Source organism: Nocardiopsis sp. KDC1DS13DA1 (genome assembly GCF_055632325.1).
Genome location: NZ_JBVMUY010000021.1, coordinates 230432 through 288102 on the forward strand (window position 1 = coordinate 230432; position 57671 = coordinate 288102).

Annotated in this window: 47 protein-coding genes (2 of these 47 running past the window's edge); 22 read left to right on the top strand and 25 right to left on the bottom strand. The window is 70.4% G+C overall.

The genetic code is table 11. The annotated features are described in order from the left end of the window. Positions 1–368, top strand: the end of a protein-coding gene (locus ACTVAJ_RS14800; RefSeq protein WP_470388719.1) for a type II secretion system F family protein. It extends 565 nt beyond the left edge of the window; only the last 368 of its 933 coding nucleotides appear in the window; its start codon lies beyond the left edge, outside the window; the stop codon is at positions 366–368. Positions 369–381: 13 nt separating this feature from the next. After that, positions 382–1293, top strand: coding sequence for a type II secretion system F family protein (locus tag ACTVAJ_RS14805; RefSeq protein ID WP_470388720.1), 912 nt, complete (start codon positions 382–384; stop codon positions 1291–1293). A gap of 45 nt (positions 1294–1338) precedes the next feature. Here the strand turns inward: ACTVAJ_RS14805 and ACTVAJ_RS14810 are convergent, their stop codons facing one another. Beyond that, positions 1339–2256, bottom strand: coding sequence for a nitroreductase/quinone reductase family protein (locus ACTVAJ_RS14810; RefSeq protein WP_470388721.1), 918 nt, complete (start codon positions 2254–2256; stop codon positions 1339–1341). 433 nt (positions 2257–2689) lie between these two features. Between ACTVAJ_RS14810 and ACTVAJ_RS14815 the strand changes: the two genes are divergently transcribed. Then, positions 2690–3865 carry a DUF418 domain-containing protein gene (locus ACTVAJ_RS14815; protein ID WP_470388722.1) on the top strand — a complete coding sequence of 392 codons (1176 nt, stop codon included), beginning with the start codon at positions 2690–2692 and terminating at the stop codon, positions 3863–3865. Between the two features lie 61 nt (positions 3866–3926). Here the strand turns inward: ACTVAJ_RS14815 and ACTVAJ_RS14820 are convergent, their stop codons facing one another. After that, positions 3927–5405, bottom strand: a complete 1479-nt coding sequence (locus tag ACTVAJ_RS14820; protein WP_470388723.1) for a sodium/glutamate symporter — start codon at positions 5403–5405, stop codon at positions 3927–3929. A 456-nt stretch (positions 5406–5861) separates the two neighbouring features. Here ACTVAJ_RS14820 and ACTVAJ_RS14825 point away from each other — a divergent pair, with 456 nt between their 5' ends. Continuing rightward, positions 5862–6596 carry a toxin-antitoxin system YwqK family antitoxin gene (locus ACTVAJ_RS14825; protein WP_470388724.1) on the top strand — a complete coding sequence of 245 codons (735 nt, stop codon included), beginning with the start codon at positions 5862–5864 and terminating at the stop codon, positions 6594–6596. Here the strand turns inward: ACTVAJ_RS14825 and ACTVAJ_RS14830 are convergent. Both ACTVAJ_RS14830 and ACTVAJ_RS14835 read right to left on the bottom strand, forming a co-directional pair. Next, positions 6581–7252 (bottom strand): hypothetical protein, encoded by a 672-nt coding sequence (locus ACTVAJ_RS14830; RefSeq protein WP_470388725.1) that lies wholly within the window; start codon positions 7250–7252, stop codon positions 6581–6583. The genes ACTVAJ_RS14825 and ACTVAJ_RS14830 overlap by 16 nt on opposite strands. A gap of 345 nt (positions 7253–7597) precedes the next feature. Continuing rightward, positions 7598–7939 (bottom strand): ArsR/SmtB family transcription factor, encoded by a 342-nt coding sequence (locus ACTVAJ_RS14835; RefSeq protein ID WP_470388726.1) that lies wholly within the window; start codon positions 7937–7939, stop codon positions 7598–7600. Positions 7940–8122: 183 nt separating this feature from the next. Here ACTVAJ_RS14835 and ACTVAJ_RS14840 point away from each other — a divergent pair, with 183 nt between their 5' ends. Continuing rightward, positions 8123–9136, top strand: coding sequence for an LLM class flavin-dependent oxidoreductase (locus tag ACTVAJ_RS14840; protein ID WP_470388727.1), 1014 nt, complete (start codon positions 8123–8125; stop codon positions 9134–9136). Between the two features lie 61 nt (positions 9137–9197). Here the strand turns inward: ACTVAJ_RS14840 and ACTVAJ_RS14845 are convergent, their stop codons facing one another. Then, positions 9198–10331: a TIGR04222 domain-containing membrane protein gene (locus ACTVAJ_RS14845; RefSeq protein ID WP_470388728.1), complete on the bottom strand. Its 1134-nt coding sequence runs from the start codon at positions 10329–10331 to the stop codon at positions 9198–9200. A gap of 467 nt (positions 10332–10798) precedes the next feature. On the opposite strand from ACTVAJ_RS14845, the gene ACTVAJ_RS14850 reads away from it, so the two are divergent. The 7 genes from ACTVAJ_RS14850 (at position 10799) to ACTVAJ_RS14880 (ending at position 19386) form a co-directional block, all read left to right on the top strand. Then, on the top strand, positions 10799–11050 hold the full coding sequence (locus ACTVAJ_RS14850) for a hypothetical protein (RefSeq protein ID WP_470388729.1): 252 nt from the start codon (positions 10799–10801) through the stop codon (positions 11048–11050). A gap of 100 nt (positions 11051–11150) precedes the next feature. Continuing rightward, positions 11151–12149 carry an OmpA family protein gene (locus tag ACTVAJ_RS14855; protein ID WP_470388730.1) on the top strand — a complete coding sequence of 333 codons (999 nt, stop codon included), beginning with the start codon at positions 11151–11153 and terminating at the stop codon, positions 12147–12149. An 11-nt stretch (positions 12150–12160) separates the two neighbouring features. Beyond that, complete coding sequence (locus ACTVAJ_RS14860; RefSeq protein ID WP_470388731.1) at positions 12161–12688, top strand: hypothetical protein; 528 nt, start codon at positions 12161–12163, stop codon at positions 12686–12688. 181 nt (positions 12689–12869) lie between these two features. Next, positions 12870–13415, top strand: coding sequence for an aggregation-promoting factor C-terminal-like domain-containing protein (locus tag ACTVAJ_RS14865; RefSeq protein WP_470388732.1), 546 nt, complete (start codon positions 12870–12872; stop codon positions 13413–13415). Positions 13416–13645: 230 nt separating this feature from the next. Then, a complete protein-coding gene (locus ACTVAJ_RS14870) occupies positions 13646–16066 on the top strand; it encodes a glycosyltransferase family 4 protein (protein WP_470388733.1) in 2421 nt (806 codons plus the stop codon). Positions 16067–16247: 181 nt separating this feature from the next. After that, positions 16248–17345, top strand: a complete 1098-nt coding sequence (locus ACTVAJ_RS14875) for a VldE C-terminal domain-containing protein (RefSeq protein WP_470388734.1) — start codon at positions 16248–16250, stop codon at positions 17343–17345. A gap of 1102 nt (positions 17346–18447) precedes the next feature. Continuing rightward, positions 18448–19386, top strand: coding sequence for a hypothetical protein (locus ACTVAJ_RS14880; RefSeq protein WP_470388735.1), 939 nt, complete (start codon positions 18448–18450; stop codon positions 19384–19386). On the opposite strand, the gene ACTVAJ_RS14885 is transcribed toward ACTVAJ_RS14880, so the two are convergent. The 6 genes from ACTVAJ_RS14885 to ACTVAJ_RS14910 all read right to left on the bottom strand — a co-directional run bounded on the left by ACTVAJ_RS14885 (position 19379) and on the right by ACTVAJ_RS14910 (position 29191). Then, a complete protein-coding gene (locus ACTVAJ_RS14885) occupies positions 19379–20449 on the bottom strand; it encodes a pectate lyase family protein (RefSeq protein ID WP_470388736.1) in 1071 nt (356 codons plus the stop codon). The two genes, ACTVAJ_RS14880 and ACTVAJ_RS14885, sit on opposite strands and share 8 nt — an antisense overlap. Positions 20450–20643: 194 nt before the next feature. After that, positions 20644–22368: an ABC transporter family substrate-binding protein gene (locus tag ACTVAJ_RS14890; RefSeq protein ID WP_470388737.1), complete on the bottom strand. Its 1725-nt coding sequence runs from the start codon at positions 22366–22368 to the stop codon at positions 20644–20646. 74 nt (positions 22369–22442) lie between these two features. Then, positions 22443–24644 (bottom strand): dipeptide ABC transporter ATP-binding protein, encoded by a 2202-nt coding sequence (locus tag ACTVAJ_RS14895; protein ID WP_470388738.1) that lies wholly within the window; start codon positions 24642–24644, stop codon positions 22443–22445. Between the two features lie 176 nt (positions 24645–24820). After that, complete coding sequence (locus ACTVAJ_RS14900; RefSeq protein WP_470388739.1) at positions 24821–25732, bottom strand: ABC transporter permease; 912 nt, start codon at positions 25730–25732, stop codon at positions 24821–24823. Between the two features lie 79 nt (positions 25733–25811). Continuing rightward, on the bottom strand, positions 25812–26792 hold the full coding sequence (locus tag ACTVAJ_RS14905; protein WP_470388740.1) for an ABC transporter permease: 981 nt from the start codon (positions 26790–26792) through the stop codon (positions 25812–25814). Positions 26793–27370: 578 nt separating this feature from the next. After that, positions 27371–29191, bottom strand: coding sequence for a family 2 glycosyl transferase (locus ACTVAJ_RS14910; protein WP_470388741.1), 1821 nt, complete (start codon positions 29189–29191; stop codon positions 27371–27373). A 682-nt stretch (positions 29192–29873) separates the two neighbouring features. On the opposite strand from ACTVAJ_RS14910, the gene ACTVAJ_RS14915 reads away from it, so the two are divergent. After that, positions 29874–30323, top strand: coding sequence for an ATP-binding protein (locus ACTVAJ_RS14915; RefSeq protein WP_470388742.1), 450 nt, complete (start codon positions 29874–29876; stop codon positions 30321–30323). 70 nt (positions 30324–30393) lie between these two features. Here the strand turns inward: ACTVAJ_RS14915 and ACTVAJ_RS14920 are convergent, their stop codons facing one another. From ACTVAJ_RS14920 to cmtR, 3 genes are all read right to left on the bottom strand, one after another. Next, a complete protein-coding gene (locus tag ACTVAJ_RS14920) occupies positions 30394–30558 on the bottom strand; it encodes a hypothetical protein (protein ID WP_470388743.1) in 165 nt (54 codons plus the stop codon). 181 nt (positions 30559–30739) lie between these two features. Next, positions 30740–33979, bottom strand: a complete 3240-nt coding sequence (locus ACTVAJ_RS14925) for an efflux RND transporter permease subunit (protein ID WP_470388744.1) — start codon at positions 33977–33979, stop codon at positions 30740–30742. Between the two features lie 605 nt (positions 33980–34584). Further along, positions 34585–34917, bottom strand: a complete 333-nt coding sequence (gene cmtR, locus ACTVAJ_RS14930; RefSeq protein ID WP_470388745.1) for a Cd(II)/Pb(II)-sensing metalloregulatory transcriptional regulator CmtR — start codon at positions 34915–34917, stop codon at positions 34585–34587. Positions 34918–35038: 121 nt separating this feature from the next. On the opposite strand from cmtR, the gene ACTVAJ_RS14935 reads away from it, so the two are divergent. From ACTVAJ_RS14935 to ACTVAJ_RS14955, 5 genes are all read left to right on the top strand, one after another. Then, positions 35039–35956 carry a cation diffusion facilitator family transporter gene (locus ACTVAJ_RS14935; protein WP_470388746.1) on the top strand — a complete coding sequence of 306 codons (918 nt, stop codon included), beginning with the start codon at positions 35039–35041 and terminating at the stop codon, positions 35954–35956. Positions 35957–36082: 126 nt separating this feature from the next. Continuing rightward, positions 36083–37525, top strand: a complete 1443-nt coding sequence (locus tag ACTVAJ_RS14940) for a TrkH family potassium uptake protein (protein ID WP_470388747.1) — start codon at positions 36083–36085, stop codon at positions 37523–37525. A 34-nt stretch (positions 37526–37559) separates the two neighbouring features. Then, positions 37560–38231 (top strand): potassium channel family protein, encoded by a 672-nt coding sequence (locus ACTVAJ_RS14945; RefSeq protein ID WP_470388748.1) that lies wholly within the window; start codon positions 37560–37562, stop codon positions 38229–38231. 114 nt (positions 38232–38345) lie between these two features. Beyond that, complete coding sequence (locus ACTVAJ_RS14950) at positions 38346–39344, top strand: metal ABC transporter substrate-binding protein (RefSeq protein ID WP_470388749.1); 999 nt, start codon at positions 38346–38348, stop codon at positions 39342–39344. A 319-nt stretch (positions 39345–39663) separates the two neighbouring features. Next, complete coding sequence (locus ACTVAJ_RS14955) at positions 39664–39897, top strand: DUF397 domain-containing protein (RefSeq protein ID WP_470388750.1); 234 nt, start codon at positions 39664–39666, stop codon at positions 39895–39897. 213 nt (positions 39898–40110) lie between these two features. Here the strand turns inward: ACTVAJ_RS14955 and ACTVAJ_RS14960 are convergent, their stop codons facing one another. Together ACTVAJ_RS14960 and ACTVAJ_RS14965 are read right to left on the bottom strand one after the other, a co-directional pair. Then, positions 40111–40953 carry a helix-turn-helix domain-containing protein gene (locus ACTVAJ_RS14960; RefSeq protein WP_470388751.1) on the bottom strand — a complete coding sequence of 281 codons (843 nt, stop codon included), beginning with the start codon at positions 40951–40953 and terminating at the stop codon, positions 40111–40113. A 257-nt stretch (positions 40954–41210) separates the two neighbouring features. Further along, the gene (locus ACTVAJ_RS14965) at positions 41211–41708 is read right to left on the bottom strand and encodes an ATP-binding protein (RefSeq protein WP_470388752.1); all 498 of its coding nucleotides are present in this window, start codon (positions 41706–41708) and stop codon (positions 41211–41213) included. A gap of 341 nt (positions 41709–42049) precedes the next feature. Here ACTVAJ_RS14965 and ACTVAJ_RS14970 point away from each other — a divergent pair, with 341 nt between their 5' ends. Beyond that, the gene (locus tag ACTVAJ_RS14970) at positions 42050–42808 is read left to right on the top strand and encodes an SDR family oxidoreductase (protein ID WP_470388753.1); all 759 of its coding nucleotides are present in this window, start codon (positions 42050–42052) and stop codon (positions 42806–42808) included. A gap of 19 nt (positions 42809–42827) precedes the next feature. Here the strand turns inward: ACTVAJ_RS14970 and ACTVAJ_RS14975 are convergent, their stop codons facing one another. The 7 genes from ACTVAJ_RS14975 to hrpA all read right to left on the bottom strand — a co-directional run bounded on the left by ACTVAJ_RS14975 (position 42828) and on the right by hrpA (position 52891). Continuing rightward, positions 42828–43823, bottom strand: coding sequence for a serine hydrolase (locus ACTVAJ_RS14975; protein WP_470388754.1), 996 nt, complete (start codon positions 43821–43823; stop codon positions 42828–42830). A 133-nt stretch (positions 43824–43956) separates the two neighbouring features. Further along, positions 43957–44571, bottom strand: a complete 615-nt coding sequence (locus ACTVAJ_RS14980) for an energy-coupling factor transporter transmembrane component T family protein (protein WP_470388755.1) — start codon at positions 44569–44571, stop codon at positions 43957–43959. Continuing rightward, a complete protein-coding gene (locus ACTVAJ_RS14985) occupies positions 44568–45269 on the bottom strand; it encodes an energy-coupling factor ABC transporter ATP-binding protein (protein ID WP_470388756.1) in 702 nt (233 codons plus the stop codon). The genes ACTVAJ_RS14980 and ACTVAJ_RS14985 overlap by 4 nt, the downstream gene beginning before the upstream one ends. Then, positions 45269–45883: a biotin transporter BioY gene (locus ACTVAJ_RS14990; protein ID WP_470388757.1), complete on the bottom strand. Its 615-nt coding sequence runs from the start codon at positions 45881–45883 to the stop codon at positions 45269–45271. Before ACTVAJ_RS14990 ends, ACTVAJ_RS14985 begins: the two co-directional genes overlap by 1 nt. Positions 45884–46364: 481 nt before the next feature. After that, entirely contained in the window at positions 46365–47633 is a 1269-nt protein-coding gene (locus ACTVAJ_RS14995; RefSeq protein WP_470388772.1) for a collagen-binding domain-containing protein, read from the bottom strand. Positions 47634–47792: 159 nt separating this feature from the next. Continuing rightward, positions 47793–48884, bottom strand: coding sequence for a lactonase family protein (locus ACTVAJ_RS15000; RefSeq protein ID WP_470388758.1), 1092 nt, complete (start codon positions 48882–48884; stop codon positions 47793–47795). 59 nt (positions 48885–48943) lie between these two features. Further along, a complete protein-coding gene (gene hrpA / locus ACTVAJ_RS15005) occupies positions 48944–52891 on the bottom strand; it encodes an ATP-dependent RNA helicase HrpA (protein ID WP_470388759.1) in 3948 nt (1315 codons plus the stop codon). A 293-nt stretch (positions 52892–53184) separates the two neighbouring features. Between hrpA and ACTVAJ_RS15010 the strand changes: the two genes are divergently transcribed. Together ACTVAJ_RS15010 and ACTVAJ_RS15015 are read left to right on the top strand one after the other, a co-directional pair. Beyond that, complete coding sequence (locus ACTVAJ_RS15010; protein WP_470388760.1) at positions 53185–53760, top strand: TetR/AcrR family transcriptional regulator; 576 nt, start codon at positions 53185–53187, stop codon at positions 53758–53760. Between the two features lie 99 nt (positions 53761–53859). Continuing rightward, entirely contained in the window at positions 53860–54231 is a 372-nt protein-coding gene (locus ACTVAJ_RS15015) for a cupin domain-containing protein (RefSeq protein WP_470388761.1), read from the top strand. 38 nt (positions 54232–54269) lie between these two features. On the opposite strand, the gene ACTVAJ_RS15020 is transcribed toward ACTVAJ_RS15015, so the two are convergent. Next, positions 54270–55262, bottom strand: a complete 993-nt coding sequence (locus ACTVAJ_RS15020) for a helix-turn-helix domain-containing protein (RefSeq protein ID WP_470388762.1) — start codon at positions 55260–55262, stop codon at positions 54270–54272. Positions 55263–55430: 168 nt separating this feature from the next. On the opposite strand from ACTVAJ_RS15020, the gene ACTVAJ_RS15025 reads away from it, so the two are divergent. Beyond that, positions 55431–56471, top strand: a complete 1041-nt coding sequence (locus tag ACTVAJ_RS15025; protein WP_470388763.1) for an NAD(P)-dependent alcohol dehydrogenase — start codon at positions 55431–55433, stop codon at positions 56469–56471. On the opposite strand, the gene ACTVAJ_RS15030 is transcribed toward ACTVAJ_RS15025, so the two are convergent. Further along, positions 56438–57671, bottom strand: the 3' end of a protein-coding gene (locus ACTVAJ_RS15030) for an SDR family NAD(P)-dependent oxidoreductase (RefSeq protein WP_470388764.1). Its footprint extends 6002 nt past the window's final position; only the last 1234 of its 7236 coding nucleotides appear in the window; its start codon lies off the right edge, out of view — the gene reads right to left on this strand; it ends in the stop codon at positions 56438–56440. The genes ACTVAJ_RS15025 and ACTVAJ_RS15030 overlap by 34 nt on opposite strands.

The window sequence follows — 57671 nt, forward strand, 5'->3', positions numbered from 1 at the left end:
AGGAGGCGGTCGCCGAACTGCGCGAACGGATGCCCTCGCGCGAGCTCGGAGTGCTGTTGTCGACGCTGGTCGTGGCGTCCCGGTCCGGCGGTTCACTGGTCACGGCGCTGCGCAACATCTCCACGACCCTGGAGAACCGCAAGGAGACCCGTCGCGAGGTGCAGACCATCCTGAGCGAGACGACGAGCACCGTCTGGGCCCTGGGGTTCATGTCGGTGGGCGCCCTGTTCATGATCAACGCCATCGAGCCCGGGATCATGCGGACGATGACGACGTCCGCCGCGGGGGTCGGGGTGCTGCTGGTGGTGGCCGCGCTGTACACCGTCGGGTTCCTGTTGGTCGCCCGGATCACCAAGTTCGACCTGTAGAGGGGCTTGACCGATGAGTGGCCTGTACTCCCTGGTGCCGTTCGCGGCGGCGCTGGCCGCGGCACTGGTGGTGCTGACCGCCTGTTACGGCGGCTATCTCACCCTGTCCCAGACCCGGGTCCGGGTGGACGATCCCACGGCGTTCGCCCCGCGTACCCGGTCGGACCGGACCTTCGTGCTGCACCGGATCACCGAGGCGGTCGGGCGGCCGTTCTCGCGGTCGCTGCTGTCCTCGCTGGGTGAGCGGCGGCGCGCGTCGATCACGGAGCGGATCGAGGCCGCGGGCCGCCCCGAGGGCCTCACCCTCGAACGGTACGTGCGGCGCAAGATCGGCGAGGTGGCGCTGTACGGCGGTGTCGGTGTCCTGTTGCTGCTGTCGGGCAACCCCCTGATGGCGCTGGTCGTGCTGGCCTTCGCCGGGCTGACCGACCTCAACCTCCACGTGCAGAGCCAGGAGCGCTCGGACCGGGTGCAGTCCCAGCTGCCGGACTTCCTGGACGTGCTCGCGGTGACGGTGAGCGCGGGCATGTCCTTCCGGGGCGCGGTGGCCCGGGTGGCCGAGTCCATGCCGGGTGTCCTGGCCGACGAGTTCTCCCTGGCCCTCCAGCAGATGGAGCTGGGCACCCCGCGCCGGGAGGCGTTCGAGACGCTGCGGCGACGCAACCGCAACGAGTCGCTGAGCAAGTTCGTGACCGCGATCCAGCAGGCCGAGGAGCTGGGCGCGCCGCTGAGCGACACCCTGGTGGACATCAGCCAGGACATGCGCCGGGCCGACGCCCAGTACATGCGCCGCAAGGCCCAGCGGATGAACCCCAGGGTGACGATGGTGACCGCGGTGACGCTGCTGCCGGGGCTGCTGATCCTCGTGGTGGGATCCATGTTCCTGGGGACCGAGGTCAACATCGGCACCATCCTGGGCGGCTGACCCGCGGCCCGCGCGAGCGTCGCGCGGACCGCGGAGCCGCGGCCGCTAGGCGGGAGCGGCGGGCGGGAACGGGATCGCCGCCAGTGCCGGGAACAGTTCGGCCTCCTCGTAGTCCAGGTGGGCCTCCAGCTCCTCGGTCATCCGGGCGAGGTCGGCTCGGAACCGCTCCGGATCGGCCGTGGACAGGTCGGCGAGCAACCCCTCCAGCTCACCGCGCAGGCGGTTGACCGTGCGGTGCTCGGCCGTCAACCGCTCCACCACGTCCGCGAGGTCGGGGGCGCGCTCCGCCAGGTGGGGGAACATGGACTCCTCCCCGTCGTGGTGGAAGCTCAGGGACTCGCAGAAGGCCAGGCAGTGCTGGCGCAGCTGGAGGCTGAGCCCGAGCGGCGCCGACCCCTCGGCCCCGGTGCCCCGGTCGGCCAGGTACGCCTCGGCCTCGGAGCTGACGTGGCGGAGCTGCGAGCGCAGCCAGGTGTGCACCTCGACGAGTTTGTCGGCGAGGGTGGCGACCTCGCCCTCGGTGTAGCGGCGCTCCAGCGAGACGACCGGGATCACCCGGTCGGTTCCCCTCTGGTAGTCGCCGTACCCTGGGACCCGCCCGACGATCTCGGTGAACAGCCGGTCCCGCTCGTCGCCCTCCAGGGGGACGGCGACGGCGCCGAACGACCCGGTACCCAGCTCCACGCGCACCATCGGATGGGCGAGCACGTTGTGGTACCAGGCGGGGTTCCGGTCGGCCCCGCCCGCCGAGGCGACGACGAGCAGCCGGTCACCGACGCGCACGTACCCCAGCGGGGTGGTGTGCTCGCGGCCGGAGCGCGCGCCGACGGTGGTGAGGAGCAGCAGGTCGCCGCCCTCGAACATGCCGCCGACGCGGCCGCCGTTGGCGCGGAACTCGGCCACGACGGGGACGTTGAAGTCGCTGACGTGGGGTTCGGGTCGGGCGTGGGGGTTCTTGGTCAAGTGGTTCTCCTTCGACGATGGTGGTGGGTGTGGGCGACCATCCCCGAAGGCACCCGCGGCGACCCGGGCGCGGACGCGCGCACGGGTGGCGGGTGAACGTGCCAGGGATCCGGACGTGCCGGGATCGAGGGGTTCGGGGAGGTCGCGGGATCGACGTCACCGGCGTGGCGATGGCCTACGCCTCAGGGACGGACCTCAGATGCGGTACGCGCTGTGTGCTCTGCTCACGGCTGGCTCCCCGGAACTCAAGGTGCCTCCATACCGCCCGGCCGGCCCACTTCTCTTGGCCGGGGGCACGCGACACGGCGGGAATCCTACACGAAGCGCCGAGGTGGGGCCAGCCGTAGTGGAAACCGGGTCACCAGCCGTATGGGACGCCGTCGCTCCGCTCCGTAACGTTCCCCGGGAACTGTTCGATCGGAAGGACGACGCCATGGACCGCACCCCTCCGGACCTCCGGACGGCCTCCGCGCCGCCCCGGGTACTCGCCCCCGACCTCGCCCGCGGGTTCATGCTGCTGTTCATCGCGCTGGCCAACGCCCAGTTCTTCCTCACCGGCCCCGAACCGGTGCGTTCGGCCGCCGACCAGGCGGTGGCTCTCGTGCAGGGCACGCTGGTCAACGGCCGCGCGATCCCCCTGTTCGCGTTCGTGTTCGGCTACGGCATGACGCGGATCCTGGGCCGGGTCCGAGACGGCGGGGGCGGATGGGTCCACGCGCGGATCCTGCTGCGGCGGCGCGGCTGGGTGATGCTGGCGATCGGGTTCGTACACGCCGCCCTGTTCCTGCCGGTGGACATCGTCGGCGCCTACGGATTGGCCGCCCTGCTCTTCGTCGGAATGCTCCGGCTGAGGAGCCCGGTCCTCCTGTGGACCGCCGGGCTCGTCGCCGTCCTCACGACCGCGGTGACCACGGGGTTGACCGTGCTGTTGGCGTCGGGCGGAGAGGAGACGTCGATCGCGCCGCCGTCCCTGACACAGGACTCCTTCCGGCTCGCCGTCCTCGAACGGATCCAGGAGTGGCTGCTCTACACCCCCGTCACCATGCTGCTGGTCGCCCTGCCGATGATCCTGGTCGGTATGTGGGCGGCGCGGCACCGTGTGCTGGAGGATCCCGGTGCGCACCTGCGCGCGCTGACCCGCACCGCGGTGGCCGGACTCGGGATCGCGGTGCTCGCGGGACTCCCGAACGCCCTGGTGACCGCCCATCTGGCACCCGTCCCATCGCCGCTCGTCGGGGGAACGTTCGCCGTGGTCCACGACGTCGCCGGTTGGGCCGGAGGGCTGGGGTGGGTGTCCGTGATCGCCCTGGTGGCGTGGCGGATCGGGGAGCGCCACGGCCCGGTGGTGGGCGCGGTGGCGGCCGTCGGTCAGCGGTCGCTCACCTGCTACCTGCTCCAGTCGGTGGCGTTCACGCTGGTGTTCGCGCCCTACTGCCTGGGTCTGGGCGCGACGCTGGGATACACCGGAGCCGCGGTGGTGGCCGTCGGCACGTGGCTCGGTACCGTGGCCCTGGCGGTGGCCCAGCAACGGTCGGGCGGGAAGGGCCCCGCCGAGGTGCTGCTGCGCCGCCTCGCCTACGCCCGGACGGGGCACACCCCCAGCCAGTGACCGCGGGCGGGTGCGGCGCCCTTCGAGGACGCCGCACCCGTGGTGTCGAAGGAGGGTGGGGTCAGGAGACCGGCTCGACGGCGCGCTCCTGGCCCTGGGCCGCCTTCCGGTACCGCCGCCGGAGGACGACCAGACCGGTGTAGAGGCTGGCGAGCATGACGACGGCCATGAAGACCAGCATGCCCACCGGTCCCACCTGGGGGCTGACGATGAGCGGGATCGCCGCCGCGGTGATCAGTCCGCCGCCGAAGAACGGCTCGAAGATCAGCTGCTTGTAACCGAAGGCCGGGTAGGCGGGGGTGCGCATCTCCGGGTCGACGACGCGCATGAGCACCAGACCGGTCGCGGTGACGCCCAGGGACTGGCCGAACTCGCCGATGCCCCGCTCGAACCAGTGGCTGGGCATCATGCGGGGTGCCAGGACCAGGAACGCGAACAGGCACCACAGCAGACCGGCCACCGTGAGCGTGGCGAACGCGGCGAAGTTCTCCGCGATGGCGCTCAGGGACAGCGTGGCCATGGCCGCGATGATGAGCATGTCGAGGGACAGGCCCTGGATGCGCTCGACCGTCTTGTGGTCGACGACCTCGTCGCGGTCGAACCGGTCGATGAGCAGTTGGAGCAGGATGCCGCCGATCATCGCCATCGGGAACAGCGGAACGTAGGCCATGATCTCGATGTGGTCCGCCCACAGCGCCTGCTCCAGTGCCCGGAGCCCCATGAGCAGCAGTTGACCGATGAGAACGGCGAGGGCGACGAGGCCGAAGTGCAGGGTGAGGGGGTCCATGGAGGAGGGGTGGATCGTCATGGTCGATCCCGGTGAGCGCTTGTCCCGCTCGACCAGCCCGGCCTGCTCGTTGTCGGTCCCCTTCGCGTCTGAGCTGATCACGGTGGTCTTACCGCGCCGGGCTCCCCAGTTGATGAGGATGATCCCGACGATGATCCCGGACAGGAGACCGACCGTGGCCATCCCCAGGGCGAGGTCCTGACCCTCGGCCCAGCCGACCTCCGCGAAGGTGCCGCCGAGCCCCGCGGCGGTGCCGTGCCCACCGAGGAAACCGATCTCGATGAGCGCTCCGGAGATCGCGGGCACGTCCAGGAACGGCACGAGGACCAGCAGCGCGAGCGCGATACCGATGACGTACTGGCCGCTGGCGACGGTGACGCCGAAGGCGAGGTTGGGACCGGCGAGGCTGGCGGCCTCACGCAGACGGGGCAGCCGTTTGCCCAGGAAGAGACCGGCGAACACCACGGAGATCAGCAGTCCGGGCAGGGACGACCACACCGCCATCACGTCGGCGCCGAACAGTCCTCCCTCGGCCGCGCGCTCGGCGAAACCGACCGCCACACCCCGGTCGGCGAGCAGCCCCATGAGCCGCCCGAAGACATCCGGCCCGAGCAGCAGGGCGATCCCGCCCCCGATGATCGCCCCGGGGAGATAGAGCCGCTGCGTCAGCTTCCACTTGACCCGGACGAGCTTCGAGACCAGCAGCAACACCCCCAGCAGGAGGAGCGCGAGGCCAATGGTGTCAGGGGACATCTCTACCTCTCATGGCGACGGATACCGCGGTGGCTCCTCGGGGGTCCGACGCGGCTGCGTGGAGCGGCACAAACCTCGGCCCGGGGCCTCGTGGGGAGGCGGCGATCGCACGGCGGAGCGACATGGTCACGGCGAACGCCCGGGGCAGCCTATACGCCGTGACGCCATGGCGAGCACAGAGTGAACAGAACGTCGTGTACCGGCACCGGGTACCGAAGCCGCGTCACCACGGGGCTCCGCTTCCGGGAAGGGCGGGGCGGCGGCTCCGACGCGGACACGCAGCGTGACACGTCTCACGCCGGGCGGCGGGGGCGGGATCGGGGAACGGCCCCGCCGCCCGTCCCGGACTCCGGATAATACGAAGGGTCACCGGAGCGCGACGGCCGTGCCGGACGGCCCGCCAGCGCGCGGGCGGGAACCGCCGTGCCGGTTACGCCCCACCGCGAGAGGAGCCCTGTGAGGAGAGTCGGCTCGCACGAGACCGGCGTGGACGCGTACGGAACCGTGACCCACGGGGGCGTGCCCTTCACCGGTGTGTCGGTCAGCAGGACCATGGACGGCCGCCTGGAGGAGTCGGTGGCCTACCTCGACGGGGTCGAGCACGGCCCGTGGCTGGAGTGGTACCCGGACGGCACCCCGCGAGCCCAGGGCGAGTGCGACCGCCACCTGGGGGTGATCGGTCTGTGGCGGGAGTGGCACCCCGGCGGGCGGATCTCCCTGGAGGAGGTCTGGACCCACGTCGGCCACCTCACCACGAGTCGCGCGTGGGACGACCGCGGCGCACTCGTGAAGGACTCCTTCGCCACCGAGCCCGCCAGCGGGGTGGCGCGGGTACGGGCGGAGCACCTGGTGAGGGGTCCGGGAGGGATGCTCTCCGAAGGCGCCCCCTTCACCGGCGAGGCGTACACGGCCGACGCTTCGGGGCTGGTCACCGCGCTCGACTGCTACGCGGGCGGAGCCGTGGAGGGCGCGCGTTTCACCTGGTTCCCCAACGGCCTGATCCGCTCCGAGGAGCACGTGTGCGGAGGGGTTCGGGTCGGGACGTGGCGTCGGTGGAGGGCCGACGGACGCCTGGTGGCGGTGGACGGGTTCGATGACACGGGTGCCCTCGTGCGACGGGAGCGGTGGGAGGGAAACGGCGGCTCCCAGACGACGGGCGCCTGGGAGCGCGGACATCAGGTCCAGCAGTAGGCGTACGGCGTCACGAACACGCCCTGGAAGCTGACGTGCATGAGCCCGCGCACGCGCAAGCCCCGGGTGAGGCTGAAGTTGTGGCTCGAGGTCTGCCCCGCGGAGACGGACCGCAGTGAGGAGATCGGTTCGACGCTGAGGTCGGAGTACTGGACCTGGAACTTGACGGTGATGCGGGAGCCGCTGGACTTCTGGTACTCGACCAGGGCGCTCCGGCAGGCGACCGTGATGATCCTGAGCACGCCGTGGGTCAGGTAGAGGCGCTCGACGTCCGCCGTCGAGAAGTCGGCTCCGCCGTAGGTCTCCTCCAGGTAGGCGTCGACGCTCTCGACGTCGCCGCCCTCGCCCACCTCCAGGAGTTCGTTGTCGTTGGTGACGAGGATCTCGACCTCCTGGACGGACACGTCCGACGAGGACAGGTCCACGCCGTCGAGCGCGTCGACGGATTCGGCGGAGGGGGCCGCGAGCGGCGGCTGCACGGTGGGACGGGTGTCCGGGGCGGTGGCCGATGGCGCCGCGGAGACCGGCGGGGGTGCGGTGACCGGTGCCGTGGCGGCTGTCCGTGCCCCGGCGGGGGCGGCGGTCAGCAGCGGAGCGGCGACGGCCACCGCGACCAGCACGGCCAACCGGGGCACGAGGGATCCGGTGAGGCTCACGTTCACGTCCTTGGGGGGTGGGAGATGTTCACGTGTCACGTCGGCGGCGACGGAGACGGACGGAACCGGAGGAACGACGGCACCCCCATCTCACAACCGCACAAATCTCGGCGAAGCTACCATGGGGGACCAAGCGATTACGGATCACGCTCGTTCTTGGCCAATGTCGGCCACAGTCCCTGCGCGAACGCGGTTATCGGACGGGATCAGACCCGGCGGGCTCGTCCACCGAAAGCGGTGACCTGGTGGGACCCCGTTCCGCATGGGGGCCGGAACCCGTTTGACGCCCGTCACGGTGCTTGATATCCACCGCCCCGGGCAGGGTCGGCGTCCCGTGACCCGGGATCACCAGCCGTCCTCGCCCACATCGGCTCCGATGTCACGGCACGCCAGGACGCACTCCAGCAAACCCGGAAAACGGTCCTCCAGCTCCTCGTCCCGCAGCGAGACGAAGCACCGCGTGCCCTCGGTGCGGTTCTGCACGAGACCGGCGTTGCGCAGGATCTTCAGGTGGTGGCTCAGCGTCGACTGGGCGATCGGGAGGTCGATGTCCTTCCACGCCCGCTCGCCCTCCAAGGCGGCGAGCATCCGCACGATCCGCAGGCGGGTCGGTTCCGCGAGCGCCGACAGGACCGCGACCAGCTCCACGTCCTCGACTGCGGGATGCGTGTGCTCCCTGGGGGACAAGGCACACCTCCTCGTAGGGGCCCGGCGCAGGCCGGACGGGATTTGGAACATGGTCTGGGATGAGTGTAGCTTCGATATTCGATGTTCGTCGAACATCGAACGTGCACGCCCGCCGGCACCGGACCCTCCGGCGACGGGCGCCCACCGCCGGAACCGTTCGTTTGCTGGGGGAAGAGGGCCACCATGTCCAGAGTCGCGCTGTCCGTGCTCGACCACGCCACGATCATCGAGGGGTCCGACCCCGGGGACTCCCTCCGCTCCGCCCGAGAACTCGCACAGAACCTGGAGACCTGGGGCTACACCCGTTTCTGGCTCTCCGAACACCACAATATGCGGGCCATCGCCAGCGCGGCCACCTCGGTCGCGCTGGGGTTCATCGCCGAGGGCACGTCCACGATCCGGGTCGGCGCGGGCGGGGTCATGCTGCCCAACCACTCCCCCCTGGTGATCGCCGAACAGTTCGGCACGCTGGAGTCCCTCTACCCGGGACGGATCGACCTGGGGCTGGGGCGGGCACCCGGCACCGACCCCCGCACCATGCGCGCCCTGCGCCGCGACCGGAGCGCCTCCTCCACCTTCCCCAGCGACGTCCAGGAGCTGCGCGCCTACTTCGAACCGGCCGAGCCGGGCCAGCCCGTCCGCGCGGTCCCGGGCGAGGGACTGCGCGTGCCGTTGTGGATCCTGGGCTCCAGCCTCTTCGGCGCCCAGCTCGCCGCGCAGCTCGGCCTTCCCTACGCGTTCGCGTCGCACTTCGCCCCGGAGGCCCTGTACGAGGCGCTCAAGGCCTACCGGACGGAGTTCCGCCCGTCCGCGCAGGCGAGCGAGCCGCATGCGATGGCGGGGGTGAACGTGGTCATCGCCGACACCGACGCCGAGGCCCGGCGCCTGTTCACCTCGATGCAGCAGCAGTTCCTCGGCATCGTGCGAGGCGACCGCGGTCTGCTCCGGCCCCCGGTGGAGAGCCTGGACACCCTCTGGCGACCGGGTGAGAAGGAGCGCGTGGACGCGACGCTGCGGTACTCGTTCGTGGGATCGCCGGAGACGGTGCGCGCGGGGCTGGAGCAGTTCGTCGCCGACACCGGTGTGGACGAGCTGATGGTGTCGACGATGATCTACGACCGGAAGGCGCGGCTGCGGTCGTACGAGGCGCTGGCGGACATGTTCGACCTGGAGGGGCCGGGTGTCGAGCTGACCTGAGCGGAGGGGGGCTCACGGTTGGTGGGAGGGCCCGGCGGCCGGTCCGCTCAGCGGGGCCGGGTCAGTCACCCCCTCCTCCCCCGCCGCCGTCACCGCCCCCGCCTGAGCTGTCACCGCCGAAACCGCCGCCGAACCAGCCGCCACCGTCGCCTCCGGAACCGCCGGTCCCCGCGTCGATTCCGCCGCCCCAACCGCCACCGGAGCCCGAGGAACCTGCGGCCGGGTCCGACGACCCCTGGCACAGCTCCGCGAACCAGCACAGGTTGCCGAGATCGTAGGACTCCGGGGACGTGGGTTCGGCCGGGTCCAAAGGACCGCTACCGGAGGAGGGGCGGTCGCCCCGGGGCCCCGTCGCGCTGATCGGGGCACGGCCCGGGGAGGAGGCGTTCGCCCGCAGGGAGCGGAAACCGGTGACGGCGGTGTGGCGCAGCGCCCGGTCCCGGCTCATCGCGTCCGAGGCCGCGTACCGGCGGACGGCCTCCGCCGCGACACGGTCGCCGTGCGGGGTCCTGATCGAGGGGCTGACCCCACCGGTCGCGGCGAGGACCAGCCGGACGACGACCGCACCGACGACGGCGGCCATGCAGCCGACGGCCGCCAACCAGGTCCAACCGAGCGTGGTGGCGGAGCCGAAGAGCAGCAGGACGACGGCGAGGGTGAGGGCGAGACCGATGACCACGTTGGCGGTACCCGACCTTTGCCTCCTGCGAGCCAGGAGTTCCCGGATCTCGGGGGAGTCCACGACGAGGCCGCGTCGGGCGAGGTCCTCCCGGAGGCCGTCGACGCCGCGACCGATGACCACACGGCGGACCATCTCGCGCGCGCTGACGCCCACCCGGTCCTGGAACGCCCCGACGATGGCGTTCCGGAGCGGGTCCTTCTCACTGAGGTAGTTCCGCCGGGGACCGACGAGGGTGAAGAATCCGCCCGCGGACTGCTGGCGCACGCGCCCGCTGAGAAAGGCGTCCGTGACCGCGACCTCCGCGGCCCGGACCGCGCCTCCGAAGAGGAAACCGAGCTCGTCGGGGGTGAGTTCGTCCGGGTTCGGCGGTGTCCCGGGACCGGGATTCCTCCCGGCCGCCGACCTGATCGCGGCGCGGCTGCGGAGCACGGTCACGAGGGGGAACCCTCCGACGACCAGGCCCGCGGAGACGGCGACGGCCACGATCAGGGAAAGAACAGCACCATCGGTCACGTCACGGCCCTCCTCACCCGAGGCCGGTCCGCCTGGTGAGGACGGGGCCGACCAACCAGGACATCCAACACCATGGACGGATCGGGTGCGCTGGTGGGGTGGTTGGCCGGTCCCACCCATGGCGCTCGGAGAAAGCCCGTGCGATCATGGGTCACCCGTCGAGTACTCATCGTGACACCGAGTGGTAGGAACGTGGCCGAGCCCCGTACGCTCATCGGTGTACCAGCAGGTGGACACCCGGCCTGTGGATGGCGTGTGCCCGTGCACGAGCGGGGGAACCATGAACGCACGTGGCCACATCCGGCCACCGGGAGCGCCCGGGCGCGGTCACGTGTCGGATAGTGGGACCGGGTGAATGTGCGTCCCCAGCACACGCGCTCCGGACGTCCCCGAGTGATTCGTCGTTCCGCCGCAAGAGACCACGATGACGTGGTGCACAAGACCCTCTCCCCCAAGGAGCCACCTCCATGAGCAGCCTGACCAAGCTCTGGGTTTTCCTGAGCACACGAGCAGTCCCCTCCCCGGGGAGGGATGACAGGGGTGCCGGAATGGTCGAGTACGCCGCCATCATCATCCTCGTCGCGGCGATCGCCTTCGCAATCTTCCAACTCGGGCTCGTAGAAAGCATCAGCGGAGCTATTGGAAGCGCGGTCGACGACGTTCTCGAAGGCCCCCAGGGTCCAGTGGCTCCCGCCCCCACCACCCCTGCTGGCAACTGAGATCCACCAATTCCTGAAAAAGGTCGCCAGAAAAGGCTATAAGATCTTGACTTCTCATCCGAGAATTTCTTCCACAAAAGGGGTTCAGAGGTCCCTTTTTTTGGGAACATCAGTCGCCTTAATTACACTTCTCACTTCGAGTTGTGTCGTCGCCCCCGATGGGGAGTCACCACAGGGGCAGGACGAGCCAGAAACCAGTCTTCCAGTACCTGAAATTCCCCCAGAGGGGAGGCCAGAGGAAAGCGATCCTGTAGCAAGCTCCATAGTATCCTCCACGGAACTCGGGAGCGACCTACAAGTTGATATCATTTCACTAGAAAGACTGCAGAACGAAATTCTCAGACTCCAGGTCGCGATAACCAACAACTCCACCGAACAATACCGCCTTCGCGATGGACTCGGAGAGGAGGGCGACACCTACACAGCAAGCGCCGTAACCCTCATCGACGCGGACAACCAGCATCGCTACCTCAGCTACGACCAGAGCGACGGGTCATGCTTTTGCCAGGCGTTGAATGGAGCCATCCCCAGCGGGGAAACAGAGAACCTGTGGGTAACGTTTCCAAACCCCCCAGAGTCCCTTGAGAGCATGACCGTGATCACTCCGCTCACTCCTCCGATTTTCGATGTCTCCATCAGCGAGTCATCGGAATCTCTTGAAAACGGAGACCTCTCGGAACCCGTGATCCTGGATCTCACCATGATCTCCGATAATACTGAGAACCAGACAGGCCGCACGGAGAACAACGAGGAAGTCAGCATCCTTCTTTCCTCTGATGTACTTTTTGAAACGAACAGTGCAGAACTCAGCCCGGATTCCCAGGAGATCATCGAACAGGTCGCTATCGAGATCAGCGACGCCAGTTCCACAGTCGTAAGCGTTGAAGGCCACGCCGACAACACCGGCAACGCATCCTTGAATGAAGCGCTTTCGCTCGACCGAGCCCAGTCAGTTGAATCCGTCCTCTCCGGCCTGGTAGACCGAGATGGAATCGAATTTGAGGTCAACGGATATGGATCCACCAACCCCATCGCGGACAACTCAACCGAGGAAGGCCGGGAGAGAAACCGGCGCGTGACCATTACTTTCGAGAAATAAAGAAGGCAGTGATGAGAAAATCGACTCGTTGGGCGGGTCTGCTCACTCTGGCCATCACACTCCTCGCCATCGCACCAGGCGGCACAAGCGCTTCGTCATCACCGACTACAGCCGCCGACCTCAACACCCTGGGGAGCTCTACTGGAAATGTAAACCTGTCGAGCGGCCTCAATGCACAGGTTCACCAAGCAGAGCGGAACGAATCAGGAAATCTCCTTTCCGTTACCTGGAGCATACAAAACTCCGGGGGCGAAAACGTCTCCATCACATGGCTCGGCGCATATTCTTACAGCTACTCCGGACCATACTTTTCCGGAGTCACCATCGTGGATTCAAACACACCAAACCGCTTCCATCCGGTGATGGATGGATCTGGCGCATGTGTTTGTTCCGGAAAAACCTCGAATGACTTCAGACGACGGATCAGACCCAACGAACAGGTCGCCTACTGGTCGCTCTTCTCGGTCCCCGGTGACGTTGACTCGGTCAACGTCGAGATCCCCGGCTTCGATCCGATCGAGGACGTTCCCATATCCTGATCCCCTCCCCCTACCTCCTCTCCCGGCTCCCACCCCACGACTGGAGGCGGCGTTGCCCACCCCCCACGGCCCCTCTCTCGGGGACACCCGACGGCCCTCCCCCACCGGCCCGCCCAGGCGCTCCGGTGACCGCAGCGGCCCGCCGCGCGTGCGGAACCGCCTTCGGGCCGCCGTCGGTTGGGTGCGCCCCCCGCACGCGCCGGACCGTGACCGGGGGGCCGCGTTCACCGAGTTGGCGGCTGTCACCCTGCTCGTCGCGGCGATCATGCTCGCGGTCTACCAACTGGAACTGAGCAGGACGTTCAACGAGGGTGTACGGCAGATGGTGTGCCTCGTCGAGGGACCCGGCTGCGGGGACGAGACCTGGGTGGAGGCCGACCGCCCCGAGGAACCGGGCGCCTACGAGTGGAACGGCGACTCCCCCAACACCTCCGACAACCAGGCGATCGGGATGAGCCAGGCCCGGGATCGCGGTTGGACCGACCAGGAGTGGGAGTGCCTGGACAGCCTGTGGTCCAACATCTCCGGCTGGGACCACACCCTCATCGACTCCGAGACCGGTGCGGTCGGCATCCCCGGCTTCCGAGCCGAGGAGCACGGCGCGATGCCGTCCGGCTTCACCGAGAGCGCGTCCGCCCAGATCTCGTGGGGCGTCGGCTACATCGCCGACACCCATGGAACCCCCTGTGTCGCGTGGAGCCAGTGGCAGGGGACCCGCTCGTACTGACCCGGCGCCCCGCCCCCCACGTCCGTCCGCAGCGGCGACCGCCGGCTCCCGCGTGTCCAGCGCCACGCTTTTCCATCGCTTTGTTGAGAGCGGCGTGAATGGCCCGCAAAGGCCTCACAGAACCGGGCAAACCTTTCTCAATTTCCTCTTATATCACTTATTTCACAACAATCACCCCCATAATCTGATCCTCTGGCGACCCACTGGCCAGGGAGATCTCGGGGGAAGCGGTGAAGATCGCCTATCTGATCAACGACATGTACGGCATCGGCGGGACGGTCCGCACGGTGGCCAACCAGGCGGCGGCGCTCTCCGCACGGCACGAGGTCGAGATCGTCTCGGTCTTCCGGCACCGCGCCGAGCCCGTTCTGCCGGTCCCGGCGCAGGTGCGTCTGCGGCCGCTGGTCGACGTCCGCCAGCACTCCGGCACCACCGGGATCGGTGGTCGCCCCCTGTACGAGGGATCGGAGCGGGCCGGGCTGCCGCCGCTGCTGTTCCCCCCGGAGGACACCCGGGGGTCCGCGCACAGCCGGCTGACCGACGACCGGATCGAGGAGTACCTCGCCACCACCGACGCCGATGTCGTCGTGGGCACCCGACCCGGCCTGAACGTCGCGATCGCCCGTGCGGCGCCCTCCCGGCTGGCCAAGGTCGGTCAGGAGCACCTCACCTACGATCAGCACTCCCTCCCCCTGCTCAGGGTCATGGAACTGGAGTACCCGCACCTGGACGCCTTCGTGACCGTGACCGAGGCGGACGCGCGGACCTACACCGACCGCATGCCGCTCCCCGGGGTGCGGGTCCTGTCCATCCCGAACGCGGTCCCCGCACCGCGCTTCACCGCCGACGGCCACGGCTCACGCACGATCGTCGCCGCCGGCCGACTGGCCCCCAGTAAGCGGCACGACCTGCTCGTGCAGGCCTTCTCGATGGTGTGCGACGAGTTCCCCGACTGGACGCTGCGCATCTACGGTCGCGGCGGCCTGCGCGACACCCTGGCCCGTCTGGTCGGTTCCCTGGGGTTGCAGGACCGGGTGTGGCTGATGGGTCCGCACCCGAGGGTCGAGGAGGCGTGGTCCCAGGGGGCGTTCGCGGCGATCACCTCCAGCGAGGAACCCTTCGGTATGACGATCGTGGAGGCGATGCGGTCCGGACTGCCGGTCGTGAGCACCGACTGTCCGCACGGCCCCGCGGCCATCATCCGCCACGGGGAGGACGGGATCCTGGTGCCGAACAGGTCCGTGCAGGGCATCGCACACGGCCTGGAGGAGCTCATGGCCGACGGCGGACTGCGGCACCGGATGTCGCGGGCGGCCCTGGCCGACTCCGCACGCTTCGATCCGGCCAGCGTGGTGCGCGAACACGAGCGCCTGTTCGCCCAGCTGACCGGGGAGCGGCTGTCCGCCGCATCGCTCGTACCCGCCTCCCGCCCCGCGCCCCCCGCACCGTGCCGCGTACACGCCCGCGCCTCGGACGGTCTGGCGGTGCTGTCGTTCACGCACCCGCCGGACCAGCTCGTACTGGAGCGGGAGGACGAACGCGTGACGCTGGCGCCCGACGAGGACGGGAGGGTGGTGGTGGATCCCGAGGCCGACCACCTGTCGGCACACACGTGGGACGTCCTGCGCGTGGACGGGGGCGCGAGGTCGCCGATCCTGGACGTGGAGATCCGCCAGGAGGGGTACCCCCTGTCCGCCGACCGCGTGGAACGCCTCTCGCTCGTCCTTCCGGACCGGTCGCGGAAGGGACGGCTCGTCCTCCACGTGCGCCGCTCGGAGCGGCACGCCGAGGTGGAGCACGTGGAGGTCGCCGACGGCCTGATCACCGTCCAGGGGAGGGTCCTGGGGCACACGGGTGCGGACGCGCGGGCCCGGCTCGCGGTGCGTGTCCGTACGGCGCCCAGGACCGTACGGGAGTTCTCCGCACCGGTGGCGGCCAGCGGACGGTTCACCGGGGTCGTCGACCCGGAGGCCGTGGTCCGGGGACGGCACGGCGAGGCGGAGAGGTGGGAGCTGCGCCTGGTGGCGTCCGACGGGTCGGAGTACACGGTGGGGCGCCACCTCTCCGGTGTGACGGGGTACCGGGGGATCATCGAGTACCCGGCGCACCAGGTGACGGCGCACCGGGGGTACGGCTCGCGGGTGCGCCCCTACTACACGGTCAACGACCGTCTGGGACTGAGGACGTCACCCGCCGCGCCGAGACTGGGCGTGGACGAGGTCCGTGTGCGGCCCGTGGGGCGGCGCCGGGACCGGCTGTGGTTCGACGTCCGTCTGGACACGACTCCGCCGGAGGGTGTGGAGTGCGCGGTGGAGGTGGTGCGGGGCAGCGACGCGGGACAGCGGTTCCCGCTGCACGAGGTGACCGCGTCGTCCGGAGGACGCCTGGTCGGTACCCTGCCGCTGCTGGACCGCGCTGAGTACGGCGCCGGCTCCGTACTCAGGGTCGTGTGGCAGCTGCGGTTGCTCATGGGCCCGGCGGGGGCTCTGGGACGGGTGGGGGCACGATCGGTTCCGCAGCGGACCAGCCGCCGCTGGAGCCGCGGGCCGTTCGTCCGTTCGGTGACCGTGGGACCGCAGAGCGGCGGGGACCTCAGGGTGACCGTGGCCGACGTGCACGTGGTGGAGGCGGTCAACCGCCGCCTGCGCTGACCGCCCCGCGGGCTTCCGGCGTCCGCGCCCTCCCCGCTCGTCCACAACCCCCTACCGATCACGGACCGGGGTGGATAAGCTACGCGGGAGGACGGCCGACCCCCGAAGGCCCCTCCGCGACCGAACCGCCCCGGTCTCCCCGCGCCCGCGGGGCGGGACCCCTCCCCCACGGAAGTCAGTCATGGGACTGCGACGGACCTCCCCCAGCGCGGCGCCCCCAGCGCGCCCCCACCGCCACCTCCAGGGCCGCGACGACCGCGGCCAGGCCAACATCCTGCTGGTCTTCGGCCTCACACTCGCCCTGCTCTCCCTCACCGTGCTCTTCGTGCGGGTCGGCGCCGCCAACGACATGCGGTCCCAGACGCAGACCGCGGCGGACGCGGCGGCGCTCGCGGCGGCCAGCGCCCTCCAGGACAGGGCCGCCGAGGAGCTCCTGGCCGGGGAGTACCCCCTGCCGTGGTTCGACGAGGAGGTCGCCGAGGCGCGGGCCGACGAGTACGCGCGCGCCAACGGGGCGGTGCTCACCGACATCCGGGCGAGTGACAACGCCATGGGGCGCAGCGGCAACATCATCCGGGTGGAGGTGCGCGGCGCCCTCTGCCAGCGGGAGCTGGAGGAGGACGCCTCGCGGGCGTGGAACGACGTGGTGTGCGACGGTTCGGAGGAGGAGACCGAGACGACCGTCGGCAACGCCTCCGCCATCGCCATCGTCGAGCCGCCCTACGAGTGCTCCCGGAGCGACGGCCGCGTCTCGTGCGGAGGGGACGACATCGACGGCCTCGACGCGGCCAGGGCGCTGATCGACGTGCACCTCATCGACCAGGAGGGGCAGTACAGGTTCGACGCCACACTCACGTACGCGGGAGGCACCATCGTGGACTGCCCCTCTCTCGGGGAGCTGGACCCGACCATGTGCTCGGTGCACCAGACACTGCAAGAGGAGTTCGGCGGCTTCTACCTGACGGCCGGGGGATGGCGCAACGAACCCGGCAGCGACCACGGCCAGGGTATGGCGGTCGACTACATGATGGCCGGGCTCGGCGCCCGGCCCACCGCCGAGATGCACGCCACGGCCCTGACGGTGGTCAACTGGGTGATCCAGAACGCCCAGCAGCTCGGGGTCAAGGGCCTCATCTACGACCACCACATCTGGAACGCCTCCCGGGACCCCGTGGGCCCGTGGGAGCAGGTCAGGCGCTTCCACCAGGACACGGGGAACAACACCCAGGACCACGTCGACCACATCCACCTGGCTGCGGGCCCCGGCCGCATGCTCTGAACCGCGCTCTGTCCACAGGTTCGGGCCGGGTCTTGTGGCACTCGGCCGCACCGTCGAACCTGGATGTATGACCGAAAGCGACCGCGCTGTCCCCGACCGTCCCCTGTTGTCGCGCGCCCTGCGCCCGATCCTCGCGCTGATCTTCGCCACGGCGGCCGCCTGGAACGTCACCTCCGCCCACGGGTGGGGGATCAACACCGGTCCGCGCGATGCCCGGGTCACCGGGTCCCGCCTCCACGCGGCCGTCCCGAAGGGGGTGAGGGGGGTCTGCCGCCAGGCCGTGACCGCGCACCGGGAGCGGGTCCCGGACACCGAACGGGCGCCGGTGGAGTCGGTGCCGGTCACCGCACCCGGGCGCACCGCCTGCGCCGCCGCGCAAGGACCCTCTCCGGGCCCTCCCGTCCCTGGCCCGCGCGCCCACCGCCACACCCCGGTGCCCGGTCCCCAGGGTCGGGGGAGGGCTCCACACCGCCCTGGACCGGCCGGGGTTCCGGGTGGTGCTGGATGCGACGGCGCGGAGTACCGCTCCGGGCGTGGAGCCCTGATCAGGGGCGAGCGGCGGTACACGATCATGCGCGACGGGGGCTGGAGCGTGCTCTCGACCAGCCCCCACGCCCCGCACCTGTCCGAAGGAGGCCGACCCGGCGCACCCGAACCCCGACACCGGACACCTTGGCCCGACCGTCACCGCACGCGTGCCTCCACTCCTGGCCGGACATGAACCCTTCGCCAGAAATGCCCGATCGACCGGCCCGCGACCCGGCCACAATCGGACAGAACCCCGGCACTGAGAGCGACCTTCCTCCCACAGCGGAGTGCACTGGCCCCGGGTAGGTGCGCGGAAACGCCACAAGAACGTGCGTGGACCCGTATCTTCGGTGTCTCAGGACCCCTGTCGGGGCACCACCCGATCACCGAGCGTTTCGATTCGTGGCGGCGGCGGGCCCCCGCTTCCGTGCCACCATCGAACAGAACAGTGAGTCACCACGTCACACTCCACGCACTCACGACCCCGGAGTCAGGCGACAACGGTCCGCAACAAACCCCCCGCGGCCGCACCGGCCGTTCATCGAACCGCAGAAACGAGGCCGAGCCCGTGTCGATGTCGATACCGGACACCTCACCCGCCGAGGACGTGCAGAACCAGGCCCCCGTCGGAACACGCCCCAACTGGTGGGTGTCGCTGGCCGTGGTCCTGGTCTGTCTCGTGGTGGTCTCGACCGGATGGGTGGTCACCAAGCTCACCGTGGGGAACGACTCCCCCTCCCGGGACCTCGCCGACGGCACCGACCCCGCCGCGGTGGCGACGGCTCCGTCGGTCGACGGCGTGTCCCCCGATGACGCCCGCGCCTTCATCCGTGTGGCGACCGACATCGTGGGCGATGCCACCGCCTTCCGGATCGTCTTCTCCGTGCACGGGAACGACGTCTCGGGCGAGCTCTCCGACACGCCCGGGGAGGGCGCCGGGGAGCAGGGCGGCGACACGTTCACCACGTCCCCTCCCGGTTCCGCGGCCGACACCGGGATACCGGTGGAGGACCTGTTGGGTGAGGGACGGGTGATCTACGACGTGGAGCAGGATCCGACGTTCGAACACGTCTTCCGAACGGTCACCGGCGCGACGGTGGAGCGCTACCAGATGAGCACAGGACAGCTGCTGATGAAGGCCGACGTCGGGGCGTCCAGACTGGTCACCCTGGACCACCCCGACGAGGCCGACCGCTACCTGGGTTCCAGCGCGTTCGCCTCGGTCCACCTGGAGGAGATCCTGGCCACCTCCACCGACCTCGTGTTCGCGGGCGTGGAGCAGGTGGAACTGGAGCTCCCGGGGCAGACCGTCACGCACGACACCTACCTGTACACCGGGACCTTCACCGCCCTGCGGGGCGGCTACGACACCGCCGCGGAGAGCAACACCCTCACCTCCGTGGAGGGAACCGAGTTCCGGCTGTGGATCGACGAGGAGGGGTACCCGCGAAGACTCGTCCTGCGGTCGGAGGACGGAATCGGCCAGACGCACGAGTACCTCTCGTTCAACTGACGCCCGCCCCCATGCTGACCAGGTCGGGAACGGTCACGGTGTCGTCCGGCTCATAGTCGTAGGGGGGATCGGGGACCTCACCCCGTAGCTCGGGCTGCGCCGAGTCCACGAGCAGGTTGTTCCGGGTGACCAGGTTGCCGGGTTCCTCTCCCCCGGCGGAGGCCGACAGTGCCGTGTCCTGGAAGTAGTTGCCCTCCACCAGGACGTTCGCGTCGAGGCCGGAGTCCACCCCGTACTCGCTGTTGGAGCGAAAGTAGTTGTTGAACACGTGCACGTGTTCGGCGTTGCGCACACGCGGGTTCCGGGCGGAGGTCCGGTCGAAGAAGTTGTGGTGCAGGGTCACGCGCAGCGCCCCGGACTCCTCGTCCTCACCACCGATGTCCACCGCCGCCTCCGCGTCGCGGAAGTGGTTCCAGGACAGGGTCACGTGGTCGGCCCCGCCGCTGACCGCCACCAGGGCCGAACCGCCGCCACCGGTGAACGTGGAGCCGTCCACCCACACGTGACGCGCCCCGCCGCGGACCACGACGGCCGTGCCGCCGGTCGCCATCCGCAGGTTGGTCAGGACGACGTTGGCGGCCCCGTCGACCACCAGCCGTCCGCCGGTGAGCTCGGCGCCTCCGTCGACGCCCACGAGGGTCTTGTCCGAACCGACCTCCACCGCTCCGTCGAGGTCGATCTCCCCGCTCACCTGGATGGTCAGGGGTTCCTCCTCGGCGAGCAGGTCGGCCAGCTCGCCGGGGGAGGAGGCGGTGACCGTCTCCCCGTCGGCGCCTCCGGTCACACCCGGCAGCTCGTCCCCGTCCGCCTCCAGGGACTCGGCGGCCCACCCCACGGGGAGGCGGGCCGGTTCCTCCTCGCCGGTCTCCTCCGGGGAACTGGACTCGTCCGCCTCGTCGGATCCGGGGTCACCGGCCCCGGGTCCGCCCGCGGTCGGCTCGGCGGCCGCACCGACCGGTGCCTCGGCCGCGTCCCGGACTGGTTCCTCGTCGCCCGTGCAGGAGGCGAGCGCGGCGCACAACAGCGTCGCCGCACACGCGGCGGCGAAGGGGTGAAGTCTCATCGAGGGCTTTCCAACGAACGGAACCGGGGGGTCTCTCGGACGTCAAGAGACTGTCACAGCCCGCCTTCGAGTCCCAACCCGAGGCCCCCTTGACACGTGGAGCCCCAGATCGGCACCGGGAACGGCGACGGGCGCCGACCCCCTCGCGGAGGCCGGCGCCCGGGTCGCCCGTCACCGGGCGGGGGTCGGGGTTCCTACTCCTGGAGCCAGCCGATGTCCTCGTAGACGTAGTCGGACATCAGACCGTACTCGCCCCAGTTGCGCAGGTTCTCGTCCATGACCCAGAGGCCGGGACGCTCGAACATGGGGATGGTCAGGACCTCGTCCCAGACGAGGGCGTCGATCTCGTTGGCGATCTCGGCGTAGCGGTCCGGGTCGGTCTCGGCCTGGAGCTCCTCGAACTTGTCGTTGATCTCCTGCGTGGAGTGGAAGCTGAGGTTGTTGCCCCACTCCGCGTCCTCGCCCTCACCGCTCACCGGGCCGCCGTAGTTGCCCGAGGAGTCACCGGCGTAGGGGTTGGAGCCGACGTAGACGAAGGTGGCCAGCTCGTAGTTGCCGGGGATGACGTACTCGGAGAACAGGGCGTTGCCCGGAACCTGCTGGACGTCGACCTCGACGCCGATCTCGGCGAGCATCTCGCGGCCGATGTCGGCCTCGTTCTGGGCCAGGGTGAAGTCGTCGGAGGCCACCCAGGTCAGCGTCAGGGTGTCGCCGTCCTCGTTGGTGCGGAACTCGTCACCCTCGGCCAGGGTCCACCCGGCCTCGTCGAGCAGTTCGCCCGCGCGCTCGGTGTCGTACCCGCCGAGCTCGCCGCCGTTGTCCTCGAAGCCGTACTGCGTGGAGCGGAGCAGGCGGTTGACCTGGCCGGTGATCGGCCAGTTGATCGGGCCGAGCGCGGCCTCGGCGAGGGTCTCGGTGTTGATCCCCAGGGCGAGGGCCTGGCGGACGCGCACGTCCTGCAGGTCCGGGCTCCCGGCGTTCACCGAGACGAAGCGGTGACCGTGGTTGACGGCGCGGGTGAAGTAGGCGCCGTTGCCCTCGCTCTCCTGCAGCAGCTGGTAGCCCGCGGCGTCGTAGCCGAGGTAGAACCCGTCGATCTCGTCGTTGTCGAACGCGGTCGGAGTGCCGTCGATGGCCATGGCGTCGAAGATGATCCGGTCGAGCTTGGCGGGCTCGCCCCACCAGTCGTCGTTCCGGTGCACGGTGATGCGCTCGGTGGTGTCGTCGAACTCCACGTCGCCGAACGGGCCGGCGGTGACCGGGTAGTCCTTGAAGTAGCCCTCCTCGAAGAGCTCCTCGTCCTCCATGTACTCCGCGGGGTAGAGCGGGGAGAACAGGGAGGGCCACTCGGCGTAGGGCTCGGCGTAGACGAGGGTGAAGGAGTACTCGTCGTCGCCCTCGACGAACTCGTCGACCAGCTCGTAGCCCTGCGTGGAGCCGAGCTCGAAGTCGCCGTCGCGCTCGCCCGACATCGTGACGTACTGGGCCTCGTAGTCGGCCGAGGTGACCGGCTCACCGTCGGACCAGACCGCGTCCGGGTTCAGCTCGTAGGAGACCTCCAGGCCGTCCTCGCTGACCTGGGCGTCCAGGACGTAGTCGGTGATCGGCTGGGGCAGGCCCTCGGCGTCCCAGCGGAACGCGCGCGGCATGACGGAACCGGCCACACGGCGCACGTTGGCCATGTTGCCCTGGGTGTGCGCCATGTTGTGCTGCTCGTCGTAGTTGGTGAGGGCCCAGACGAAGTCGCCGCCGTCCTGTAGGTCCTCGCGGGGGGCGGGGTTGAGGTCCACCGCGGGCAGCGACGCCAGTTCCTCCTGGGCCTGCTCCGGGTCGTTCTCCTCACCGCCACCGCCGCACGCGCTGGCGACGAGCACCAGGGCGGCGACGGGGGCGAGGTAGCGCACCTTCCCGATTCGCATGGGGATCTTCCTCTCAGGGGTGAGATGGCCAGCGCGCGGGGTGGCGCTGGCCGTGGTGCCGGGTCGGACCGCCGTCAGAGGGCCTGCCTTCCCTCCGCGAAGTGGCAGGCGACTCCCTGATCGACGCCGTCGGTGGCGAGGATCTGCGGCTCGACCGTCATGCACTGCTCCCGTTCGGGGTCGGAGAGAGTGATGAACTTCTGGCACCTGGTCCGGAACCTGCACCCCGTCGGTGGGTTGGCGGGGCTGGGCAGGTCACCGTCCAAGACAATGTGCGTGCGTGTCCGCTCCTTCTCCGGGTCGGGGATGGGGATGGCGGACAGCAGCGCCTGGGTGTAGGGGTGTGCGGGCCGGGTGTAGATCGCGTGCGTGTCGCCGATCTCCACGATGCGGCCGAGGTACATGACCGCGACGCGGTCGGCGATGTGCCGCACCACGGACAGGTCGTGCGCCACGAACAGGTACGCGAGTCCGAGCCGGGCCTGGAGCTCCTCCAGGAGGTTGACCACGCCCGCCTGGATGGACACGTCCAGGGCGGACACGGGCTCGTCCAGCACCAGCAGCTTGGGCTCCAGGGCCAGCGCGCGGGCGATACCGATGCGCTGGCGCTGACCGCCGGAGAACTCGGCGGGGAACCGCGTGACGTGCTCGGTGTTGAGGCCGACCAGGTCGATCAGCTCGTACACCCGCCGGGTGACCTCGGCCGCGGACACGCCGTGCGTGCGCAGCGGTTCGGCGATGATGTCGAAGACCGGCATGCGCGGGTCGAGCGAGCTCATCGGGTCCTGGAACACGATCTGCATGTCCCTGCGCAGGGAGAACCGATCGGCCCGGTTCAGCCCGGCCACGTCCCGGCCCATGACCTCGACCGTGCCGCCCTGCGGCCGTTCGAGCCCCATGATCTCCATGAGGGTCGAGGACTTGCCGCACCCGGACTCGCCGACCAGGGCGAGGGTCTCCCCCTCCCTGATGTCGAAGTCGACGCCGTCCACGGCGTAGACCGTGCCCACCCTGCGCTTGAACACGGTGCCCTTGGTGAGCGGATGGTGCTTGATCAGGCCGTCCACCCGCAGCATCCCGGCCCGGTCCTCCCGGCGCACGGAGGACGCGGGCGTCTCGGGGATCTCGGGGACCGGGTAGATGTCCCGCGCGGTCCACGCGTTCTCCTCGATCTCTCCGGACCGCACGCACGCGGACCGGTGCCCCCCGGTTCCCCGGACTCCTTGGTCCTCGGGGACGGACTCGCCGTCGTGGCGGGCGCGCAGTGCCTCCGGGGACGGCTGGTCGCCGACCGGCAGGAGGTCGGGCTCGGTGAACTCGCACTCGGGCAGGGCGATCGGGCACCGGGGCGCGAAGGGGCATCCCGGGGGCAGCGACGACAGCGACGGCGGGGTTCCCGTGATGGGGACGAGCGCGCCCTGGCGGTCGAGGTCCATCCGGGGGACCGCACCCAGGAGGCCCATGGTGTAGGGCATCCGGCTGCCGTAGTAGATCTCGTCGACCGTGCCCATCTCGACGGGGCGGCCCGCGTACATGACGAGCACCCGGTCGACGAATCCGGCGACCACGCCCAGGTCGTGCGTGATCATCACGATGGCGGCGCCGGTCTCGCGCTGGGCGGTGCGCAGGAGTTCCAGGATCTGCGCCTGGATGGTCACGTCCAGGGCGGTGGTGGGCTCGTCGCAGATGATGACGTCGGGGTTGTTGGCCATCGCCATCGCGATCATGACGCGCTGGCGCATACCGCCGGAGAACTCGTGCGGGAACGAGCGGTACCGCTGTTCGGCGTTGGGGATGCCGACCAGTTCGAGGAGCTCGACGGCGCGGGCCCTCGCCCTGTCCTTGGGCGTCTTGGGGTCGTGGACCAGCACCGCCTCGGCGAGCTGGTCGCCGACCGTGTACACGGGGGTGAGCCCGGACAGCGGGTCCTGGAAGACCATGGAGATGACCCTGCCGCGCAGCCGCGCCATGTCGCGGTCGTCCAGGCCCAGGATCTCCTCGCCGTGCAGGCGCACCGAACCGGTGATCCTCGCGTGCTCCGGCAGCAGGCCCATGGCCGCCATCGAGGAGACGGACTTTCCGGAGCCGGACTCCCCGACGATGCCGAGGACCTCGCCCCGGCGGACCGCGTAGCTGACGCCGCGCACGGCGCGCACGTCCGGGTTGCCGCCCACCCCGGGGAAGGTGACGGTGAGGCCGGTGACCTCCAGGACGGGGGTGTCGTCCGCGCTCCCGTCGCGCGCGGCGCCGGTGGTCGTCACGGTGTCAGTGCTCATGTGTGTCTCCCCCAGGACGTGTTCTGTGGATGCCGTCCGTCACGAGCGGCGCATCCGGTGGTGCTATCGCAAGGCCGAAGAAGGAGTCAGCCCGGGTTTGGCTGTCGACTGATGAGAACGCAGCGAGAGTGCCGCTGGGGCGACGCGCAGTAGGGCGGGTATTCACGGAGCACGTCCTAAGACCGGCGCGACTTGGACGACGGGTCGAGGGCGTCGCGCAGCCCGTCCCCGATCATGTTGACGGCCAGCACCATCACGACCAGCAGCGTCGCGGGGAACGCGAACATCCACCAGGCGGTGGTGGCGAACCGCGAACCGGCGGCGATCACGACGCCGAGGCTGACGTCGGGCGCCTGGACCCCCAGTCCGAAGTAGCTGAGCGCGGTCTCCCCGATGATCGCGGCGCTGACCATGATGGTGGCGTCCGCGATGAGCAGGGATGACATGTTCGGCAGGATGTGGCGCAGGATGATCTTGTGCGGGGGGACGCCCATGAACCGGGCGGCGTGGATGTACTCGCGCTCGCGGAGTGAGATGGTCAGTCCGCGGATCATCTTGGAGGTGACCATCCAGCTGAACACGGCCAGCAGGATGACCAGGACGAACCATCCGCCGTCGCCGGCGAAGTGGGTGGACAGGATGGCCAGGATGACGAAGTTGGGCAGGACCAGGGCCAGGTCGGCGACCCACATCAGACCCTTGTCGACGAGGCCGCCGAAGTATCCGGCGAAGGAGCCCACGACGGCCGCGACCCCGGTGGTGAGGACGGCGACGAGCAGGCCGATCATCAGTGACTTGCGCAGGCCCGCGGTGGTCTGCGTGAAGATGTCCTGACCGGTGCTGTTGGTGCCCATCCAGTGGTCGGCGGACGGTGCGCCGAGGATGTCGCCGAAGTCGCGTTCGCCGATCCCCCAGCCGCTGACGAGCGGTCCGACGAAGGCGAACAGGGCGAGGAGGGCGAGCAGGACGAGGCCGACGATGACGCGCCGGGTCCCGAGGAGTTGGCGGCCCAGGTCCCTGAGCCGGTTGGGAGCCTTGGGCACGGTCGGCGCCTTCACGGACTCCGTGCTCTCTTGGGTCGTGCTCATGGCGTGGTCTCCAGCCGGGGCGCCGCTGCGATGCGGGACGGTACGTGGCGGGTGGGGATGCGGTGGGTCGATGTCACGGTCACACCCGCACCCTCGGGTCGAGCCAGGCGTAGAGGATGTCCGACAGGAAGGACGCCGCCATGATCGTGATCGCCATGAACCAGGAGACGGCGGCGACGACGTGCACGTCCTGGCTGAAGATCGAGTCGATCATCCAGGCGCCCATGCCGTGCCAGCCGTAGATCTTCTCGGTGAAGGTCGCCCCGGACACCAGCGCACCGAAGGTGAACGTGAAGTAGGTGATGGTCGGGATCAGGGCCGTGCGCAGGGCGTGCTTGAACAGTGCCGCCCTTCGGGTGAGCCCCTTGGCCATCGCCGTGCGCACGAAGTCGGCGCCGAGCACGTCCAGCATCATGTTCCGCTGGTACCGGGCGAAGGCGGCGAACAGCGCGACGGCCAGGACGAAGGTGGGCAGGATCGCGTGGTGGACGCGGTTGAGGAACAGCTCCCACGCGTTGCCCTGGAAGCCCGCCGAGTACTCACCGGAGTAGGTCAGCAGCTGGAAGCCGAGGAAATCGTTGATGGCGTTCGCGCCGACCTGGACGGAGAGCGCGATCACGACGGTGGGCACCGACAGCACGAAGAACGACGCGGCGGTGGCCGCCTTGTCGAACCCCCGGTACTGGCGTACGGCGGCGTAGGCGCCGATGGCGATACCGATGGCGCTGCCGAGGACGGTGGCGACGGTGATGAGGCGCAGTGTGACCCCGGCCTTCAGCCACATCTCCTCGGTGACGTCACCGCCCTGGATGGTCTGGCCGAAGTCGCCGACGACGACACCGCTGATCCACGTGACGTAGCGCTCCGCGATCGGCGTCTGGTCGTTGAGGTTGAGCGCGTCCAGTTGGGAGTTGACCGCCTCGGGTGACGGTGGGGGCTGCATCTGCTCGAAGTACCCGCGTGGGTACAGGTTGGTGGCCGCGAGCAGGTAGGCGAAACTCGTCGCGAGAAAGATCAACACGACGTAGTTCAGTAGCCGCCTGGCCAGGAACTTGCCCAAAACTATCTCCGAACCTCACACCGAGCCCGGCGCTCGTTATCCGTTCCGACCGGCCACGACCGGAATGTCCGTGGCACCGGGGGCGCGTCGCTCGGGTGGATCCCACCGTTAAGCGTTCGCGATCCCGGGACCACTGGGTGGGGTGACAACCAGTGACCGACGAAACACGCTTCCTTCCGATTCACGGTCCGTGACCGGAATGTCAAGAGTCTGCGGGACAGTTGGACACTCGGAGGTCACCGACCCATCAAGAAAAGACAACGGTGCCTCTTTGGACATCATCCTCCGAGCGAATTGTCAAGGCTTGTACTCACAGCAAGAGGCGTACGACACAGTGCCACCATCAACCACATTGAGCTGCGAAAACAAGCCCCTACACCATCGAGTCTGCGACATCGACGCCGCATATCGGCCAAAGTTCACAAAACGGTCCAACCGCGAAAAAACATCGAAACATTCCAGAAAACCGCATGTCACAGCCACCGCCCCGCCCCCTCCGAACCCCATCCAGGGACACCGGCAACGCCGTTAATCGCGCTTGTAGCTAGACCGAATCTGGCTACCGTGAGTAGCCAGAGTTAACGGCGACTAACGATGGAACGCAGTCTCCCCTTCACGGGCGCCGCCGCTTCGACGGAACCCTCCCGGGGCCGCTCCGGACGCTCGGCCACCCTCGGGCGCGGCAGGAGCGGTGCCGCCGACCCCGATCTCGCCACCCCCCACCATGTGCCCAGTGAGCGGGCGGCGTCCCCGGCCACCCCCAGGGCGGTCCAGGTCACCGGCCCCACCAGGGCCACACCCCGGCCCCGGTGCCACGCCCCCAGATGCGGGAGGACGAGCAGTGCGCCCACGGCCACAGCGATGCGCCGCGCGCGCCGCCCGGCCCGCGGGGAACCCCCAGCTCCGGGGGGTCGGCCGACGGCCCCCGCCGGTCCCGGCGCTCCGGCGCCCCCGTCCCCGCGTCGCGCGACCGCCCCGGCCCCGACCGCCACCCCGGCCAGGACCGGCCACCAGGCACCCCGGGCCCACCGGCCTCCGACCCCCGCCGCGTACAGCAGGTCCCGGCCCGCCAGGAGCACCGCCCCCGCAAGCCGGTCCCCCGGACCGCCGGAGAGCCGCCGCACCCCGCACGCCGCTCCGAGGGCCATCGCGCCCAACGCCGGTACCGGGCGTCCGGCCGCCAGAAGGGCGAGGGCCGCGGCGCCGGAGCAGGGCAGTTCGGGACCGACCGCTCGCCGTCCGCGGCGCCGGGCGAGCGGTCCGGCCGACACACCGCGCGTGAAGCAGGCACGCAGGTAGCCGCCCAGATCGCCGACCGGCGGGGCCCACACCCGTGACCGGGGCTCGTAGCGCACCGACCACCCGCGTTCGGTCAGGCGCCACAACGCGTCCAGGTCGGCGCACTCCCCCGGGGCGGGGCCGAGAAGGTCGGGGCCGACGGCCGCCCGGCGCAGGACCACCGCGCGCACGGGGCTCAGGGGATCGGCACGGGTGTGTTCGTTCGCGGTACCGGGAAGTCGCCGCCCCCCGGTGGCGTGGCCCCAGGGCAGGACGGGAGCGGGATCGGCTCCCCGGTCGGCCCCGACCCGGTCGGCGGCGACCGCGGCCACGATCATCTCCGGGTACGTGGGAGCGCTGGCCCGGGCGGTCAGCACCCGGGGCAGGACGGCCGCCACGCCGGGGTCGACGAAGTGTCCCAGGGCCGTCTCCAGCCAGCCGGGTCCGGGGCGCGTTCCCGCCGCCAGGAGTGCCACGTGAGGGGCGGTCCACACGCCCGGTGCGGCGTTCCCTCCGGCCGTTCCACCGGTGGCGCCGGGAACGATCCGCGCTCCTCGGCTCCGGGCCGCCCAGGCGCACCTCCCGGTGGCACCGACGACGACGGGGCGCAGATCGGGGTAGGCGGCGCCGAGGTCGTCCAACGTCCGCGCCAGACCCTCGGGAGAGACCGGGCCGACGACGGCGACGTCCACCGTCCCGGGGCCGACGGGAGCCGCGGCCTCCACGGGACGGGGATGGGCGAACCCGGCGTCGATCAGGCGCCGGGCGAGGGTCCGCTCCGCACGGCCGGTCGGAAAGGCCCCGCTCGACCAGCGGACCAGCGCGCTGGCCTGGTCGGTCGTGAGGCGGAGCGCATGGGGGACGTGACCCCCGACCAGGACGTGCCCCTCGTCGGCGAGGCGGACGGAACGGTCGATCTCGACCCCCAGGCCGAGCGGCAGGGGCGACTCGGAGGGGGAACCGTACCTCGGGCGTCCGCTGAGGGTGCTCCACACCCCCGCGAAGCGGCCCCTGGACGGTGGTGGGCGACGGAGAAGAAGACCGCGCCGCAGGCGTCCGCTGAGGGTGCTCCACACCCCCGCGAAGCGGCCCCTGGACGGTGGTGGGCGACGGGAGGGCATGGGCCATACCCTGTCGCCTCGGACATCCGGTGCGCAAGACCGTGCGAAGCAGCAAAATTCAGTGGAGCTTCACAGAATCGTTACCTCGCCTCGCTGGCCCCACCAGTCACGAAACACCGTCGTAGCCCGCCCGAGATCCGTGCCACGACCTCACCGGTTCGCCTCTTTCTCCAGTTCAGCGGAGGATATCCTGTCCAAGCCAGGTCGGCCGGGTTTCGGGGGAGGCACAGAGCGTATGCTAAGCGCGAATACGCCCTCCAGTGTCGGAGGGCACCTCCCTTACCGATCATGACCAACCATGACGGGCCGCCCCTCGGCCCCACCCCCGTCCGGCGGGGAGCCCCGCGGCTCCTCCCACCCCACACGCCGACCACCGCACACCGCGCGCCCCGTGGCACCAGACCACTTCCCTCCCTGACCCAGGGGGCACCGATCCGTGTGTCCGTACCGCGCCGTGACCCGCATCCGCGGGCATGGACGCCACGAGGGCCCGGCGCACCTAGCCCCGCCCGCCGCGCACACACGTCATCGGGAAGTGAAACCCACCATGTGTGACACTGCCGCAGCCCAGGGTCCCCTGGTCACCCGACACGTCCCCGACCCCGGGGCCGCCCTCTCGTCTCCGGACCCGTTCTCGCCGCCGCGTTCCACGTCCCGTCCGTACCAAGGTCCGACGAGATCCATGGAAGAGCCCACCCCGTACAGCACCGACACCGGAACCAGACCGGTCAGACGCCGGTTCCCCGGACTGCCGAGCCAGATCGCCTACGCGCGCCGGTTCGTGGCGCGCCACCTGACGGCCTGCCCGGACCTGACCACGGTGACCCTCCTGACCAGCGAACTCGCCACCAACGCCATCACGCACAGCGCGTCCGGCCGGGCGACGGGGAAGTTCGAGATCTGCGTGCACCAGGCACCCGGCTGGGCCAGGGTGGAGGTACGCGACCTGGGCAACCTGGAGGAGTCTCCACGGCCCCAGCACCGGAACCCCTACGACACCGAGGAGCACGGCCGGGGACTGGACCTGGTCGAGGCACTCTCCAACGCGTGGGGCGCCGAGCCCCGCGGCGACGGGATGGGGCGCAAGGTCTGGTTCGAGCTGGTGTGGGAGCGCGACGACGATCCGCTCTGAGATCCGTCGGCGGCCGAAGGACCCCGGGGCCCTCGGCGGTACGCCGCCGCGCCTGAACCGTCCGTCGCCGTCACTCCGTGGCCGTCACCGGCTCGTCAGCCCCGCCGTCGTCGGTCGGCGCGGGCAGCCGGAAGCGTTCGTACAGCTGTCGTGCGTAGTCCTTGGCCTCTTGGGACGGCTCCTCGCCCAGCTCGTCGCGGACCAGGTCGTCGAGGCTCTTGTTCGATTCGTCCATGTGACGCAGACTGCCTGGAGTGCCCGGAGAGCACAAATCAACTCCCCGGTGACCCTGCGAAACCGGCGCACGTCATATCGCCCGTAACGGCCCAGAGGCGCCCCGCACCGTGTGCGGAGCGCCCCTGGGGCGGTGCCTTCCCGGCCGACCGGTTCCCGGTCCCGCGGAAGGGCCGGGTCCGTCAGCGCCCGACGGGTTCGCCCGTGGGCTCGTCCGAACCGCTGGCACCGTTCATCTCCGGTACGGACCGGTGGGCCGCGCCCTCGGTGCCCCGCGCGGCCGCGCGCTCGGCGCGACGGCGGTCCCTGCGGGCGGCCCGCTTCCCGGCGCGCCGTTCCTTGCCCGTCTCGACCAGCTGGTAGAGCACGGGGACCAGGATCAGTGTCAGCAGGGTGGACGAGACCAGTCCGCCGATCACCACGATCGCGACCGGACCGGAGACGAACGCACCGCCGCCGGTGAGGCCGGTGGCCAGCGGCACGAGCGCCGCGATGGTGCCCGCCGCGGTCATGAGGATCGGACGCAGGCGGTGGCGGGTGCCCTCGACGATCGCCTCGCCCAGCGGCATGCCGTTCACGCGGTTCTGGTTGATCAGGTCCATCAGGACGATGGCGTTGGTGATCACCACGCCGATCAGCATGAGCAGGCCGATCATCGCCGCCGCACCGAGCGGGGTGCCGGTCAGCATGAGCAGGCCGAGCGAACCGGTCGCCGCGAAGGGCACCGACACCAGCAGCAGGAGCGGCTGGACCAGGCTCTTGAACGTCGCCACCATGATCAGGTAGCAGATGACGATCGCCGCGAGTAGCGCCGTGAGCAGCTGGAGGAGGCCCTCGGACTGGTCCTGGCTGACCCCGGCCAGCGTGGCGGTGGCGCCCGAGGGCATGTCCAGCCCGTCCAGGGCCTGGGCGATCTCGGTGCTCACCGCGCCGAGGTCGGAGGCGGTCGGGCTGGCCGACACCGTGGTGCTGGTGACGCCGTCGATCCGGGTCAGTTCCGGGGGCTGCACGACCTCCTCCACGTCGGCGACGCGGTCCAGGCTCACCTCCTGCCCGGTGGGCGTGGTGAGCGTGAGGTCCTCCAGGTCCGCCCGGCTCTCCGGCGCCTCGTCGACCAGCACGACCACGTCGCGGCGGACGTCGTCGACGGTCGCGGAGCCGACGCCCCGTCCGTTGAAGGCGGCGGCGACCGCCTGGCCGACCGCGGCCTCGTTCAGCCCCAGTTCGGCGGCCTCCTCACCGTCGACGCGCACCTCCAGGGCGGCCTGGGAGGCGGACACCCCGTTGACGACGTCGTCGGCGCCGTCGATGTCGAGCAGGGCCTCCTCGACCATGTCGGCGGCCTCGGTCAGGGCCTCCTGGTCCTCGGCCGTGACGCGGACCTCGATGCCCGATCCGCCCATGCCGCCGGAGGCGTCGAGCCGGGGCTCGTAGTCGGTGTCGAGGGCGGCGAACTCCTCCCGCAGCACCTCGCGGTTGCGCAACTGGTCGGACTCGGGGTCGGCGGTGATGGTGTAGCTGATCCGGTCGGTGCCGGCGGCCATCATCGGGTTGCCGTTGCCGCCCACGCTGACCTGGTAGTCGTCCACCCAGGCCATACCGTCGAGCAGCTCCTCGACCTTGGCGGCCTCGGCGTCGGCGGTCTCCAGGGAGGTGCCGGGCTCCAGGTCCTGCACAGCCGAGTAGGTGTTCTGCTCGGCCTCGCCGAGCCAGTCGGTCTCCATGGTGGTCGCCATGTACACCGTGCCGCCGAAGATGACGGCGGCGCCCGCCAGGATGATGGCCGTGGCGCTCTTCCGCCTGGTGGTGATCCACCGGATGATCGGGACGTACACCCGCTGGAGCGGCGTGCGCAGCTCCGCCCGGGCCCTCTCGCGCTCGATCTCCTCCTGCGTGGTGTCACCGACCTCCTTGGGCCGCATGAACCAGTAGCACAGGACCGGAGTGAGGGTCAGCGCGACCAGCAGCGAGGCTCCGAGCGCGATCGAGCTGGTCACGGCGAACGGCATGAAGATCTCGCCGACCTCGCCGCCGACGAAGGCCATCGGCAGGAACACGGCGATGGTGGCGAACGAGGAGGAGGCCACAGCGGTGGCGACCTCGCGGACACCGTCCTTGACCGCCGTCATCCGCTCCTTGCCGTAGCCCATGTGGCGGCGGATGTTCTCCAGCACCACGATCGAGTCGTCGACGACCCGGCCGATCGCGATGGTCAGGGCCGCCAGGGTGAGCATGTTCAGGGTGAACCCGAACACCTGCATCCCCACGAAGGTGACCAGGATGGACACCGGGATCGAGACCGCGACCACGATCGTGGAGCGGATCGACAGCAGGAAGACCAGGATCACGACCACCGCGGCGGCCAGACCCATCCAGCCCGCGGTGAACATGTCCTCGATCGACTCGTTGATGAACGGCGCCTGGTCGAAGACCGGGGTGATGTGGATGTCCTCCCCGAGCAGGTCGGCCTGCTCGTCCAGCACGGACTCCACACCGGCGGAGATGTCGACGGTGTTGCCGTCGGGCGTGGGCATGACCATGAGCATGACGGCCGGTTCGCCGTTCACGCGGGAGATGTCGTTGGCCTCCTGCGGGACCAGCGCGACGTCGGCGACCTCGGAGAGCTGGACCGGCTCGGCGGCGGCCGCGGGCGCGCCGGGCACGGGCGCGGCGCTCTGCGCGGGTCGGATCCACACGTCCTCGATCTGTTCGAGGTCGGTGTGCTGTTCGCCGGTGGTGACGCTGAGCGTGCGGTCGTCCTCGTCGAGCGCGCCGCCGGCCATGAGCAGGCCGCTGCCCTCCAGGGCCTGGGCGATGTCCTGCGGGGTGAGGCCGGCCGACTCCAGCTCGTCCTCGTCCGGGGTGATCTCGACCCGTTCCTCGCCCACGCCCATCAGGACGGCGGAGCGCACTCCGGAGACCGACTCGATCTCCGGGACGAGGACCGTCTCCACGGTGGAGGCCATGTCCGGCTGCTCCAGGGTGTCGCTGCTCACCGCGAGGACCTGGGCGGGCAGCATGTTCGTGTTCATGGAGGAGACGTTGGTGTCCACGCCGTCGGGCAGGAACCCGGCGACCTGGTCGATCGCGACCTGCGTCTCACGGACCAGCGTGCCCTGCTCCTGGCCGTAGTCGAACTCGGCCTGGATGGTCGCGGTTCCGGTGCTGCTGGTGGAGGTGACGGCGGTGACGCCCTCGACCCCCTGGACGGCCTGCTCCAGGGGTTCGGTGACCTGGCCCTCCACGACCTGGGGGGTGGCCCCCTCGTAGGACGCGGTGACGGTCACCATCGGCAGTGAGAACTCGGGGAAGAGTTCGCGCTTGGCGCTCGTCACGGCGAGCGCGCCGAAAACCATGACCGCGAGGGTGATGAGGAGGACGAGCGCCCGGTTCCCGAGTGAGGCGTTCGACAGGCGGTTCACGTGTGCGTCCCTTCCGTTCCGTGGTCCGGGTTCCCCGCGGGGGGTCGACCCGCGGCACGGATCGTTGTCGCCGATCTGGACATGAGGGTTGTCGCTCCTAGTTCGCTGCCGTGTGGTGGTGTGCCGCCCCGCGAGGAAGCGCACACGAACCAGCACACACGAACGGCGTCGTTCGGTCGGACTTGCCGTCGGGTGTCGCGGATGTCGTTGATGTCGCGGGGGCGTGATGGGCTTCCGAGGGCGGGGTCCGGGTTGTCGGACGCCGTCTCCCTACGGGCACAACACTCACCATACGTCGCGTTATATCGGGTCTTCCGCTCCATGGGCCCGGTTCAGGGATCTCTCAGGGAGACGTCAGCCTTACGTCAGGGTCGACACCTGACCAAAGTTGGGGACATCATCCACAGGTCCGGGACACCCCGGGTTGACGTGGGCTTCGACACACACCCCGGGGACATCCGAACGTAACGGGCGCTTCACCGTCGATTTACGGACCCCCGGAAACGAGAGGGAGGGGGACGGGAACTCATGTCGCACCCGGGCGCAGCGCGCCGCCGGACCGGACGGCGCCCCCGGACCCACGCCCCGGACGGAGCGCCGGCGACTCAGGCCACGGAGGAGCGGCCGTCCGCGGGCACGTGCGGCTGCGCCGTTCCCCACACGACGCGCAGCAGGTCGTCCAGAGCGTGGGCGAGGGAGGCGTCGACGAGTTCGTAGCTGACCTGGCGCCCGCGCGCCTGGGTCCGGACCAGGCCGCAGTCCCGCAGGCACGCCAGGTGGTTGGAGACGTTCTGCCGGGTGAGTCCAAGCTGGTCGGCCAGGCCCGCCGGGTAGTTGGGACCGTCGAGGAGGGCCAACAGCAGGCGGCTGCGGGTGGGGTCTGACAGGGCTCGCCCCAGGCGGTGGATGGCGGACAGGCGCTGCTCGGAGGTCAACATGAAAATCATTGTACATAGGTTGCTGTATAGACAGCTTCGACTGTATAAACAGTGATGACTGAATCGTCTGTCGGCGTCGGAACGTGACCTCCGACACGGCCGTCCACGAAGGGGGTGCGCGATGGGTGCCGGACACGGGCACGGGCACGGCACGATGACCGCAGGGGCCGCCAACAGCAGACGGCTGGCCCTCGCACTGGGGCTCATGCTCACCGTCGCCGTCGTCCAGGTGGGCGGTGCCGTGTTCAGCGGCAGCCTCGCCCTGCTCGCCGACGCCGGCCACACCGCCACCGACTCCTTCGGGGTGGGCCTGGCACTGGCCGCCGTGTGGATCGCCACCCGGCCCGCCACCAGCAAGAGGACCTTCGGATTCCAGCGCGCCGAGATCCTCGCCGCGGCCGTCAACGCGCTCGCGCTGTTCGGCCTGTGCGGCTTCATCGTCATCGAGGCGGTCGACCGGTTGCGCTCACCCGCCGAGGTGTCCGGCCCCGGCGTCGTACTCGTGGCCGGTGTCGGCCTGGTCGCCAACGTCGTGGCACTGTTCGTCCTGCGGTCGGGGGCCGAGGAGAGCCTGAACGTCCGCGGCGCCTACGTGGAGGTGCTGAGCGACGCCCTGGCCTCGGTCGGCGTCATCATCGGCGGTGTCGTTCTGTGGCTGACCGGCTGGAGCCGGATCGACACGCTCATCTCCCTCGCCATCGCCGCCATCATCGTCCCCCGCGCGTGGGCACTGCTCAAGGAGGCCGTGCACATCCTGCTGGAGGCCACCCCCAGGGGCATGGACCTCGGCGAGGTCCGCGACCACCTCCTCGGCCACCCCGCCGTCGTCGACGTCCACGACCTCCACGCGTGGACCATCACCTCCGGCGTGCCCGTGATGTCGGCCCACGTGGTCGTGGACGAGGAGCGCCTCGGGGACAGCGGGCGGATGCTGGACGAACTCCACACCTGCCTGGCCGGGCACTTCGACGTCGAGCACTCGACCCTGCAGCTGGAACCGCCGGGCCACGCCGACCACGAGGGAGCGCGACACGCCTGAACACCACGGACGACCCGGGTTCGGTGACCCGTTCGGTCCCGCCCTGGTGGCAGAATCGTTCAGGTCCGGACAAGGCGTACGTGGAAACTCGGGTGAAACGGGATCATGGGGTGGGTTCCCGATGCGGTGCGTGATCGCACCGCTCAGACGGCCAGCGCCACGCGGCGGCGCGTCGCCCGCCTCCTGCACCGCCTTCCTCCGTTCCGGCGCCGGTCCGGAGAGCAGCCGACGTACCGGCCGCGCAGCGCCTGGGGCAAACCCGCCCGGGCCTTCCTCCTGATGTTCCTCGGGGCCGACCTGCTGGGCGCCGGACTGCTGATGACACCCGCCGCCTCCACCGACGGTCAGGGGCTGGACCTCGTCGACGCGGTGTTCACCTCGACCACGTCCCTGGCCGTGTGCGGTCTCTCCGTCATCTCGATCGGCGGCGACCTGACCGTCTTCGGCCAACTGGTGGTCACCGTGCTGATCCAGGTCGGCGGAATCGGCATCATGACGCTGGCCTCCCTGCTCGGCTCGGCGCTCGTGCAGCGCTTCAGCCTGCGTATGCAGCTCAACGTGCAGGCGGAGAACCGGGCCCTGGCGGTTGGGGACGTCCGGGGGATCGTCAGCCGGGTGGCTCTGGTCTGCCTGGTGATCGAGGCCGCGACGTTCGCGGTCGTCATGCCGCGGATGTGGCTGGGCCACGGGATGGGGATCGGCGAGGCGGCGTACTCGGCGTTCTTCCACTCGGTGTCGGCGTTCAACAACGCGGGGCTGTCGCTGTACGACGACAGCCTCACCCGGTTCTCGGGGGACATCATCATCCTCGGGGCCGTGGCCGCGGCCGTCATGCTCGGCGGGATCGGCTTCCCGGTCCTGCTCGAACTGCGCCGCCACTGGCGCACACCGAAGCAGTGGAGCCTGCACACACGGCTGACCGTCGTCACCAGCGCCCTCCTGTTCGTGGTCACGAGCGTGCTCGTCATCGCGATGGAGTGGAACAACCCGGACACCCTGGGCGGGCTGCACTGGTGGGCGCGGGTCACCGACGGGTTCTTCCACGGGGTCATGCCGCGCAGCGGCGGCTTCAACGTGACCGACACCGGGCAGATGCACGACTCCACGCTGCTGCTCACCATCATGATGATGTTCGTGGGCAACGGCAGCGCCGGAACGGCGGGCGGCATCAAGGTCGCCACCCTCGCGGTGCTCTTCCTCGTCCTGTGGTCGGAGGTGCGCGCCCACGACCGGGTGCACGTCTTCGGCCGCCGCCTTCCCTCCGACATCATCCGCCAGGCCCTCAGCCTGACCTTCCTGTCCATGACGGCGGTGGCGGGAACGACCGTGTTCTTCCTGCACACAACGCCCTTCTCGTTCATGGAGACGCTCTTCGAGGTGGTCTCCGCGGTGGGCGTGGTGGGGTTGTCCACGGGCATCACCCCCGACCTCCCACCGTGGGCACAACTCCTGCTCGTGGTGCTGATGATCGCCGGCCGCATCGGGCCGGTCACGTTCGTCACCGCCATCGCCTTCCGCGAGCGCAAGCGCCGATACGACCTGGCCGAGGGCCGGACGATGATCGGTTGAACCCCACCCACCCGCAGCCACCGAAGGAAGACCCGTGCCGTACACCAAGAAGGAATCCGACAAACGCATCCTGATCATCGGGCTGGGCCGGTTCGGCAGTTCCATGGCACTGGAGCTGGTCAACCACGGCTGGGAGGTGCTGGGCATGGACTCCAGCCCGCGCCTGGTCCAGATGTTCGCCGACGCCCTCACCCACACGGTGATCGCGGACGCCACGGACGACGAGGCGCTCCGGCAGATCGGCGCGGCGCAGTTCACCCACGCGGTCGTCGCGATCGGGTCGCACCTGGAGGAGAGCATCCTCGCCACGTCGCAGCTGGTCGACCTGGGGGTCCCCGACATCTGGGCCAAGGCGGTCAGCCGCCGCCACGGCCGCATCCTCGAACAGGTGGGCGCCCACCACGTGGTCCTGCCCGAACACGACATGGGTGAGCGGGTCGCGCACCTGGTGTCGGGGCGGATGCTGGACTACGTCGAGCTGGAGGAGGGGTTCTCGCTCGGCAAGACCAAGGCGCCCAAGGAGCTCATCGGCCTCCCCCTGGCCGATACCAGGGTCCGGCAGAAGTACGGGATCACGGTGGTTTCGGTCAAGCACCGCGGCGCGGCCTTCACGTACGCCAGCCGGGAGACCGTGCTGAGCAAGGGGGACGTGATCGTGGTCGCCGGCCGCACCGAGGACGTGGAGCGGTTCGCCGAGGCCGACTGAGCCCGTGCGGGGCGGGCGGGCCAGGACCAGCCGACCTGGATCCGCCGACCTGGGATCTTTCCCACCAAGCGGACAAATTGACAACCGTTTTCATTTTCCCGCATGATGGGACCCATGCGAACTGGGACCACCGTGCGGGCCGCCGCCCTCGGCGCCGCGACACTGATGATGATCACCGCGTGCGGCAGCGGCGGAAGCGGGGGCGACGGTGCGGAGGACGCCTCGCTGACCCTCGTCACCGGCGTCTACCCCCTGGAGTGGCTGGCCGGTCAGGTCGGCGGCGACCGTGTGGCCGTCACCCAGCTCACCGAGCCGGGCGCAGAACCCCACGACCTCGAACTGACCGGCCGCCAGATCGGCGAGGTCAGCGAGGCGGACATCGCCTTCTACGTCTCGGGGCTCCAACCCGCCGTGGACGAGGCCGTCGGCCAGGAGGCCGCGGACGCGGCGCTCGACGTCGCCGGCGTGGTCGAACTCCACCCCCTCGGCGACGAGGGCGGACACGAGCACGAGGACGGCGACGAGCACGCCGAGGAGGAGGGCGGGCACGACGAGCACGCCGAGGAGGAGGGCGACGGGCACGGCCACGGCGAGTTCGACCCCCACTTCTGGCTCGACGTCGACCTCATGGCGGAGGCCGCCGCCGCACTCGCCGACCGGATGGCCGAACTGGACCCCGAGGGCGCGCGGACCTACCAGGACAACGCCGGAGCCGTGACCGAGGAGCTGGCGGCTATCGGCGAGGAGTACGACGCGGGGCTGGCCGACTGCGCGAGCCGCGAGGTGGTCGTCGGGCACACGGCCTTCGCCTACCTCACCGAGGCGCACGGACTGGAGCAGATCGGCGTCAGCGGTGTCGACCCCGACACCGAGCCCTCCCCGTCACAGATCGCGGCGATCGCGGACATCGTGGCGGAGCGGGACATCACCACGGTCTTCACCGAACCGCTGATGCCCGCCGCGACCGCCGACACCATCGCCGCCGAGTCGGGTGCCGAGGTCGCCGTGCTCGATCCTCTGGAGGGGGTGACCGACCAGTCCCCCGGCGACGACTACCCGTCGATCATGCGCGGCAACCTGGCCGCCCTGAGCACGGCCCTGGAGTGCTCCTGACCACCCACTCCGGTTCACCCAGGACACACTGACCACACCCTCCCCCTCCCCGAGCCCCACCGGCCACCCGGCCGGTGGGGCTCTCGCCTGCACCCCAACGACGTTCCGCCCAGGAGTTTTCTGCATTTTTTTATGTTTTTGTCGGTTCTTCGCACCCCACACTGAGACCCTTCGATTACATGGCGCTTACATCACGCGAAAGCCTGGGACAAGTGGCCCTCGTCACGCTAGTGTTGTGAATGTGACAGTGCTGATGCACGTGCATATGTCAGTGCATCGGCACAGCACTTCCCCTCAAGTGACAAAGGAGCAGCACAGCATGACCGCACACAACGGCATCACCGCGACCGAGCTCACCGGTGCGGCGTGGCAGAAGGCCAAGCGCAGCAACTCCCAGGGCGCCTGCGTGGAGATGGCACGACTGAGCGACGGCTCGATCGCCGTACGCAACTCCCGGTTCCCCTCGGGGCCCGCACTGGTCTACACCCAGGAGGAGATCGACTGCATGATCCTGGGCGCCAAGGACGGCGACTTCGACAACCTGCTGAGCTGAACCGGCGGACCCGGCGCCCCGGCGGCACGCCTCGGAGCTCCGGCTCCGGACGTCCGTCCTCCCCGGCGGCGGCACCGGGCCTCTCTCACCCCGGGCGGGCCGCCGCCACACCTGGGGGCTCCACCGCGGCGGTGGAGCCCCCAGGACCGACGGGGCCGCGGTCACACGGGACGCCGGACACGGGCGCCGCTCCCCGGGCAGACGGGTCGGCGGTCAGTCCCTCTCCAGGTCCGCCAGCATCTCCTCAAGCATCTCCAGGGTCTCGTCCGGCGTGGCCGCCGCGACGCTCAGCCTGGTCATCGCCTTGGTGTAGGCCTCCACCACGCTCCGGCGGTCGACGATCTCCCCGTCGGTGAGCTGCTCCAGGTAGAGCAGGTCCGCGAGTTCGAAGTCGGAGTAGCGGAGCAGGGTGAACGATCCCGCCTCCGCGGCGTGCGCGCCGACCACGAAGGGGACGATCTGGAGGGTGATGTTGTCGTAGTCCTTGCAGAACTCGATCAGGCGCCTGATCTGGCCGCGCATGATCTCCCGGCCGCGCGGCTTGCCCCCGATGGGCCGACGGACCGCGGCCTCGTCGAGGATGACCCACATGCGCATGTCCTTGTCGCGGTCGAGCCGCTGCTGTCTGCGCAGCCTGGCCTCGATCCGCTGTTCGGTGACCATGTCGGTCTCCACGCCGCCGGAGATGATCTCGCGCGCGTACTCCTCGGTCTGGAGCAGACCCGGCACGAACTGGGACTCGTAGATCCGGATGTGGTCGGCGGCCTCCTCGAAACCCACGTAGCGGACGAACCACTTGTGCAGGGAGTCGCCGTACTCCTTCCACCAGCCCGGCTTGTTCGATTCGCGGGCCACTTCGAGGAATTGCTTGATGACCTTGCGGTCGGTGACCCCGTACATCTTGAGGAGGTCCTCGATATCCCGAAGCTTGAAACCGACCCGGCCGAGTTCCATCCGGCTGATCTTGGACGCGGACGCGCGAATCCGGTTCCCCGCGTCCTCACGGGTGATACCGCGCTGTTCGCGGTACTGCCGTAGCTCGTGCCCGAGGAGCATGCGACGCACGGTGGGGCCACTCCCCTTGCGCAATCGAGCGATATCCACGTTCGCCGCCTCTCTGTACATTCCTCGAACAAGGGTATCCGGACCGGTGGGACTCCTTTGCCGTGCGGCCGGGACACCACACGTACACGATATAGCCACGGTCTCCGTACGCGCGGAGCCACATCCGGTCACTGTCCCGTGTCCGACCGCCCCTCGACCGGTCGCGGCCGCGGACGGCGGGCGGCCGCCCGCCGGGGCCGGGCGGCACGTCACACGAATTGCGCCCAAACGAACTTTCCGCTGGGGGGTGTCGGAATCACTCCCCACTCTCGCGCGAAAGCACTGACGAGTGCAAGCCCCCGCCCCCCTTCGAGGGTCAGGTCCGCCTGCCTTCTCCTGGGCCACCGTTCCCCGCCGTCGCGAACCGCGCAGATGAATTCGCGGCCGCTGCGCATGAGGGAGAGCTGAATACCGCCCTCGCCCGGCCGGGACACCGGCAGGGGACCGCCGTGCCGGACCGCATTGGTCACCAATTCGGAAACGACGACCGAGACATCGTCGGACAAGTACCCCATCTCCCATTCGCGGAGAAGGACCTCGGATATCTCGCGTGCGGCGCCCACGGCGTACGGCCTGGGCTCGAAGCCCCACGTGACGGCGTCGTGCCGGTCACCGCACACGGGCGTGTTCCACCGGCTGGAACCGTGCTTCAGGACCCTGAACCACCAGCCACCGGCCGGTTCCGCCACCGCCTCCGCACACTCCATGCCTTCCACTCCTCCCCGGTGCGTGCGCCCCGAACCCGTTCGCCCCGCGCTCACGGAAATCGCCGCGAAACCCGCGCCCCGCACTCGGGGAACAGCACGTCACTCCGCTGGCGCGTGCTGCTGCACGGTTCGAATGCACGTGCACCCTGGCCTTGGAGGCAATCGTAGGCCAAGCCCTGACAATGTGCAGGGAAACAGGGACACCCATCCCCGGCGAGGTTTCCGGCGCATGTCAGGGGCTTCCGGCACGACACGTTCACACCACCCCTACTACCTACCGACCGGTAGGGATGGGGATAGGATTCCCCCGCGCCCACCTCGTGAACCTTGGAGGTAACACCATGTCCCCAACACCCCGTGTGGCCATCGTGACCGGCGCCGCCCGAGGCATCGGCGCGGCCACCGCCGAACGGCTGGCACGTGAGGGCCGGGCCGTGGCCGTGCTGGACCTGAAGGAGTCGGACGCCCAGGAGGTCGTGGACCGCATCACCGCCGAGGGCGGCCGGGCTCTCGCGGTGGGCTGTGACGTGTCCGACGCCGACCAGGTGGCCGCCGCGGTCGACACCGTCGCCGAGCGCCTCGGACCGCCGCAGATCCTGGTGAACAACGCCGGTGTCCTGCGCGACAACCTGCTGTTCAAGATGTCGGTGGAGGACTGGGACACCGTGATGAACGTGCACCTGCGGGGCGCGTTCCTCATGAGCCGGGCCGCCCAGGCGCACATGACCGAGCACACGTGGGGCCGGATCGTCAACCTGTCCAGCTCCTCGGCGCAGGGCAACCGCGGCCAGGCCAACTACTCCGCGGCCAAGGCCGGCCTTCAGGGCTTCACCAAGACCCTGGCGATCGAACTGGGCAAGTTCGGCGTCACCTGCAACGCGGTGGCGCCCGGGTTCATCGAGACCGACATGACCCGGGCCACGGCCGAGCGCGTCGGCGTCGACTACGACGCCATGAAGGAGTTCAAGGCCGCCGAGATCCCGGTCCGCCGGGTGGGGGAGCCGGACGACATCGCCAACACGATCGCCTTCCTCACCGGTGAGGCGGCAGGGTTCGTGTCCGGCCAGGTCATCTACGTCGCTGGCGGCCCGCTCGACTGATCTCCGCCACGGCGGCGGTTCACCCGACGACCGCCTCCGCGCCCCCGGGTTCCGCCCGGTTCCCGGGGGCCTCGAACTCCCCGACCACGACGGACACCAGCTCCTCGACCAGGTCGACACCGCCCGCGTAGCCGGGGTGGCCGTCGGAGAGGACCGCGATGAGGTACCCGTGCTCGGGGCCCACCACGTAGCCGACACTGTTGATGTTCCACAACCCGCCGTTGCTCTCCCGCGGGACCCAGCCGTTCTTGAGACCGACCGTGTCGCCGGAACCGGCCGCCGCGCTGATCCCCCACGCCTGTTCGGGGGCGACGGACTCCATGAGGCCGCGCGCGTAGTCGCGGTCCTCCTCCGAGAGTGGCCCCTGGTCGGTGTACAGGGCGCGCAGCAGGCGGATCTGGTCGGACGCGGTGGTGCGGGTGGCACCCCAGACGCCGCGCGGGTGCGGTTCGGTACCCCTGAGGCCGAGCGTCCCGGCCCCCTCCGTGAAGCCCTCGGTGAAGCCGAGGCGCGCGTAGAGGCCGTCGGTGACCCCGTTGTCGCTGTAGCGGATCATCCGCTCCGCCCGGGCGCGCTCGGAGGCGGTCAGCTCGCGGCCCTCCTCGCCGGCGCGGAGGAGCAGCAGGGTGAGAATGGTCAGCTTGGCGCTGCTGGCCATGGGGAACCGTTCGTGCGCCGCGTGGCTGAAGGTGGTTCCCGTACGCAGGTCCTGCACGGCGACACCGCACCGCACACCGTGTTCCTCGATGATCGCCGCGACCCGTTCGGAGAGGTCGCCCCGCTGCTCCGGGGTGAGAACGGAGCCCCCGACCACCGGTCCGGGCGTCTGCCGCGGGGGCGGCCCCGGGAGGGGAGCGACACCGTCGGCGACCGCGGTGCCCGGCGGTCCCGGTTCGGGGTCCCCCCGTGCGGCGGAGCCCGCCCCCGGTAGGGCGAGGGCCATGGTCACGGCCACCGTGACCGCCGCGAGCGCGTGCGGCCAGGTGCGCGAGTCGGCGGGAGGGCGCCGGGGCACGCTATCACCGGTCCGTTGGCGGGGAGGAATGGGCTGTTTTGCCCATTATCTACCCGTAGACGGGCGCCGGACTTAGCCGATATTGAATCGGTATGGCAGGATCTGGACTCGTTTCGGAACGCACACCCCTCGGTCACCCCTGACGGCGCGTCTCCTCGTCGATGCCGCGTGCCACGAGCGCTTCGCCGGTCGCGTCCGCCATCCGGAGCAGCTGGACGATCACCGGCACCACCAGCAGGTACGGACGTCCCGACAGGCCCCGGGCCACATAGCCCTCACGGGCGGTCCGCCAGGCCACCAGAACCATGGGGATGGAGCGCACGGTCAGTGCCAGGACCAGGGCGACGCGGTCGGGGTTGGCGCCCACGCGGCGCAGTGGTCGGGCCAGGCGCTCGAAGAGGCCGAGCATCTCACCGACACGGGTCGTGAGCGTGACGGCGTTGGCCAGCAGCACGAGGGCCGCCAGCTGTGCGCAGAGCCGGAGGGCCGTCTGCCAGTCGCCGAACAGCGTCTGGAACACACCGATGGCCAACAGGAACGGCCACAGGACGCGCAGGGCCCCGAGCGCGTGGCGCGGTGGCAGTCCGACGACCGGGTACAGGACGAGGGCGGCGGCGAGCGCACCGACCGCCGGCCAGTGGTGGTCCGCCACGATCAGGGCGACACCGACGACCAGCAGCGCCAGGAGCTTGGGACCGGCCGGGATCCGGTGCAGCGGACCCGAACCCGGCACGTAGAGGCCGGTCACCGGTCTGTCTCCTCCCGGTCCGGCCGTTCCATCCGGTCCACGTAGAAGGGCACCGCCTCTCCCGGAGCACCGTCGAGGACCACGCGTCCGTCGTCGATGACGAGCACGCGGTCGAAGCCGGTGAGCAGGTCCAGGTCGTGGGTGAAGAGGACGACCTGCTGGTCGAGGCGTTCCAGGGTGCGGTGCACCATCCGGGTGTTGCGCAGGTCGAGCAGGGTGGTGGGCTCGTCGCAGACCAGTACGTCGGGTTCGGTGACCAGTACCGACGCCAGGGCCAGGAGTTGCTTCTGGCCGCCCGACAGCAGGTGTCCGGGGTGGTCGCGGTGGCCGTCCAGACCGAACCGCTCCAGGATCCGGTCCACCCTTCCGGCGGTCTCCTCGGCGCCCAGGCGCAGCGACCGCAGGCCGATCTCCACGTCCTCGGCCACCGTGGGCATGATGATCTGGTGCGAGGCGTCGGAGAAGACGAACCCCACCCGACGGCGGACCCGCTTCGCGTGCCGCCGGGTGTTCCACTCCCCCAGGGACACCGTGCCCGCGTCCGGGACGACGAGGCCGTTGAGGGTACGGGCGAGTGTGGACTTGCCGGACCCGTTGGCCCCGATCACGCCGATGCGGTGCTCGGCGAGATCGAGGGTGACGTCGCGCAGTACCGCGCGGCCGTCGTAGGAGTGGGACACCCCCTCCAGTCGGAGCATCAGGCGGCCTCTTCGAGCACCGGGCGTCCGGCGGGCGGGATCGGGTAGGCGCGGAAGACCGTGACGGCGATGAGGGCGGTGACCACGGCCTTGACGGCGTCGCCGGGCAGGTAGACGAGCATCGAGAGTCCGGCGGCCAGGACGCCGTCGCCGAGGGCGACCGCCATCCAGGGCACACCGATCGCGTAGATGACGAGGATGCCGCCGACCAGGTTGATCCCCAGGCCCTTCCAGAAGGAGTACTTTCCGCCGCGGATCATGAGATCGGTGAGGACGCCGATGACGAGGGCGGCGAAGATCCAGCTGACGATGAATCCGGCGGAGGGTCCGGCCAGGACGGCGAGGCCGCCGCGTCCGCCCGCGAAGAGCGGGAGTCCGGCCAGGCCGAGGGCGAGGAAGGTGGCGACGGCGAGGGTGCCGCGCTTCCAGCCCAGGAGGGTGGGGGTGAGCATGATGCCGAGCGTCTGGAGGGTGATCGGCACGGGGGAGAAGGGGATCGGGATGGCCACGGAGACGCTCAGGGCCGCGATGAGGGCGGCGAAGACGGCGATGAGCGACAGGTCGCGGGCGGTCAGGCCCTTGTAGCGGACGTGTGTGGTCGTGGGGGTGGGCATGCGGGGTTCCCCTCAGGGAGGTAGCGGGTGATGGATCCCAACTATTGTCCGGTATGCCCGGTTCTCGGGTGTAGGCCGGGGCGCACAGAAGGCCGCGCCCCGGTGTTGTGGGGGTTCGCCTGAGACGCGCGTCACTCCCGGTGGAAGGTGGCGTCCGCGCGGAGGGAGGTCAGGAGGGCGGCCCGGTCGGAGCCGGGGAAGGACAGATGGCCCGGATCGAGAGGATCCGGGCCCGTCCGCACCCGTCGGAGCGGCTGGTACCCCGACCAGGCCGATGCGGCGCCCGATCACCGGCCATGGCCCGGGGCTCGTCCGCGCCGCATAGGTGGAAGAGCCGGAGGACATCGCGGACAGCCCGGCCATCGATGCCCGGGCCCATGGGCAGACGGTCCCTTGCCGAGCCGAGGACCACGGGTGAGCCGATACTCGGCGCGGTCGAAGCCTCGGCTCGGAAAGAACTCCGCGAGCCCGGCGCTGACGGTCACCGACGGTAGTACGGGTACGTCGGCGAGGGCGTCGGTGACGGCTCCGGTGTCGGTCGGGGCTCGGGGCTCGGGCTGGGCGACGGCTCCGGGCTCGGTTCCGGGGACTGTGTCGGAGACGGCGTCGGTCGGGGCTCGGGACCCGCGTCACACGTGGACACCTCGGTGTCGAACGGGTGGTAGTGCAGTTCCAGGAAACGCGTGGCCGTCCGGGGCCCGCCGAGGTCCTGGGTGAAGGTCCCGGCGACCACGGTGCCCTCGATGTTGGCGGCCGAGTAGTGGGCGACGTCGGCGTCCGGGGCGTAGACCGTGCCCTCGACGCTGTCGACCCCCTGGGGGATCGTGACCGCGTCGGCTCCGTTGAAGTTCCACAGCGTGTAGGGCGCGGTGGCACCGCTCGCACCTGCCGGTGTGGGACCCTCCCAGGTGAAGGCGCCGCCCGTACCCGAGGTGTCGACGTTGATGATCAGTGGTGTGTCCGCGGTCGGCGGGTCGTCGAAGGTGAGCTGGGCGAGGGAGTTGAAGGCCTCTCCCGTGATGTTGAGGACGTTCTGCTCACCCGGCGTGAGGTGTACGTGCACGTCGGCTCCGGGCGGGATGTCGTTCGGGTCGTACTCGACGTCACCGTTGGCGTTGGTCAGGCGGACCGTGGTGACGCACGCGGACAGGCCCGAGGAGTAGGAGCGGAAGTCGGCGAAGGCCCGGCCGAAGTCGATGAGGTCAGCGTCGGCACCGACCGAGGCCTCGGGCTGCCGGGTGCTCAGCTGGACCCTCGGCGTGCCGTCGTAACCGGTCCCCTCCGGGGTGATCCGGGTGTTGACCTGGGCTCCGTTGAGGTCGGTGGTGTGCACCCCGGCGTTGTCGAGCGAGCCGATCTTGACGTAGCCGCTGGTGGGGACGCTGAGTTCGGCGGAGGATCCGCTGGCGGCGAAGTCCAGCCCGCCGCGCACCAGCAGCGCCACCGGGTTCGTCTCCCCCTGGCCCTGGACGGTCCCGGCATCGTCGATGCGCACCCTGTACTGCGATCCGAACGCCAGGTCACCGCCGACCGCGATCGGACCCTCGGACTCGGTGCCGGACAGGTAGGTGTCACCCTCGGAGATGGCGTTGAAACCGCGTGCGGGCGCGACGGGGTTGACCGTGACGGCGCCCACGGCGTGGGACGTGGGCCACCAGCCCCGGAAACCCGGTGCCGCCGAGAGGGCGCCCGCCGCCAGGACCAGCGACGCCGCGGTGACCAGGGAACGTCGGGCGGCCGACCGCTCCATTCTCACTCTGTGATCATTAATTCACTCATAGTAGTGAAAATGCCTCATATCGCACGTAACGCCACGGCGGTCCGCCGAGGAGAGCGGAGACTGGGCCACCGGCCCGCCGCCCCGCCCCGGAGCGGCACCGGGATACCGGGGAGGGGCACGCGAAGGCCTCTAGGCGTCCTGGCCCCCGGCGCGTCGGACGCGCTTGATCGGAACCGGGAGCACGCACACCGGATCGGGGAGCGCCAGACGGTGACCCGTGTCCTCGGGGATCCCCGTCCCGGGATCCACCCGCAGGGACATCAGGGAGCCCCCGTTCTGGGCCGCGGCCACGACGTGGTCGGGGTCGCCATGGTGGCCGCGTACGACGGTGAAGTGGCGCGGCCACGCGCCCAGCGGCGTGTCGGCCAGGTGCTCCAACCGGTCCCCGCCGTCATGGACGGCGAAGGTGGACAGCACGTCGGCGCCCCGGTTGGACACGTACACGCGATCACCGTGCACGGTGATCTCGGCGGGGAAATTGGTTCCGGCGGCCTCCTGGGCGGTGGCGGGGACCGATCCCAGGTGCTCGCCGGAGCCCGTGCCTCGGTCCCAGCGCACGACGTGCACCCGCGAGTCCAGCTCACCGGACACGTACACGTGGGTACCCGAGGGGGCCACCGCCATGTGGCGCGGACCGGTGCCGGCGGGCAGCCCGACTGCTCCGACGGCGCCCTCACGGGAGTACACGCGCAGGTCGTCGGTGCCCAGATCGGCCACCAGCACGTGATCGCCCACGCGTGCCGCGCTGTGCGCGTGCGGTCCTTCCTGGCGGTCGGCGACCGGGCCGCCGCCCATGTGCCCGAACCGCGCCGTGCGCACCCCCAGGGCACCGTCCGGCGCCAGGTCGTGGAAGGTCACGACACCGTCGGCGTAGTTGCTCACCGCGAGCTCGGAACCCGTGGAGAGTACGTGGCACGGCGATCCGCCGCCCGAGGGCACGGAGCCCAGTTCGGTGAGCGTGGCCGCACCCGACACGCGGAAGGCGGTGACCGTGCCCTCGGCACGTTCGTTGACCGCGTAGACCGCGTAGCCCCCGGCCCCCTCGGACGCGGTGTTGAGCGTCAGGAAGGACGGTCCGGGGGTACGCGCGGCGACGCCGCCGTCGGTCAGCTCCCCCGTCACGGGATCGAACCAGACCCGGTGGACGCCCTCGCCCTTGCCTGGCGGGTCGGAGTCCGGGGTGTAGGTACCCACGAAGAGGAGACGCCACCGCTGGTCCACCGAGCAACCTCGTTTCCTTCGCACATCCGCCGAAAGTGGTCTATACCACCAGCGGCATGCTATCGTCCGGCCGTCTTCACCGCCTCCAGCGCCTTCATGATCCGCTTGTCCGAGACCGGGTAGGCGGTCCGCAGCTCCTGCGCGAACAGGCTGATCCGGTACTCCTCCAGCATCCAGCGCAGTTCGGCCACGTCCCCGTCGGCCGCGCGCCCGGCGGGCAGCGCGCCCGCGACCTTGCGCACCGCCTGGCGCATCTGCTCGACCTTGGCCATGTTCACCTGGTCGCGCCGCGGGTTCTCCGCCAGCTTGTTCAGCCGGTACTCCACACCGCGCAGGTACCGGTGCAGGTCGTCCAGGCGGGACAGGCCGGTCCGGGTGGCGAAACCCTCCGAGACCAGGTCGCCGAGCTGGCCCTGCACGTCGTTGAGCGAGGGCAGCACGGCCAGGGACGTGGTGCCCTTGACCTTCTTGGCCACCTTGCGCCACAACGCGAGCACCCGGGCCACCTTGCGCAGCAGGTCGTCGAGGGCGTCACCGAGGTCGGCCCTGATCCGGTCGGCGAGCTTGGCGAAGTCCTCGGCGTTCCACACCGGACCGCCCTCGCGGGCCAGCAGGTGGTCGACGGCGGCGGCCTCGCAGTCGGCCATGAGCTTCTTGACCGACCCGTGCGGGTTGTCGGCGAGGGCGAGCTTGTCCGGGTTGTTCAGCCCCTTGCTCACCGCGAGCGCCGGAGAGGGGATGTTGAGCAGCAGGAGCCTGCGGGTGCCCGCCCACATGGCGGCGCGCTGCTCGGGCTGGGTGTCGAAGATCCGCACGGCCACGCTGTCGCCCTCGTCCACCAGGGCCGGGTACCCCTTGACCTTGGGGCCGAGCGCCTTGCGTTCCAGCGTGCGCTCCAGCGGGCCGAAGTCCCAGGAGGTGAGCCCCTTCTTCTCCACGCCCTTGGCCTCGGCCGAGATCGCCTCCCGGAGTCTGGGCTTGAGTTTGGCGCGGAGTCTCTCCAGGTCCTTGTCCTCGGCGAGGGACCGGTTCCTTCCGTCCACCGCGCGGAAGGTGATGCGCAGGTGGTCGGGCACCCGGTCCAGCTGGAAGGCGCTCGCGGGCACCTTCTCCCCCGCCATCCGGGTCAGCTCCTCGGCCAGTGCGTCCACGAGGGACCCCTGGTAGGGGACGAGTCCGGCGCGGGCCCGGGCGGCGTGGTCCGGGACGGGGACGAAGTTGCGGCGCAGCGGCTTGGGCAGCGAGCGGATCAGCGCGGTGACCAGGTCGTCGCGCAGACCGGGGATCTGCCAGTCGAACCCGTCGGCCTCGACCTGGTTGAGCACCTTGAGCGGGATGTGCGCGGTGACGCCGTCGGCGGCGCTGCCCGGCTCGAACTGGTAGGTGAGCGGGAAGGCGAAGGGCCCCTGACGCCACACGTCGGGGTAGTCGTCCTCGCTGACGTCACCGGCGCCGTCGTTGATCAGCTCGTCGCGGGTGAAGTCGAGCAGGGCGGGCTCGGTCCGGCGCTCCTTCTTCCACCAGGAGTCGAAGTGCGCGGCCGAGACGACGTGCTCCGGGACGCGGCGGTCGTAGAAGGCGAACAGCGCCTCGTCGTCGACGACGATGTCGCGGCGGCGCGCCCGGTGTTCGAGGTCCTCGACCTCCTCCAGGAGCTTGCGGTTGTCGTGGAAGAAGTGGTGCCGGGTGTCCCAGTCGCCCTCGACCAGCGCGCGCCGGATGAACAGCTCGCGGGAGAGCACCGGGTCGATCCGCCCGTACTGCACCTTGCGCTGCACGACGATCGGCACCCCGTAGAGGGTGACGCGCTCGAAGGCCATGACCGCGCCGCGCTTGCGCTCCCAGTGCGGTTCGCTGTGGTTGCGCTTGACGATGTCCCCGGCGAGCTCCTCGGCCCACTCCGGTTCGATCCTGCCGACCATGCGCCCCCAGAGCTTGGAGGTCTCCACCAGCTCGGCGGCCATGACGAAGCGCGGCTGCTTCTTGAACAGCGACGACCCGGGGAAGATCGCGAACCGCGCGCCGCGCCCGCCCAGGTACTCGTGTTTGTCCGGGTCCTTGAGGCCGACGTGCGACAGCAGTCCGGCCAGCAGGGACATGTGCACCGACCGGGTGTCGACCGCGTCCTCGGGAAGGCGGGGCACCTCCACGTCCATGGAGCGCAGCACCTGCTTGAGCTGGCCGTGGATGTCCTGCCACTCGCGGACGCGCAGGTAGTTGAGGAACTCCTCGCGGCACAGCCGGCGGAACTGGTTGCCCGACAGCTCGCGCTGCCTCTCGCGCAGGTACCGCCAGAGGTTGAGGTAGGCCAGGAAGTCCGACTCCTTGTCGGCGAACCTGGCGTGCGAGGCCTGGGCCTGCTGCTGCTTGTCGGTGGGGCGCTCGCGCGGGTCCTGGATGGACAGTGCCGAGGTGATCACCAGGACCTCGGCCAGACAGCCCCGTTCCTCGGCCTCCAGCACCATCCGGCCCAGGCGGGGGTCGATCGGCAGCTGGGCCAGGCGGCGGCCCGTGGCGGTGAGGCGGCGCTTCTTCCCCGAGGGGTCCGGGTGCAGGGCGCCGAGCTCGGTCAGGAGGTTGACGCCGTCCTTGATCTGGCGGTGGTCGGGGCCGTCCACGAACGGGAAGGCGGCCACGTCGCCCAGGCCGAGCGCGGCCATCTGGAGGATGACCGAGGCCAGGTTGGTGCGCAGGATCTCGGGGTCGGTGTACTCGGGGCGGGAGAGGAAGTCCTCCTCCGAGTACAGCCGGACGCAGATGCCCTCGGACACCCGGCCGCAGCGGCCCTTGCGCTGGTTGGCCGAGGCCTGGGAGACCGCCTCGATCGGCAGCCGCTGCACCTTGGTGCGGTGGCTGTACCGGGAGATGCGCGCCGTGCCAGGGTCGATGACGTACTTGATGCCGGGGACGGTCAGCGAGGTCTCGGCGACGTTGGTGGCCAGCACGACGCGTCGGCCCCGGTGGGAGCTCCACACGCGTTTCTGCTCGGCCACCGAGAGGCGGGCGTAGAGCGGGAGGACCTCGGTGTTGGGGAGCTTCTTCTTCTCCAGGGCCTCGGCGGTGTCGCGGATCTCGCGCTCGCCGCTGAGGAAGACGAGGACGTCGCCGGGGGCCTCGCGGCCCAGTTCGTCGACGGCGTCCAGGATCGCCTGGGTCTGGTCGCGGTCGGTCCCGCCCCCGGGGTTCCTCTCCTCAGGGTCGAGGATCTCGTCGGAGATCGGCCGGTAGCGGACCTCGACCGGATAGGTGCGGCCGGAGACCTCCACGATGGGGGCGTCGTCGAAGTGGCGGGAGAAGCGCTCGGGGTCGATGGTCGCCGAGGTGATGACGACCTTGAGGTCGGGGCGCTTGGGCAGCAGCTGCTTGAGGTACCCGAGGAGGAAGTCGATGTTGAGGCTGCGCTCGTGGGCCTCGTCGATGATGAGCGTGTCGTAGGCGCGCAGCATGCGGTCGTGCTGGATCTCGGCGAGCAGGATGCCGTCGGTCATCAGCTTGACCAGCGTGCTGTCGCCGGAGGAGTCGGTGAAGCGCACCTTGTAGCCGATGGTCTCGCCGAGCGGCGTGCCGACCTCGTCGGCGATGCGTTCGGCGACCGTGCGGGCGGCCAGGCGGCGGGGCTGGGTGTGGCCGATGGTGCCCATGACGCCGCGGCCCAGCTCCAGGCAGATCTTGGGCAGCTGCGTGGTCTTACCGGAGCCGGTCTCACCGGCGACGATGACGACCTGGTGGTCGCGGATGGCCTCGGCGATGTCCTCGCGGCGGGCGCTGACCGGGAGGGCCTCCGGGTAGGTCAGCTCGGGCACGGCCTCGCGGCGCAGGTCCACCCGCAGGGCGGCCTCGTCGATGTCCCGGCCGATCTGCTCGGTCACGGAGGCGCGGCGGCGCTCGTCGCGGATCTTGGCCAGGCCGTCGATACGGCGGCGGAGCCGGTGCCGGTCCGTCGGCATGAGGTCGCGCAACCGGGATCGCAGTGTGTCCGCGCCGGGCGCGGGCGTGGTGGTGCTCATCAGTTCTCAAGGTTATGAGGGTGGGCAACCGGTTTTTCACCCGGCTCGGCCCCGCAGCGGCGGCGTTCGGCAGCGGCGACCGGGAGTGACAACGCTCCGGGGGCCGGAGTTGTTCCGGGCCGGGGACGAAAACAGGGGCGGTTCACAAGGCACACCACACCCCCCGCGATGGGTTCCGCACCGGCGATACGGTCGTCCGGTGTTCGGCCGTCGCGGGAACAGGCGTGGCCGTGGTCGGCCCGGCCCCCTGAGGCACCGGGCCCGCTCCCCCGCGCTGTGCGAGGATGTTCCGTATGCCCAAGGACACGCGTACCGCCCTGGTGACCTCGGCCAGCGCCCTCCTGGACTCGGGCGGGATCGACGCGGTCACGCTGCGGGAGGCCGGGCGGCTGACCGGGGTGTCCGACATGGCGCCCCACACGCACTTCGCCGACAAGGAGGCGCTGCTCGCCGCCGTGGCCGCGCGCGAACTCGAACGGCTGAGCGAGGTCGTCGACGGTGCCGCACGCCAGTCCCGGAACTCCCAGGACGCCCTGCGGACGGTGCTGCGCTCCTACACCGCCTGGGCCCTGGACCACCCGGTGCGGTTCCGGTTGGTCTTCGGATCCTGGACCCGCCCACAGGAGGACCTCGACCGCTCCGCGGGCCGGGCCCGGTCCGCGCTGACGGCCGTGGTCGGCCAGTGCCAGCGCGACGGGGTCATCCCCGGCGGCGACCCGGAACGGCGCACCGCGCTCCTGCTGGCCGTGGTGCACGGGGCGATCGCCCTCCACCTGACCGGGCACCTGACCCGGGAGGGCAAGGGGAGGGCGGACCCGGACGACCTCGTCGACGACCTGCTCGACCTGCTGGGCACCGCCGCCGGATGATCCCCGACCGCCGCCCCTGACGGGGTGTCCGGCACTCCACGGGATCGTTGACACCCTGTCTCCCTCCGGGGCGGCGCCACCGGGCTAGTGTTGCCTGCCATGACGACGAACGACCAGGCCACCGCCCCCTTCACCCTGCACGTTCCCGACGCCGAGCTGGAGCCGGAGCCGCTCGACCCCGGGCAGATCGTCTCCGGTGACCCCGTGGTGACCGGCAGGGTGCTGTGGGAGTCCGCCGACGGCACCCAGATCCGCGGCCTGTGGCAGATCACGCCGGGCGTGGTCACCGACACCGAGGCCGACGAGCTCTTCGTCGTGGTGAGCGGGCGCGCCACCATCGAGGTGGACGGCGGCCCGACCCTGGAGGTCGGCCCGGGCGACGCCTGCGTCCTGCGCGAGGGCGACCGGACCACCTGGACCGTCCACGAGACGCTGCGCAAGGCCTACCACATCGGCCTTCCCCGGGACTGAGCCCTCGCGCACCGGAGGCGGGGAGCGCCGCCGCGTCCTCACGACGGGGGCGACGACGTGTCCAGACAGGACGTGTCAGCACCCCAGCTCCCGACCAGCCGCAGGGCCTCCTCCGACGGCGACCCCGGCTCGGCGTGGTAGGTCACCAGGGACTGGTACGGGTCGTGGGGCAGGGTGAGGGTCTCGAAGGACAGCGTCATCTCACCGACCACCGGATGGCGGATCCGCTTGACCCCGTGCCCCTTCTCCTTCACGTCGTGCTCCGCCCACAGCCGCCGGAACACGTCGCTCTTCATCGACAGCTCGCCGACCAGGGCCGCCAGCCGGGCGTCCTCCATGTGGCACCCCGCGTCCATGCGCAGATGGCTGACCACGTCGGACGCCTTGCCGTCCCACTCCACGAACAGTTCGCGGTAGTCCGGGCGCAGGAACACCAGGCGCGCCCAGTTGCGCTCCCGCCGCGGCAGCGCGCCCCAGTCGCCGAACAGCGCCGCCGCCATCCGGTTCCAGGCGAGGATGTCCGACCGGCGGCCGATCACGTACGCGGGCACCCCGGTCAGGGTGTCCAGCAGCTGGCGCAGGGAGGAGCGCACCTGCTGCGTACGCGCGGCGGGCTTCCCGCCGTGCCGCTTCGGCTGGGCCAGGTGGGTCAGGTGGGCGTGCTCGGCGGCCGTCAGCCGCAGGGCCCGTGCGATCGCGTCGAGGACCTCCGTGGACACGCCCCGACCGCGCCCCTGTTCCAGGCGGGTGTAGTAGGCGACGGAGACCCCGGCGAGCTGGGCGAGTTCCTCCCGGCGCAGGCCCGGCACCCTCCGGTACCGCCCGAAGTCGGGCAGGCCGACGTCCTCGGGTTTCAGGCGTGCGCGCCGGGTGCGCAGGAACTCGCTGAGCTCCGCGCGCCGGTCGAGCGGCGGTTCGGCCCCGGGGAGGGATGCCGCTCCGGGGGCGGTGTCCGAATCAGGGGTGGTCCCGGGAGCGGGGGCGGTGTCCGTGCGGGGGGCGGTGTTCCCCTCGACTGGGTACTCGTCCATGCCCGTCAGTATCCCCGATCCCCCGTCCGTGAGACTGGCCCCGCCAGTGGTAGGCACGGCCGTCTTACGTCGGGCGAAGGTCTGGGCGGCCCCCGGGCGGCCCGGCACACTCGGCAGAGCGTCCGCCCGGAGGGACGGACGAGGACGATCCCGAGGAGAAGCCTTTCGATGACCACCGTCGCCGCCTACGCCGCGCCCGCCGCCAAGGCACCGCTGGAGCGCACCACCGTCGAGCGACGCCCCGTCGGCGAGTCCGACGTCCGGATCGACATCAGGTACGCGGGCGTCTGCCACTCCGACATCCACCAGGCCAACGAGGGCTGGGGCGAGTCGATCTTCCCCATGGTCCCCGGCCACGAGATCGCCGGTGTGGTCGCCGAGGTCGGTCCCGGGGTGACCCGGTACCGGGTCGGCGACCGGGTGGGGGTCGGCTGCTTCGTCGACTCCTGCCGCGCGTGCTCCTACTGCGGGAAGGGCCTGTACCAGTACTGCGTCGAGGGCATGACCATGACCTACAACTCTCTCGACCGCCGGGGTGAGCCCACCCACGGCGGCTACTCCACCGGCATCGTGGTGGACGAGAGGTACGTGCTGCGCATCCCCGGCTCCCTGCCCCTGGACACGGCCGCGCCGCTGCTGTGCGCGGGCATCACGTCCTACTCGCCACTGCGGCGCTTCGGGGTCGGCCCCGGCTCGAAGGTCGCCGTCCTGGGGCTGGGCGGCCTGGGCCACATGGGGGTGAAGATGGCGCACGCCATGGGCGCCGAGGTCACGGTGCTCAGCCAGTCCCTGCGCAAGCGCCGCGACGGCCTGCGCATGGGGGCCGACCACTACCACGCGACCAGCGACCCGGCGACGTTCGGGGCACTGACCGACACCTTCGACGTGATCCTGTCGACGGTGTCGGTGGCGCTGGACCTGGGCCGGTACCTCCCGCTGCTCAGGGCGGAGGGCGCACTGGTCAACGTCGGCGCCCCGGACGATCCGATCTCGCTGGACCTGTTCTCCCTGATCTCGGGCGGCCGCAGCCTGGTCGGGTCGATGATCGGCGGCGTCCCCGAGACGCAGGAGATGCTGGACTTCTGCGCCGAGCACGGCCTCGGCGCGGAGATCGAGGTGATCCGCGCCGAGGAGGTCAACCGGGCGTGGGAGCGGGTGGTCGACAGCGACGTGCGCTACCGGTTCGTCATCGACACCGCCACGATCTGACCGACCGCGTCCTCGACCGCCTCCGCCGTGGTCCCGGCGTGCTCCTCCATCATGGTGAGATGGTCGCCCGGGACCTCGACGCGGGTGTGCTCCCCCGGCCACCGCCAACCGGCCCCGAGTTCCTCACCCGACGCGGCGCGGACCCGGTCACGCGGGCGGACCTGGACGGTCGGGACCGGCAGAGGACCGGGACGCCAGTCGGCGAACAGGTCGAGGTAGCCGCCCATGGCGGTCAGCCGCACCGCGTCCAGCAGCCCGAACTCACCGGCCCGCGCGGTCACCGAGTCGGTGACGATCGGCAGCATGCCCGGCTCGTCCGGAAGGGGCGTGTCGAGCAGTACGAGACCCTGGGGCGGACGGCCGCGGCGGTGCAGTTCCTCGGCGATCGCGTGCGCCGCCCATCCGCCCGACGACCGCCCCACGAGGACGAACGGCGCCCCGTCCGCTGCCCGGAGCACGGCGTCGGCTTGGCCGACCGTCAGGACCGCGCGGTCGGCGGGCAAGCGCTCGCCCTCCAGGAACCCGGGCGCGGGGAGGGCGTACACCGGGCGGTGCCCGCGCGACCGGGCCGCGAACCTGGCGAACTCCTGCGCTCCCGAGGTCATGACCAGGGACGGAAGGCAGACCAGGGCGGGCCTCTCGGGTCCGGCCGACAGCGGCACGGGCATGACCGGCCAGGCGTCGTCGGCGGAGAGCACCGCCCGGTCACGCGACCCGGCGCGGACCAGGGCGACCGCCTCCTCCGGCCGACCGTTCCGGCAGGCGGATCGGAAGCGCCCGACCAATGCGTCGGCGGTTCCGTCCCGGTGGGCGGGGCCGGTCCGCCTGGCCGTGGTGCCCGACGGCGCCGTTCCGGCCGAGGGGGCCGAAGCCCCGGTGCCCATCTCCGTGTCCACGTGGGCGGCCAGCGACTCCGGGCTCCGGTGGGTGAGGACCACGGTCGCGGGCAGCCGCGATCCGGTGGCCTCGCTCAGGTGGTTGCGCAGTTCGACGGCGGTGAGGGAGTCGAACCCGGCCTCCAGGAAGTCCCGGTCGGCCGCCATCCGTTGACCGGAGGGGTGGCCGAGGATCTCGGCGGCGCGTTCGCCGATGAAGTCCGCCAACAGGACGCGGCGTTCGGCCCCTGGCGCCGCGGCCCGCAGGCGTGCGGCCGCCGCGGTGCCGTGGGCGGCCCGACTCCCCTTCCCCGCGCGTACGAGT

Bases quoted from the DNA above. Each gene is read 5' to 3' on its own strand.
- ACTVAJ_RS14805 (WP_470388720.1), top strand. From the start codon at position 382: ATGAGTGGCCTGTACTCCCTGGTGCCGTTCGCGGCGGCGCTGGCCGCG.
- ACTVAJ_RS14815 (WP_470388722.1), top strand. From the start codon at position 2,690: ATGGACCGCACCCCTCCGGACCTCCGGACGGCCTCCGCGCCGCCCCGG.
- ACTVAJ_RS14820 (WP_470388723.1), bottom strand. From the start codon at position 5,405: ATGTCCCCTGACACCATTGGCCTCGCGCTCCTCCTGCTGGGGGTGTTG.
- ACTVAJ_RS14840 (WP_470388727.1), top strand. From the start codon at position 8,123: ATGTCCAGAGTCGCGCTGTCCGTGCTCGACCACGCCACGATCATCGAG.
- ACTVAJ_RS14850 (WP_470388729.1), top strand. From the start codon at position 10,799: ATGAGCAGCCTGACCAAGCTCTGGGTTTTCCTGAGCACACGAGCAGTC.
- ACTVAJ_RS14860 (WP_470388731.1), top strand. From the start codon at position 12,161: ATGAGAAAATCGACTCGTTGGGCGGGTCTGCTCACTCTGGCCATCACA.
- ACTVAJ_RS14875 (WP_470388734.1), top strand. From the start codon at position 16,248: ATGGGACTGCGACGGACCTCCCCCAGCGCGGCGCCCCCAGCGCGCCCC.
- ACTVAJ_RS14880 (WP_470388735.1), top strand. From the start codon at position 18,448: ATGTCGATACCGGACACCTCACCCGCCGAGGACGTGCAGAACCAGGCC.
- ACTVAJ_RS14885 (WP_470388736.1), bottom strand. From the start codon at position 20,449: ATGAGACTTCACCCCTTCGCCGCCGCGTGTGCGGCGACGCTGTTGTGC.
- ACTVAJ_RS14890 (WP_470388737.1), bottom strand. From the start codon at position 22,368: ATGCGAATCGGGAAGGTGCGCTACCTCGCCCCCGTCGCCGCCCTGGTG.
- ACTVAJ_RS14895 (WP_470388738.1), bottom strand. From the start codon at position 24,644: ATGAGCACTGACACCGTGACGACCACCGGCGCCGCGCGCGACGGGAGC.
- ACTVAJ_RS14900 (WP_470388739.1), bottom strand. From the start codon at position 25,732: ATGAGCACGACCCAAGAGAGCACGGAGTCCGTGAAGGCGCCGACCGTG.
- ACTVAJ_RS14910 (WP_470388741.1), bottom strand. From the start codon at position 29,191: ATGCCCTCCCGTCGCCCACCACCGTCCAGGGGCCGCTTCGCGGGGGTG.
- ACTVAJ_RS14915 (WP_470388742.1), top strand. From the start codon at position 29,874: ATGGAAGAGCCCACCCCGTACAGCACCGACACCGGAACCAGACCGGTC.
- ACTVAJ_RS14920 (WP_470388743.1), bottom strand. From the start codon at position 30,558: ATGGACGAATCGAACAAGAGCCTCGACGACCTGGTCCGCGACGAGCTG.
- cmtR (WP_470388745.1), bottom strand. From the start codon at position 34,917: ATGTTGACCTCCGAGCAGCGCCTGTCCGCCATCCACCGCCTGGGGCGA.
- ACTVAJ_RS14935 (WP_470388746.1), top strand. From the start codon at position 35,039: ATGGGTGCCGGACACGGGCACGGGCACGGCACGATGACCGCAGGGGCC.
- ACTVAJ_RS14950 (WP_470388749.1), top strand. From the start codon at position 38,346: ATGCGAACTGGGACCACCGTGCGGGCCGCCGCCCTCGGCGCCGCGACA.
- ACTVAJ_RS14955 (WP_470388750.1), top strand. From the start codon at position 39,664: ATGACCGCACACAACGGCATCACCGCGACCGAGCTCACCGGTGCGGCG.
- ACTVAJ_RS14960 (WP_470388751.1), bottom strand. From the start codon at position 40,953: ATGCTCCTCGGGCACGAGCTACGGCAGTACCGCGAACAGCGCGGTATC.
- ACTVAJ_RS14965 (WP_470388752.1), bottom strand. From the start codon at position 41,708: ATGGAGTGTGCGGAGGCGGTGGCGGAACCGGCCGGTGGCTGGTGGTTC.
- ACTVAJ_RS14970 (WP_470388753.1), top strand. From the start codon at position 42,050: ATGTCCCCAACACCCCGTGTGGCCATCGTGACCGGCGCCGCCCGAGGC.
- ACTVAJ_RS14985 (WP_470388756.1), bottom strand. From the start codon at position 45,269: ATGCTCCGACTGGAGGGGGTGTCCCACTCCTACGACGGCCGCGCGGTA.
- ACTVAJ_RS14990 (WP_470388757.1), bottom strand. From the start codon at position 45,883: ATGCCCACCCCCACGACCACACACGTCCGCTACAAGGGCCTGACCGCC.
- ACTVAJ_RS14995 (WP_470388772.1), bottom strand. From the start codon at position 47,633: ATGGAGCGGTCGGCCGCCCGACGTTCCCTGGTCACCGCGGCGTCGCTG.
- hrpA (WP_470388759.1), bottom strand. From the start codon at position 52,891: ATGAGCACCACCACGCCCGCGCCCGGCGCGGACACACTGCGATCCCGG.
- ACTVAJ_RS15010 (WP_470388760.1), top strand. From the start codon at position 53,185: ATGCCCAAGGACACGCGTACCGCCCTGGTGACCTCGGCCAGCGCCCTC.
- ACTVAJ_RS15015 (WP_470388761.1), top strand. From the start codon at position 53,860: ATGACGACGAACGACCAGGCCACCGCCCCCTTCACCCTGCACGTTCCC.
- ACTVAJ_RS15020 (WP_470388762.1), bottom strand. From the start codon at position 55,262: ATGGACGAGTACCCAGTCGAGGGGAACACCGCCCCCCGCACGGACACC.
- ACTVAJ_RS15025 (WP_470388763.1), top strand. From the start codon at position 55,431: ATGACCACCGTCGCCGCCTACGCCGCGCCCGCCGCCAAGGCACCGCTG.